Annotated in this window: 39 protein-coding genes and 5 pseudogenes (1 of these 44 only partly in view); 15 read left to right on the top strand and 29 right to left on the bottom strand. The window is 66.5% G+C overall.

Annotated elements, in window-relative coordinates; genetic code table 11:
- Positions 1–112: 112 nt before the first annotated feature.
- A pseudogene (locus tag ACVWY0_RS04150) lies at positions 113–277 on the bottom strand (O-acetylhomoserine aminocarboxypropyltransferase); the annotation flags it as partial.
- Positions 278–481: 204 nt separating this feature from the next.
- Between ACVWY0_RS04150 and ACVWY0_RS04145 the strand changes: the two are divergent.
- Positions 482–1,120 (top strand): VOC family protein, encoded by a 639-nt coding sequence (locus ACVWY0_RS04145; protein WP_485835543.1) that lies wholly within the window; start codon positions 482–484, stop codon positions 1,118–1,120.
- Between the two features lie 126 nt (positions 1,121–1,246).
- On the opposite strand, the gene ACVWY0_RS04140 is transcribed toward ACVWY0_RS04145, so the two are convergent.
- Positions 1,247–2,026, bottom strand: coding sequence for a CPBP family intramembrane glutamic endopeptidase (locus ACVWY0_RS04140; RefSeq protein WP_485835542.1), 780 nt, complete (start codon positions 2,024–2,026; stop codon positions 1,247–1,249).
- A 144-nt stretch (positions 2,027–2,170) separates the two neighbouring features.
- Here ACVWY0_RS04140 and ACVWY0_RS04135 point away from each other — a divergent pair, with 144 nt between their 5' ends.
- A complete protein-coding gene (locus ACVWY0_RS04135) occupies positions 2,171–2,851 on the top strand; it encodes a histidine phosphatase family protein (protein WP_056348207.1) in 681 nt (226 codons plus the stop codon).
- 17 nt (positions 2,852–2,868) lie between these two features.
- On the opposite strand, the gene ACVWY0_RS04130 is transcribed toward ACVWY0_RS04135, so the two are convergent.
- The 5 genes from ACVWY0_RS04130 to tdh form a co-directional block, all read right to left on the bottom strand.
- Complete coding sequence (locus ACVWY0_RS04130; RefSeq protein ID WP_058929556.1) at positions 2,869–3,657, bottom strand: DeoR/GlpR family DNA-binding transcription regulator; 789 nt, start codon at positions 3,655–3,657, stop codon at positions 2,869–2,871.
- 98 nt (positions 3,658–3,755) lie between these two features.
- A complete protein-coding gene (gene hutI / locus ACVWY0_RS04125) occupies positions 3,756–4,967 on the bottom strand; it encodes an imidazolonepropionase (protein WP_485835541.1) in 1,212 nt (403 codons plus the stop codon).
- 12 nt (positions 4,968–4,979) lie between these two features.
- Positions 4,980–6,101 carry an NAD(P)/FAD-dependent oxidoreductase gene (locus ACVWY0_RS04120; protein WP_485835540.1) on the bottom strand — a complete coding sequence of 374 codons (1,122 nt, stop codon included), beginning with the start codon at positions 6,099–6,101 and terminating at the stop codon, positions 4,980–4,982.
- Positions 6,102–6,182: 81 nt separating this feature from the next.
- Entirely contained in the window at positions 6,183–7,379 is a 1,197-nt protein-coding gene (locus ACVWY0_RS04115; protein WP_485835539.1) for a glycine C-acetyltransferase, read from the bottom strand.
- A gap of 8 nt (positions 7,380–7,387) precedes the next feature.
- Positions 7,388–8,434 (bottom strand): L-threonine 3-dehydrogenase, encoded by a 1,047-nt coding sequence (gene tdh / locus ACVWY0_RS04110; RefSeq protein WP_485835538.1) that lies wholly within the window; start codon positions 8,432–8,434, stop codon positions 7,388–7,390.
- Positions 8,435–8,570: 136 nt separating this feature from the next.
- On the opposite strand from tdh, the gene ACVWY0_RS04105 reads away from it, so the two are divergent.
- Positions 8,571–9,482 (top strand): LysR family transcriptional regulator, encoded by a 912-nt coding sequence (locus tag ACVWY0_RS04105; RefSeq protein WP_485835537.1) that lies wholly within the window; start codon positions 8,571–8,573, stop codon positions 9,480–9,482.
- 58 nt (positions 9,483–9,540) lie between these two features.
- Here ACVWY0_RS04105 and ACVWY0_RS04100 read toward each other — a convergent pair whose 3' ends face one another.
- From ACVWY0_RS04100 to ACVWY0_RS04080, 5 genes and pseudogenes are all read right to left on the bottom strand, one after another.
- Positions 9,541–10,149 (bottom strand): hypothetical protein, encoded by a 609-nt coding sequence (locus ACVWY0_RS04100; protein ID WP_485835536.1) that lies wholly within the window; start codon positions 10,147–10,149, stop codon positions 9,541–9,543.
- A 173-nt stretch (positions 10,150–10,322) separates the two neighbouring features.
- Positions 10,323–11,831, bottom strand: a complete 1,509-nt coding sequence (gene gatB, locus ACVWY0_RS04095) for an Asp-tRNA(Asn)/Glu-tRNA(Gln) amidotransferase subunit GatB (protein WP_485835535.1) — start codon at positions 11,829–11,831, stop codon at positions 10,323–10,325.
- Positions 11,831–13,390, bottom strand: a complete 1,560-nt coding sequence (gene gatA, locus ACVWY0_RS04090) for an Asp-tRNA(Asn)/Glu-tRNA(Gln) amidotransferase subunit GatA (RefSeq protein ID WP_485835534.1) — start codon at positions 13,388–13,390, stop codon at positions 11,831–11,833. The genes gatB and gatA overlap by 1 nt, the downstream gene beginning before the upstream one ends.
- A 2-nt stretch (positions 13,391–13,392) precedes the next feature.
- Positions 13,393–13,689 carry an Asp-tRNA(Asn)/Glu-tRNA(Gln) amidotransferase subunit GatC gene (gene gatC, locus ACVWY0_RS04085; RefSeq protein ID WP_056348187.1) on the bottom strand — a complete coding sequence of 99 codons (297 nt, stop codon included), beginning with the start codon at positions 13,687–13,689 and terminating at the stop codon, positions 13,393–13,395.
- A 145-nt stretch (positions 13,690–13,834) separates the two neighbouring features.
- Positions 13,835–15,325, bottom strand: a pseudogene (locus tag ACVWY0_RS04080) (CitMHS family transporter).
- A 164-nt stretch (positions 15,326–15,489) separates the two neighbouring features.
- Between ACVWY0_RS04080 and ACVWY0_RS04075 the strand changes: the two are divergent.
- Together ACVWY0_RS04075 and ACVWY0_RS04070 are read left to right on the top strand one after the other, a co-directional pair.
- The gene (locus ACVWY0_RS04075; RefSeq protein ID WP_485835533.1) at positions 15,490–17,262 is read left to right on the top strand and encodes a sensor histidine kinase; all 1,773 of its coding nucleotides are present in this window, start codon (positions 15,490–15,492) and stop codon (positions 17,260–17,262) included.
- A complete protein-coding gene (locus ACVWY0_RS04070; RefSeq protein ID WP_485835550.1) occupies positions 17,255–17,917 on the top strand; it encodes a response regulator in 663 nt (220 codons plus the stop codon). The genes ACVWY0_RS04075 and ACVWY0_RS04070 overlap by 8 nt, the downstream gene beginning before the upstream one ends.
- Before the next feature lie 24 nt (positions 17,918–17,941).
- Here the strand turns inward: ACVWY0_RS04070 and ACVWY0_RS04065 are convergent, their stop codons facing one another.
- From ACVWY0_RS04065 to ACVWY0_RS03990, 16 genes and pseudogenes are all read right to left on the bottom strand, one after another.
- Positions 17,942–18,325: a RidA family protein gene (locus tag ACVWY0_RS04065; protein ID WP_058929567.1), complete on the bottom strand. Its 384-nt coding sequence runs from the start codon at positions 18,323–18,325 to the stop codon at positions 17,942–17,944.
- 38 nt (positions 18,326–18,363) lie between these two features.
- Positions 18,364–18,876, bottom strand: a complete 513-nt coding sequence (locus ACVWY0_RS04060) for a GNAT family N-acetyltransferase (RefSeq protein ID WP_485835532.1) — start codon at positions 18,874–18,876, stop codon at positions 18,364–18,366.
- A 26-nt stretch (positions 18,877–18,902) separates the two neighbouring features.
- Complete coding sequence (locus ACVWY0_RS04055; protein WP_485835531.1) at positions 18,903–19,721, bottom strand: inositol monophosphatase family protein; 819 nt, start codon at positions 19,719–19,721, stop codon at positions 18,903–18,905.
- Positions 19,718–22,036, bottom strand: a complete 2,319-nt coding sequence (gene ligA, locus ACVWY0_RS04050) for an NAD-dependent DNA ligase LigA (RefSeq protein WP_485835530.1) — start codon at positions 22,034–22,036, stop codon at positions 19,718–19,720. The genes ACVWY0_RS04055 and ligA overlap by 4 nt, the downstream gene beginning before the upstream one ends.
- 212 nt (positions 22,037–22,248) lie before the next feature.
- Positions 22,249–22,794 carry a hypothetical protein gene (locus ACVWY0_RS04045; RefSeq protein ID WP_485835529.1) on the bottom strand — a complete coding sequence of 182 codons (546 nt, stop codon included), beginning with the start codon at positions 22,792–22,794 and terminating at the stop codon, positions 22,249–22,251.
- A gap of 123 nt (positions 22,795–22,917) precedes the next feature.
- A pseudogene (locus ACVWY0_RS04040) lies at positions 22,918–24,401 on the bottom strand (FtsK/SpoIIIE domain-containing protein); the annotation flags it as partial.
- A 42-nt stretch (positions 24,402–24,443) separates the two neighbouring features.
- Positions 24,444–25,067 (bottom strand): FHA domain-containing protein, encoded by a 624-nt coding sequence (locus ACVWY0_RS04035; RefSeq protein WP_485835528.1) that lies wholly within the window; start codon positions 25,065–25,067, stop codon positions 24,444–24,446.
- Positions 25,068–25,308: 241 nt separating this feature from the next.
- Complete coding sequence (locus ACVWY0_RS04030; protein ID WP_485835527.1) at positions 25,309–26,265, bottom strand: hypothetical protein; 957 nt, start codon at positions 26,263–26,265, stop codon at positions 25,309–25,311.
- A gap of 1 nt (position 26,266) precedes the next feature.
- On the bottom strand, positions 26,267–27,169 hold the full coding sequence (locus ACVWY0_RS04025) for a PP2C family protein-serine/threonine phosphatase (protein ID WP_485835526.1): 903 nt from the start codon (positions 27,167–27,169) through the stop codon (positions 26,267–26,269).
- Positions 27,166–28,607: pseudogene (locus tag ACVWY0_RS04020) on the bottom strand (RDD family protein). The gene ACVWY0_RS04025 and the pseudogene ACVWY0_RS04020 overlap by 4 nt, the downstream one beginning before the upstream one ends.
- Positions 28,604–29,743, bottom strand: a pseudogene (locus tag ACVWY0_RS04015) (transglutaminase-like domain-containing protein); the annotation flags it as partial. The pseudogenes ACVWY0_RS04015 and ACVWY0_RS04020, both read right to left, overlap by 4 nt.
- The gene (locus tag ACVWY0_RS04010) at positions 29,671–31,608 is read right to left on the bottom strand and encodes an Ig-like domain-containing protein (protein ID WP_485835525.1); all 1,938 of its coding nucleotides are present in this window, start codon (positions 31,606–31,608) and stop codon (positions 29,671–29,673) included. The gene ACVWY0_RS04010 and the pseudogene ACVWY0_RS04015, both read right to left, overlap by 73 nt.
- Positions 31,609–31,994: 386 nt before the next feature.
- On the bottom strand, positions 31,995–33,119 hold the full coding sequence (locus ACVWY0_RS04005) for an adenylate/guanylate cyclase domain-containing protein (RefSeq protein WP_141139924.1): 1,125 nt from the start codon (positions 33,117–33,119) through the stop codon (positions 31,995–31,997).
- Positions 33,109–33,708: a PH domain-containing protein gene (locus tag ACVWY0_RS04000; protein ID WP_485835524.1), complete on the bottom strand. Its 600-nt coding sequence runs from the start codon at positions 33,706–33,708 to the stop codon at positions 33,109–33,111. Before ACVWY0_RS04000 ends, ACVWY0_RS04005 begins: the two co-directional genes overlap by 11 nt.
- The gene (locus ACVWY0_RS03995) at positions 33,701–34,609 is read right to left on the bottom strand and encodes a biotin--[acetyl-CoA-carboxylase] ligase (protein ID WP_485835523.1); all 909 of its coding nucleotides are present in this window, start codon (positions 34,607–34,609) and stop codon (positions 33,701–33,703) included. Before ACVWY0_RS03995 ends, ACVWY0_RS04000 begins: the two co-directional genes overlap by 8 nt.
- Positions 34,610–34,677: 68 nt before the next feature.
- The gene (locus ACVWY0_RS03990) at positions 34,678–35,565 is read right to left on the bottom strand and encodes an SDR family oxidoreductase (RefSeq protein ID WP_485835522.1); all 888 of its coding nucleotides are present in this window, start codon (positions 35,563–35,565) and stop codon (positions 34,678–34,680) included.
- A gap of 237 nt (positions 35,566–35,802) precedes the next feature.
- On the opposite strand from ACVWY0_RS03990, the gene ACVWY0_RS03985 reads away from it, so the two are divergent.
- The 4 genes from ACVWY0_RS03985 to ACVWY0_RS03970 all read left to right on the top strand — a co-directional run bounded on the left by ACVWY0_RS03985 (position 35,803) and on the right by ACVWY0_RS03970 (position 41,037).
- Positions 35,803–37,386, top strand: coding sequence for an acyl-CoA carboxylase subunit beta (locus ACVWY0_RS03985; protein WP_485835521.1), 1,584 nt, complete (start codon positions 35,803–35,805; stop codon positions 37,384–37,386).
- Positions 37,383–37,646, top strand: a complete 264-nt coding sequence (locus ACVWY0_RS03980; RefSeq protein WP_485835520.1) for an acyl-CoA carboxylase subunit epsilon — start codon at positions 37,383–37,385, stop codon at positions 37,644–37,646. Before ACVWY0_RS03985 ends, ACVWY0_RS03980 begins: the two co-directional genes overlap by 4 nt.
- Before the next feature lie 9 nt (positions 37,647–37,655).
- A complete protein-coding gene (locus tag ACVWY0_RS03975; RefSeq protein WP_485835519.1) occupies positions 37,656–39,341 on the top strand; it encodes a DUF885 domain-containing protein in 1,686 nt (561 codons plus the stop codon).
- 232 nt (positions 39,342–39,573) lie between these two features.
- Positions 39,574–41,037 carry a dicarboxylate/amino acid:cation symporter gene (locus ACVWY0_RS03970; protein WP_485835518.1) on the top strand — a complete coding sequence of 488 codons (1,464 nt, stop codon included), beginning with the start codon at positions 39,574–39,576 and terminating at the stop codon, positions 41,035–41,037.
- A gap of 95 nt (positions 41,038–41,132) precedes the next feature.
- Here the strand turns inward: ACVWY0_RS03970 and ACVWY0_RS03965 are convergent, their stop codons facing one another.
- The gene (locus ACVWY0_RS03965) at positions 41,133–41,711 is read right to left on the bottom strand and encodes a hypothetical protein (protein ID WP_485835517.1); all 579 of its coding nucleotides are present in this window, start codon (positions 41,709–41,711) and stop codon (positions 41,133–41,135) included.
- A gap of 160 nt (positions 41,712–41,871) precedes the next feature.
- Here ACVWY0_RS03965 and ACVWY0_RS03960 point away from each other — a divergent pair, with 160 nt between their 5' ends.
- The 6 genes from ACVWY0_RS03960 to ACVWY0_RS03935 form a co-directional block, all read left to right on the top strand.
- Complete coding sequence (locus ACVWY0_RS03960) at positions 41,872–42,561, top strand: TetR/AcrR family transcriptional regulator (protein ID WP_058929589.1); 690 nt, start codon at positions 41,872–41,874, stop codon at positions 42,559–42,561.
- A 1-nt stretch (position 42,562) separates the two neighbouring features.
- Positions 42,563–45,088, top strand: coding sequence for an MMPL family transporter (locus tag ACVWY0_RS03955; protein ID WP_485835516.1), 2,526 nt, complete (start codon positions 42,563–42,565; stop codon positions 45,086–45,088).
- A 9-nt stretch (positions 45,089–45,097) separates the two neighbouring features.
- On the top strand, positions 45,098–45,784 hold the full coding sequence (locus ACVWY0_RS03950; RefSeq protein ID WP_485835515.1) for a Maf family protein: 687 nt from the start codon (positions 45,098–45,100) through the stop codon (positions 45,782–45,784).
- 129 nt (positions 45,785–45,913) lie between these two features.
- On the top strand, positions 45,914–47,728 hold the full coding sequence (locus ACVWY0_RS03945) for an acetyl/propionyl/methylcrotonyl-CoA carboxylase subunit alpha (RefSeq protein ID WP_485835514.1): 1,815 nt from the start codon (positions 45,914–45,916) through the stop codon (positions 47,726–47,728).
- A gap of 19 nt (positions 47,729–47,747) precedes the next feature.
- Entirely contained in the window at positions 47,748–48,188 is a 441-nt protein-coding gene (locus tag ACVWY0_RS03940) for a YybH family protein (protein ID WP_485835513.1), read from the top strand.
- 96 nt (positions 48,189–48,284) lie between these two features.
- On the top strand, positions 48,285–48,526 hold the beginning of the coding sequence (locus ACVWY0_RS03935; RefSeq protein WP_485835512.1) for a glutamine amidotransferase. 490 nt of this gene lie beyond the right edge of the window; the window shows 242 of its 732 coding nt (coding positions 1–242); the start codon lies at positions 48,285–48,287; the stop codon falls past the right edge of the window.

Raw genomic sequence — 48,526 nt, 5'->3', positions numbered from 1 at the left:
CACGCCGACAACGCACCGTTCCCCGCGCCGTCAAACGCAAAATGTCCAACTGGCCACTCAAGCGAACACCAAAAACCACAAAGTAAACGGCATTGGGTCTAGATCAGGTCTAGATCGGCGCGGGCTCCGCGAGGGCAAACCGGTTAGCAGCGCTTTCGGCACTCGGGAAGACGAACGACGTCGTCTGGTAAGTGGGGAGCTCCCGTGCGCCGCTGGCGCTGTCCGGCTCCTGACCAGCGTGGATCTGGCGGGTTTCGAAAGACCATCCGTTCGACATTCAAGGCTCCTTGATGTGGTGTGGCGCTGCTCGGTTGCGTTCAGTGCGGGAAGCCTTGCCTGACGCGAACAGGATTGTGACGAACGTGGTCAGCGGGCCGTTTATTCTCCTGCTTCCCGGCGGAATGTCCACTCGTGACGCATCAGGATTCCGGTAAGGCTACCCTTAGCTGAGAGCCGGATCACAAAGTGCCAAGATGATGGCATGCGCATGGATCACGTCTCTTACGCCTGTGAACAAGATGGCCTCGTTGCCACCACCGAACGTATTTCGTCCGCCCTCGGCGTTGAAGCCGTGAAGGGTGGCGTGCACCCCCGGTTTGGAACCCGGAACATGATTATTCCCCTCGCGGGCCATAAATACCTGGAAGTCGTGGAGGTCCTGAACCACCCGGCATCGGACAAGGCTCCCTTCGGGCAGGCTGTCCGGGCCCGGTCCGAAGCCGGCGGCGGCTGGATGGGCTGGTGCGTCGAAGTGGACGACCTCGCTCCGTTCGAAGACCGCCTGGGCCGTGCCGCCGTCAACGGCAACCGCAAGTTCCCGGACGGCCGCGAGCTGGTCTGGAAGCAGATCGGCATCCTGGGCCTGATCGCGGACCCCCAGGTCCCGTACATGCTCAAGTGGGAGGGCGACCCCGCCCTGCACCCGTCCAACGCCTATGAGAGCAACGTCAAGATGAGCTGCCTGACCATAGCCGGTTCCGCCGAACGCGTGACGGAATGGCTGGGCGAACCCGTCGAGAAGCCGCTGGAGGATGTGGCCGTTGACTGGGTGGCTCCGCATGGAACCCCGGGCATCCTGTCCGTAACCTTCGAAACCGCTAGCGGAGCAGTCACCATCTGATTGCACGTTCAATAGCTTCGGCCGCCATCAGCGGGTGCCAATGATGCCACCCACCGATGGCGGCCGAATCCTTTTAAGGCCGGACCTGTTTCAGTTCACCTGTGCCGCACGGGAACCACGGCCGCCTTAACCGAGCCCCACGGCCCGGCCAAAGAGGCTGAAGCCAACGAAGGCAACAATGTTCAACAGCGCGTGCGCGATGACCAGCGGCATCACCCGCTTGGTCTTTGTGTAGAGCCAGGCAAACACCACACCCATCACGGCGTTGCCGATGAACGGCCCGAAGCCCTGGTACAGGTGGTAGCTGCCGCGGAGCATCGAGCTAATGAAGATGGCCAGAGGCATGCTCCAGCCGAACTTGCCGAAGCGGTCCAGGAGGTAGCCCACCACAATGACTTCTTCCACGACGGCGTGCCGCAGCGCGGACAGGATCAGGACGGGAACTGTCCACCAGTACGAGTCGAGTGCGCTGGGGATGATGGCGGTGGTGATCCCCAGGGCACGTCCCGCGGCGTAGAGACCCAGCGACGGGATCCCGATCAGCGCCGCGAGGCCAAAGCCCTGCAGCAGGTCACGGCCCGGCCGGGCGAAGTTGAACCCCAGTTTCCGGAAGGCGGACCAGCCTTGGGGGCTCACTCCGGCGCCGGGTTGCCGCTGGTCCGTGAGGAAGTAGATGACCAGCAGCACGGGCACGAGGGCGAAAATGATGTCCAGCAGCTGGTAGGTGAGGTCGAAGTATTCGCGGGGGCTCTGTGACCGGTTCAGCGTGGACGTGCCTTCGGCCAGCGGTGCACGCGTCATCTTGTCCAGCAGCTGCACCACCGAGTAGACGGCGGACTGCCCCAGGGAAAGGCCCAGCACAATCCAGACTTCAATCCGCAGCCGACGGCGGGAGGGAACCAACATGGTTCCATCTTGCCTGTAGTTTCTGGTTCTTCGCTGATTGGGGGGTGGCCAGCTCGCCGGGGCTGACCAAAGTGAGAGAGCGTCCGCCAAAAACCCGCCGAAAGTGAGAGAGCGTCCATGCGGCGGCACCTATGCTTGGGGCTTATGAGCGCGCCAGGGAAAATCTTCATGATCCGGCACGGCCAGTCCGCGGCCAATGTCGATACGTCCATCTACAACAGGGTCCCGGACTACCGGATTCCACTGACTCCCCGGGGCCTGGCGCAGGCCACGGCGGCCGGCGAACGGATCCGCCGCGAGCTGGACGGCCGGCAGGTTTGCGTCTATGTCTCCCCGTACCTGCGGGCGCACCAGACCCTGGAGGCACTGAACCTCGGCAATCTCACGGAGCGGGTGATCGAAGAGCCGCGCCTCCGTGAGCAGGACTGGGCCAATTTCCAGATCACCGGCGACATCGAGGACCAGAAGGAACTCCGCAACGCCTACGGCCATTTCTTCTACCGGTTCAGGGAGGGCGAATCCGGCTCCGACGTCTACGACCGGATCTCATCCTTTATGGAGACGCTGTACCGCCACTGGTCCAAACCGGACTACGCCCCCAACACCCTGCTGGTGACCCACGGGCTCACCATGCGGCTGTTCTGCATGCGTTGGTTCCACTGGTCGGTGGAGTATTTCGAATCCCTCAACAACCCGGACAACGCCGCAGTGCGGACCCTCCTGCGAACCGACCTGGGCAAGTACGAACTCGACATTCCGTTCAGCCAATGGGTGGACCGCCGGGTGGACGAGACCGTGCTGGATGCGCCGCCGGTGATCTTTTAGGGGTTGTTGCTGATCGCCTAGTGCGGGGCCACGATCACTTCGGTGCCATTGGCTTCGAATGCGGCCTTGTCCTCGGCGGAGATCCCGGAGTCAGTGATCAGGCGGGTGAACGCGTAGCCGTCCATGGTGGCGAAGGCTCTGACGCCCACCTTGGAGGAGTCGGCCAGCACGTACGAGATCCGGGCCCGGCTGGCCAGCAGGGCATTCACGGACGCTTCGCCCTCCCCCGTATTGGTGGGACCGACCTCTGGGTCGATGCCGTTCACGCCGATGAAGGCGATGTCCATGACCACCTTCTGCATGATGATGTCGGTGTACGGGCCCACCAGTTCGTACGAGCGGGGGTTCAGGATGCCGCCGGTCACCATGACTTTGATGTTAGGGCGGACAGCCAACTGTGCAGCGATGTTGATGGCGTTGGTGACCACCGTCAGGGTGGACTGGTGGCCGGGAGCGTTGAGGTCCTCGCGCGTGGCCAGGATCTGCGCCAAGGCCGTGCTGGTGGTGCCGCCGCAGAGACCGATCACCGCGCCGGGAAAAATCAGCGCCGAGGCGGCCTGGGCGATCTGCTCCTTGGCTTCGGCGTGGTCGTCACGGTTGTACCGCCCGGGGAGGTCGTAGGCCAGGGCGCCGGTGGTGGCCCCGCCCCGGGTCCGGGTCAGCAGCCGCCGCTTGGCCAGGCTGTCCAGGTCCCGCCGCGCCGTGGCCGGCGAGACCGCCAGCTGCGAGACAATCTCCTCCACCTCCACCTGGCCGGTCTTGGCAAGAATGTCCAGGATGGCCGTCAGGCGGTCAGTGCGGGTCATGGGGGCCTCTCAGCGATCAAACAGTCACCAAAATATGACGTTATCTGATCATAACAGGCACAAATGATCACATCGCAATCACAAAGTGTGGCCCCTGCTTAGCGTGCCCGTACACCGGCCCGCCACACGGAGTACGTGAGCGGCATGCCTGGGCGGTAAGCGAGATGCGTTGCTGAGGGGGCGTTCAGCATGTGCAGGTCCGCACGATGCCCGACGGCGAGCGAACCCACCGCCCGGACGCCGTCGGCGTCGTGCCCTGCCTCCCGGTGCAGCGCCAGCGCGCCCCCATACGTAGCCGCGCGCACCGCTTCGTGGACGCTCAGGTGCATCTGCAGCACGGCCGTAGCCACGTTGAACGCCATGGAACTGGTGTACGACGTGCCCGGGTTGCAATTGGAGGCGAGCGCCACCTGCACGCCGGCGTCCAGCAGTTCACGCCCCGGGGCCAGCGGCTGCCGGGTGGAGAGATCGCACGCGGGGAGGCAGGTTGCCACGGTGCCGCGGGCGCCACTGCCGGAGTCCGGACTCCAGCCGGACCAGCTTTCCGCCAGGACCGCCACATCACGGGCCGACAGGTAGTTCACATGGTCCACGCTGGCTGCCCCGAGTTCCACCGCCAGCTGCACGCCGGGACCCTCGCCGAGCTGGTTGCCGTGGACGCGGATCCCCAGTCCGGCGGCCCGGCACGCCTCCAGCACACGGCGGGACTGCTCCGCCGTGAAGGCGCCTTCCTCGCAGAACACGTCCGCCCACCGGACGTACGGCCGGACGGCGTTAAGCATGGGCCCGCAGACGAGATCGGTGTAGGCCTCCGCATCGGTGCCCGCGGGGACAAGGTGGGCACCCAGGTAGGTGACCTCGTCTGCGACAGTGGAGGCGATCCGGGCGCTCCGGGCCTCGTGCTCAATATCCAGCCCGTAGCCCGTCTTGGTTTCGAGGTAGGTGGTGCCCTGCGACACGGCCTCGGACACGCGCGCCATCGCCAGCCGGGTGAGGTCGAAATCGGACGCGCGGCGGGTGGCGTCCATGGTGACGGCGATGCCGCCGGCCGAATACGACTCCCCTGCCATCCGCGCCTCGAACTCCGCTGTGCGGTCGCCGGCGAAGACCAGGTGTGTGTGCGAATCCACCCAGCCCGGCAGCACGGCCCGGCCGCCGGCGTCCACGGCGTCGTCGGCCGCCGGCGCATCCGCGGCGGATCCGAGCCAGGCGATCCGTTCACCCTCGACCACCACGGCGGCATTCTTCAGGACGCGGTGGTCCAGATCCTGGGTCATCAGCTCGGCGATGTTGGTGATCAGGGTGCTCATGGGTTCCATTGTTCAGCGCCGGACGGACCAGCGCGTGGCGGCCAGCGCCTCTGCTGTCCGGGATGCCGGATCGTGGGCCGGAGCGGCCGCCCGGTGCCCGGTGCCCTGTCCGGCCAGGATCTGCGCGGCGGCGAGCTCAGCCATGGCCGATGACGTCTGGAAACCGTAACCGCCCTGACCGGCCAGCCAGTAGAACCCGGGGGCTTCGGCATCGAAACCGGCTACCGGGACGCCGTCGGCTGCCTCGGTTCGGAGCCCCGTCCACGCGCTCCGAACTCCGCGGATTCCCAATGTTGTCAGCTCGTTCAGCTTCACGATCAGCCGCTCGACATCGCCGGGCCTCGGCCTGGCGTCCTCGGGTCCGCTGGGCACCGTTTCCGACGGCGAGATCAGCACCTCGGTGCCCTCCCGGCGGAAATAGAACGTGTGGTCCGCTGCCGCCACCATGGGGCTGTGCCCTGGCAGTGGATGTTCGACGTCGACAATCGCCGCAGTGCGCCGGTAAGGCTGGAGCCCGAGCTTCTCCACGCCGCTGATCACGGCGATTTCATCGGCCCAGGCGCCGGCCGCGTTGACCAGCACACCGGCTTCGAAGGCTTCCTGCCCGGCGCCGATCTCCCAGCCCGAGCCCAGCCGCTGGGCGGAATGTACGCGGGCGCCGGTGATGATGTCGGCGCCGGCAGCCTCCGCCCGCAGGCGGTGGTCGGCCAGCAGCAGCGGGGCGTTGCAACCGAAGGATCCGGTGTCCAGGCCTGCGGCGGAAAAGGCCCCGGGGACCAGCGCCGGGCACAGCTCCAGTGCCCGTTCATGCGTGATGGCATTCATGTGGCCGCTGCCCTCGGCGCGGACGGATTCCTCTGTGCCGATCAGCATAAAGCTTCGCGGCGTAAGGACAGGTTCGGGCAGTTGGGCGTCCCGGGCCGCGATCAGGTCCAGGGTCCGGACCGTGAGCTCCCGGACCACGTCCGGGCCGTAACTGGGAATGAGCTGGCGGGCGGAACGGGAGGACGTGTGGTACGCCAGCTCCTGCTCCGCCTCCACCAGCGCCACGCTGCAGCTGCCCGCGAGCGCGGACGCCAGGGACAGGCCGGCGATGCCGCCACCCACAATCAGGACGTCGTAGTGTGCTGCCATGGCTCCATCCTTGCAGAGTTGCCGTGCGGCCGCGCCGGGCACCCGCTAGGGGTTTAGCCCGGCTGGGTTAACCCGGCTGGGTTAGCCTGCTATCGCCGCACGGCTGGCGACGAACGCACCCACGCACGCTTCGACGTCGTCCGCTGAGTGCGACGCTGAAAGCTGCACACGGATCCGGGCGGCGCCGCGCGGAACAACCGGGAAGCTGAACGCGGTGACGAAAACGCCGTGCTGGAGCATCTGGTCCGCCACCTTGGCGGCCAGCACGGCATCCCCGAACATCACGGGAACAATCGCGTGTTCGCCGTCCAGGAGTTCGAAGCCCTCCTCCGTCATCCGGCGGCGGAACAGGCGGGCATTCTCGAACAGCCGGGTCCGCAGGTCACCGGAATTCTCCACCAGGTCAAGTGCCTTGATGGTCGCGGCGACGATCGCGGGGGCCAGGGAGTTTGAGAACAAGTACGGGCGAGCCTTCTGGCGGAGCATGGCCACCACTTCGCTGCGGCCGGAGACATAGCCGCCGGACGCGCCGCCCAGGGCCTTGCCGAACGTTCCGGTGTAGATGTCCACGCGCTGGGACACGCCGGCGTGCTCGGGGGTTCCGGCACCGGTGGCACCCATAAAACCGACGGCGTGGGAATCGTCCACCATCACCAGGGCGTCGTGCTTCTCGGCGAGGTCGCAGATGGCTTCCAGCGGTGCCAGGTAGCCGTCCATGGAGAAAACGCCGTCGGTGACGATGATCTTCCGGCGTGCATCCTTCGCTTCAACAAGCTTGGCCTCGAGGTCCGTCATGTCCTGGTTGGCGTAGCGGAACCGCTGGGCCTTGCAGAGCCGGATGCCGTCGATGATGGAGGCGTGGTTGAGGGCATCGGAGATGATGGCGTCCTCCGGCCCGAAGAGGGATTCGAAGACCCCGCCGTTGGCATCAAAGCAGCTGGAGAACAGGATGGTGTCCTCCGTGCCGAGGAACCTGGAGACCCTGGCTTCCAGTTCCAGGTGCAAGTCCTGGGTGCCGCAGATGAAGCGGACGCTGGCCATGCCGAAGCCCCGCGAGTCCATGGCTGACTTCGCGGCGGCGATGATGTCCGGGTGGTCCGCGAGGCCCAGGTAGTTGTTGGCGCAGAAGTTCAGGACGGTGGCGCCGGGCTGGCCGATCTGCCCTGCCGTGACGTGGCTGGACTGCGGGGAGTTGATGCTGCGTTCGGTTTTGAATAGCCCGGCGGTGCGGATGTCGTCCAGCTCAGTCAGCAGCTGGTACTTGATGGAGGTGTACATGGTGCTCCTTAGAGTTCGGTCCAGTCGAGGACAACTTTTCCGCCAACGCCGGCGCGGGCGGTCGCGAAACCTTTTTCCCACTCTGCGGCGGGCAGCGTGTCCGTCACCACCGCTGAGATGCCGGCGTGCAGGACCGGGTTGGAGGAGAGCATGGCGCTCATGGCGTACCAGGTCTCATACATTTCCCGGCCGTAGATGCCCTTCAGGGTCAGCATGTGCGTGACCACTTTGCCCCAGTCGATGGTGATGTCCTGGCTGGGCAGGCCGAGCATGGCAATACGGCCGCCGTGGTTCATGTTGTTGATCATCTCAGGGAGGGCCGTGGGGTGGCCGGACATTTCCATCCCGATGTCGAAGCCCTCCCGCATGCCGAGTTCACGCTGGGCATCCTTGACGCGCGTGGTGGAGACGTCGATGGCCAGGTCCACGCCCAGCTGGCGTGCCAGGTCGAGCCGCGGCTTGGAGACGTCAGTGATGGCGATCTTGCGCGCACCGGCGTGGCGCGCCACCGCAACGGCCATCAGTCCGATGGGCCCGGCACCCGTGATCAGCACGTCCTCGCCCACCAGGGGAAAGCTTAGGGCGGTGTGCACGGCATTGCCGAACGGATCGAAAATCGCGCCGAGCTCCGGGGTGATGGAGGGATCTTGGTGGACCCAGACGTTGGTCTCGGGGATGACAACATACTCGGCGAAGGCGCCGTCCCGCTGCACGCCGACGCTGACGGTATGGATACACATCTGGCGGCGCCCCGCGCGGCAATTCCGGCAGATCCCGCAGACCACGTGGCCCTCACCGGATACCCGGTCCCCCACCTTGACGTCGCGGACGCCGTGGCCGATTTCCACTACTTCACCGTAGAACTCATGGCCGGCGATGAGCGGCGCCTGGATCATGCTCTGTGCCCAGGCGTCCCAGGACTGGATGTGCAGGTCCGTGCCGCAGATCCCTGTGGTCATGACCCGGATCTTGACGTCGTTGGGTCCCGCTTCGGGCTCGGGGCGGTCGACGAGTTCGAACCCGGCGTGTGCACCAGACTTGTAGAGGGCCTTCATTGGCTTCCTAACTCTTGGCAGTCGCCTCGCGGCTGCGGGCGGAGATCTCCCTTCATTAGAGCCATTTCGAAGCATTAGCACAAGCAGTTTTTTCTCAATCGACGATGAAGTATTCGCTAATGTATAGACTGGACGGATGGAAATTCATCAGCTGGAAATCCTCCGGGAACTGGGGGCCCTGGGCAGCGTGAAGGCGGTGGCCGAGACGCTGATGGTGACGCCCTCCGCCGTGTCCCAGCAACTGACGCTGCTGCAGCGGAACGTCGAGGTCCCGCTGACGCGGAAAGAAGGCCGCAATCTGGTGCTGACCGAAGCCGGCCAGGTGCTCGCCGACGCAGGTGCCGCCGTCGTCAATGCCATGGCGGACGCCCGGACGGCGATCGGTGCCTATCACGGCTCGCCCGTTGGCCCCGTGACCATCAGCGGATTCCACAGCGCGGGCCAGGCGCTGTTCGCGCCGCTTGCGCGCATGCTGGACGCGCCCGGCCAGCCGCGAATCCAGCTTTCCGACGAGGACGTGGCGCAGCAGGACTTTCCGGCGCTCACGGCGCGGTACGACCTGGTGCTGGCGCACCGGATGGACCACAGCCCGCGTTGGCCGGAGGAGCGTGTGGCAGTGATCCCGCTGGCGCACGAACCGCTGGATGTGGCCCTGCCGGCGGAACATCGCCTGGCCAGCCAGGACACACTGACCGCGGCCGACGTCGTAGGCGAACCGTGGGTGACCAGCCACACGGGTTACTCTCCCGCGGACGTGCTGTCCGCCGTCGCGGCCGTCTCCAGCAAGGAATTGAACATCGTCCACCGGATCAACGACTACTCCACGGTGGCCGCGCTGGTCGCGGCGGGCGGTGTGGTGGGTCTGTTGCCGCGGCATACGGCGCGGCCCGTGCTCAACCCGGGCATTGTGCTGCGGCCGCTTGAGGGCATCAGCACCCGGCGGCGGATCGACATCCTGGCCCGCCCGGAGAACCTGAAGCGCCGCTCGGTGATGATTGTGTGCGAGGCGCTGCAGGCCATCATGACCGGGCTGGTGGAGCAGGGCTAACGCCAACTGAGTAGCTGTAACTGTCGTTTTCAGGGCTCAGAACGACAGTTGGCGCTACTTACTTGGGGGAAAGCCGCTTGGCGTGGCCGAGGCCCTTGCCCAGCCCGTGACCGTGCCCCTTGCCTAGGCCTTTTCCGTGGCCCGGACCCGTGCCTTCGACGATCTGCCGGGCGGTGGCGTTGTCACCGTTCTTCACGCCGGAGACCCTGACGGCCTCACCCGTGGCGATTTCCGCGATGGTGACCTCTGACCGCTTCAGCCGTTTGCCGTCGTCGCCCGTTGCCGGCGAACCGTCCGCGGCCGGGGCAGGGAACTTGATGATTCTGGTCTCCGCGTTGACGGCGTAGGTCTGGGTGAAACCGTCCTCGCTCTTGACGGTGAGCGAGGTTTCGCTGACGGCCTCCACGGTGCCCTGCTGGGTCAGCACGGTTTCGAACGTCCCGTCCGCCTTCTTCACCACGCTTTCACTGTGCAGGTGCTGCGGGCGCTGGGCCTTGTCTGGCTTCCCCTGGCCAGGCGCCTTGTCCGACTGCCCCGGTGCGGAGGCCGACGGCGACGGCGTGTCTGTGGCGGACCAGGCGATGGCGACACCCGTGCCGGTCAGGGCCAAAGCAATGACGCCGGCCAGCAAAGCCTTGCGGAATCTCAACGGTTCTTGGACCGACATGGCCATTCCTCCCACAGCACGGGCAGGGCTCCGGCGCCCTGGAACTTCAGTCTAGAACCGGCAGGCCCCGCTGAACACGCGTACTTTGCGAGCGGGAAGTGAGTACTTAAAGCCAAACTGGGTCGCAGTAGCTGCGACCCAGTTGGGTTTAAACAGGTAGCTTGCCCTGTGGCTTAGCCCTCGACGTCGAGCTTCGCGAGGATCAGCTCCTTGACGCGGCCGGCGTCGGCCTGCCCGCGGGTGGCCTTCATGACGCCGCCGACGATCGCGCCGATCGCCTGGAGTTTGCCGGCGCGGATCTTGTCCGCGACGTCGGGCTGCGCGGCGAGGGCTGCGTCGATGGCTTCCAGGAGCGGGCCGTCGTCGGAAACGACGGCGAGGCCGCGCCGCTCTACGATCTCCGCCGGGGTGCCTTCGCCGGCGAGGACGCCGTCCAGCACCTCGGTGGCCATCTTGTTGTTGATCTTGCCGTCCTCGACCATCCGGTTCAGCTCCACGATGGTGGCGGGCTGGACGCCCAGCTGGCCGGGATCGACGTCGGCGTTCTTGGCACGGCCCACAATCTCGCCCATCCACCATTTGCGGGCCACGGTGGCTGTGGCGCCAGCAGCGATGGTTTCTTCGATCTCGTCCATAACGCCGGCGTTGACAACGTCGCGGAATTCCAGGTCCGAGTAGCCCCAGTCCAACTGCAGCCGCTTGCGGCGGGCCGCCGGCGGCTCGGGCAGGGTGGCGCGGAGCTCCTCCACCCATTCGCGGGACGCAACGATCGGAACCAGGTCCGGCTCCGGGAAGTAGCGGTAGTCATCGGCGTCCGACTTGGGCCGGCCCGAGGTGGTGGTGCGCGTGTCCTCGTGCCAGTGGCGGGTTTCCTGAATGATCGGGTTGCCGGCATCCAGGACGGCTGCGTGCCGCTGGATCTCGTAGCGGACGGCGTGTTCGACGGCGCGCAGCGAGTTGACGTTCTTCGTTTCGGAGCGGATGCCGAAGCGTTCGCGGCCGTGCGGGCGCAGCGAAACGTTCGCGTCGCAGCGCACGTTGCCGCGTTCCATCTTCGCGTCCGACACACCAAGGTTCTTGACGATCTCCCGGACGGCGGCCACGTAGGCCTTGGCCAGCTCCGGGGCGCGGGAACCCGCACCCTCGATGGGCTTGGTGACAATCTCCACCAGCGGAACGCCGGAACGGTTGTAGTCCACCAGCGAGAAGTCGGCACCCTGGATGCGGCCGGCGGCCCCGCCCATGTGCGTCAGCTTGCCGGCGTCCTCTTCCATGTGGGCACGCTCGATCTCCACGCGGAAGATGGTCCCGTCCGACAGTTCGATGTCCAGGTAGCCGTCGTACGCGATCGGGTCCTCGTACTGTGACGTCTGGAAGTTTTTGGGAGTGTCCGGATAGAAGTACTGCTTCCGGGCAAACGTGCAGGATTCAGCGATCTTGCAGTTCAGGGCAAGGCCGATCTTGATCGAGGACTCGATCGCGACCCTGTTCACCACCGGCAGCACGCCGGGCATGCCCAGGTCCACCTCGTTGACGTTGGTGTTCGGCTCATCGCCGAAGACGTTGGGCGCGGAGGAGAACATCTTGGACTTGGTGTTGAGTTCCACGTGGACCTCAAAACCCAGGACGGGATCGTACTTCTCCATGGCCTCTTCGAAGCTCAGGGTTGCGTCCGTGCTCATTATTTTGCCTCCTTGGCGTCAACAAGGGTCTCAACCAACGGCGGCGCCTGGTCCAGGAGCGGGCCGCCCCACTGTGCCTCAAGCAGGGATTCCAGGACAGCACCCACCCGGTAGAGCCGGGCATCCTCGCGGGCAGGAGCCAGCAGCTGGATGCCGACGGGAAGGCCGTCCTCGTCCGCCAGGCCGCCGGGCAGGGTCAGCCCGGGCACGCCTGCCAGGTTGGCGGGGATGGTGGCGACGTCGTTGAGGTACATCGCCAGCGGGTCATTCAGTTTCTCCCCGAGCTTGAACGCCGTGGTGGGCGCCGTGGGAGAGATCAGGACGTCGGCCTGCGCGAACGCGGCCTCGAAGTCGCGCTGCACCAGGGTACGGACCTTCTGGGCCGACCCGTAGTACGCGTCGTAGTAGCCGGCGCTCAGGGCATAGGTGCCCAGGATGATGCGGCGCTTGACTTCGTCGCCGAAGCCGGCGGCGCGCGTGGCTCCCATAACGCGTTCGATGGTCATGGGCCCGTCCTCGGGGAGGACGCGCAGGCCGTACCGGACGCCGTCGAACTTTGCCAGGTTGGACGAGGCCTCGGACGGCATGATCAGGTAGTAGGCGCCGAGGGCGTACTGGAAGTTTGGGCAGGACACCTCAACGATTTCCGCACCGGCCTGCTTGAGCAGTTCCAGGGATTCGTTGAAGCGGTTCTCGACGCCGGCCTGGTAGCCCTCGCCGTGGAGTTCCTTGATGATGCCGATCCGCATGCCTTCGACGTTGCCCACGCGGGCAGCGGCGACGAGGTCTTCCAGGGGGTCGGGCAGGGACGTGGAGTCAAAGGGATCATGCCCGCCGATGACCTGGTGCAGCAGCGCCGAGTCCAGGACGGTGCGGGAAACCGGGCCGATCTGGTCCAGCGAGGAAGCCATGGCGATGGCACCGTAGCGGGAAACACCACCGTAGGTGGGCTTGACTCCCACGGTGCCGGTGACGGCGCCGGGCTGGCGGATGGACCCGCCGGTGTCCGTGCCGAGCGCCAGCGGGGCCTCAAAAGCAGCAACGGCCGCGGCCGAGCCGCCGCCGGAGCCCCCGGGGATCCGGTCCAGGTCCCACGGGTTGCGGGTGGGGCCGTAGGCGGAGTGCTCGGTGGAGGAACCCATGGCGAATTCGTCCAGGTTGGTCTTGCCCAGGATGGGCATTTTGGCGGCGCGGAGGCGCTTGACCACCGTGGCGTCATAGGGGCTGTGCCAGCCCTCGAGGATCTTAGAGCCTGCCGTGGTGGGCTGGCCGATGGTGACGATGAGGTCCTTGACCGCGATCGGCACGCCGGCGAGTACGTGAAGTTCCTCGGCCGCGGCACCACCGGCGGCGCGGATCGCGTCCACCTCGGCGGCGACGGCGAGCGCTTCCTCGGTGTTGACGTGCAGGAACGCGTTCACGCCGCGTTCGCCGCCGTCGACAGCTGCGATCCGGTCCAGGTAAGCCTGCGTGACCTCGACGGAGGTGACCTCGCCCGCGGCCAACATGCCGGCCAGCCGCGCGGCGGACAGGCGGATGAGTTCGTTGGTGTCAGTCATGGTTATGCCTCATCCAGGATTGCCGGGACCTTGAAACGGTTCTCATCGGAATCCGGAGCCCCCGAGAGTGCCTGCTCCGCGGTGAAAGTGTGGCCCACAACGTCCTCGCGGAACACGTTGGTCAGCGGGATCGGGTGGGAGGTTGCCGGGACGTCATCACCGGCGGCTTCACTCACGGACTTCACTGAATCAACGATGACGGCGAGTTCGCCGGCCATCCTGTCCAGCTCTTCAGCACTCATCTCGATGTGAGCGAGCTGCGCGAGGTGCGCAACATCGTCACGGTTGATCGCAGCCATGGATCTCCCCTGCAGGTTCGGATTGTTTTCCGAACCAGTCTAGTGGGGAAACGTCAGTGCCCGTCTGACGACCCCCAGCGGGCGTCAGACGGGCACCTCGGTGCCTTGGTCCCGGTCACGGGGACCGGCCACAGGCAGCTACAGACTAACCGATCCCGATGGCTCCCGTCAGCATTCCCACACCCAACATGACGAGGGAAACCACTGCGGTGCGCCACAGGACCTTTTTGTGGTGGTCGCCGAGGTCCACCTTGGCCAGCGAAACCAGCAGCAGGATGGCCGGAACCAGCGGGCTCTGCAGGTGGAAGGGCTAGCCGGTGATGGAGGCACGCGCCATCTCCGCGGCGCTGATCCCGTAGTGTGCGGCGGTCTCGCTGAGGACGGGGAGGACACCGAAGTAGAAGGCGTCGTTGCTCATGAAGAACGTCATGGGGATGCTGAGCACGCCGGTGATGACTGCCATGAACGGCCCCATGTCAGCGGGGATGATCTGGACCAGCCACGCGGACATGGCCTCCACCATTCCGGTGCCCTTGAGGACACCGGTCAGCACGGCGGCGGCCATCACCATGCTCACCACGGACACGATGGACGGTGCGTGGGCGATGAGCTGCGCGCCCTGCTCCTTGACCTTGGGGAAGTTCACCACCAGGGCGATGGCGGAACCCACCATAAATACGAACGGCAGCGGCACGAGGTCGGCCACGAGCATCACCATCACGGCAATGGTCAGGCCCAGGTTGAACCAGAGCAGCTTGGGGCGGAGCGTGGAGCGGTTGGGGTCAAGCGCGGTGTCAGTCAGCCCGCCGTCCTGTTCTTCCACCAGCGTTTCGGTGCGTTCCAGGACAGCCACTGACGAACCTTCCGGAGAGTAGCCGCCGACGGCGGGGGCTACTCCGGCGGGGCCGGCTCCCTTGCGTCCGCGGCCGGTTCCCGAACCGCCGTCGGAAGTGCCGCCGTCGAACTTTTCAGCGGTGAACGGCTCTGCCGTGTCCGGCGTTCCCCAGATTTCCGGTGCAATGGCGCGGAGGCGGTTGCGTTCCTGCAGTCCCAGCAGCCAGGCGAAGCCGAAGACCACTACCAGGCCGGCGATGAGGGACGGGATCATCGGGACAAAAACGTCGTTGACGTCGAGGTGGAGCGCGGTGGCGGCGCGGGCAGTGGGACCGCCCCACGGCAGGATGTTCATGGTGCCGTTGGCCAGGCCGGCCACGCAGGTGAGGACAACCGGGCTCATCTTCAGGCGCAGGTAGACGGGCAGCATGGCGGCGGTGGTGAGGATGAAGGTGGTGGAGCCGTCGCCGTCCAGGGAGACTGCGGCCGCCAGGATCGCGGTGCCGAGCACCACCTTGGCGGGGTCATTGCCGAGCTTGCGGAGGATGAACTTCACCAGCGGGTCGAACAGCCCGACGTCGATCATCAGGCCGAAGTAGATGATGGCGAACATCAGGAGGGCCGCCGTGGACGTCATGGACTTCATTGACTCCAGGACCATGTCCCCGATACCCAGTCCGGCCCCTGCGAAGAGGCCAAAAACGGTGGGGACGATGATCAGCGCCAGTACAGGCGTCAACTTCTTCGTCATGATCAGCACCATGAATACCGCGATCATTGCGAATCCAAGTAATACCAGCACGGCCGGCTCCTTCTTGTGAACAACGCCACCGCAGCGTGACGCGTGCTACAGACATTAGGGTGGCGGGCGTCACGGCCGTGCCTTTGGCTCAATTGATTGGCATACTGCTTATTCGGAGTATTTTGCGCATTGTGCTCACACCCACGCCCGAGGGAGGAAGAACCATGCCGCGTTCCGCACGCACACCGCCCTTGCGGTTCTCCACGCAGACTCTCCTCCTTCAGCTGGGCGTGGTCCTGCTGGTGGTCCTGCTCAGCGCCGCCGTCCACGCCTGGCTGACCTACGACCGGGTGGGCCGCGAGGCGGAAAACCAGGCGCTGACGCTGGCCCGCGCCGTCGCCGCGGATCCGTCAGTGCAGGCTGACGTGCTGGCCATCAGCGAGGGCGCGGGCACTCCCCCGCCCGCCGTGCTCCGCACCGGACCGCTGATGGCTGCCGCCGAGGCGATCCGGACCCGGACCGGGGCACTGTTTGTGGTGATCACCGAAGAGACCGGCCTGCGGCTGGCGCACCCTGATCCGGACCGGCTGGGCGAGAAGGTCAGCACCGATCCATCCGAGGCCCTCGCCGGCCAGGAGGTCACCACCAGGAACACCGGGACACTGGGCCCGTCTGCCGGCGCCAAGGTTCCTGTCTACGCGCCCGGCACTGGCGCCGGCACCGTCGTCGGGGAGGTCAGCGTTGGCTACTCCATGGAGAGCGTGGGCCAAAGCGTCACGCGTGACATCGGCCCGGTGGGGCTGACCGCCGCAGGAGCCTTGTTGGCGGGTGTACTGGGCTCGTTCCTGCTGCGGCGCCGGCTCCAGCGCCTGACGCTGGGCCTGGAGCCTGAGGAAATCAGCATGCTGGTCCACGACCAGGTGGCCGTTTTGCAAGGCGTGGACGACGGCGTCATCGGCGTTTCGGCCGACGGCAGGATCAGCGTTTTCAACGCAGCAGCGCAGCGCCTTTTGGAGCAGCCGGACCTTTCCGGGACGCCGTGGGCCGACGCTCCGGTGCCCGAGCAGCTCAGGGCGTTGACCCGGCCGGACGCTGCGGAGGCGGACGCCATTGAGCTGGTAGCCGGCGGCAGTGTCCTGGTGGCCAGCGCGCGCAAGGCCCTGCATGGAAGCGAGGACCTGGGCTGGGTGGTGATGCTCCGGGACCGCACCGAACTCCAGCAGCTCACCCGGCAGCTCGACGCCGTGGGAACGATGTCCACGGCCCTGCGCGCCCAGCGCCACGAATTCGCCAACCAGCTGCACACCATCGCCGGCCTCATGAGCATCGAGCAGCACCAACAGGCCCGCGAGTACCTGGCCGGGCTGGCCGCCACGGGGCCGCTGAAGTTCCCGGTGGACCAGGCGGAACTGTTGCAGGACCCGTACCTGCAGGCCTTTGTGGGTGCCAAGGGTGTGGAGGCCGACGAGCGCGGCGTGACGCTGCGGATCGGCCCCGAAACCCTGGTCCGCGGCCAGGTCACCGAGCCGCAGGACGTGACCACCGTACTGGGCAACCTGATCGACAACGCGGTGAACGCCGCCGTCGCTGGCTCCTCCCCGGATCGCTGGGTGGAGCTGGAGGTGCTGGATGAACCGCACGACGACGGCGGGACGCTGCACATCGTCGTCGCCGATTCCGGCGACGGGCTGGCCGCCGGGACGAATGCGGAAGCGGTCTTCGCCGAGGGATTTACGACGGCGGCTGGCCCAGTAGTGCCGGCTCCGGCGGCTGCCGGCGGACGGAGTGGCGGACGGAGTGGCGGGCAGGGGCTGGGCCTGGCCCTGGCCCGGAAGCTGGCCCGGCGCCGCGGCGGGGACGTCCGCTTGCTGGAGCCGGGGACACCGGGCGGACCCGGGGCCGTGTTTATGGCTTCCCTGCCACGCACGACGTCCGGGACAACCGCCGGGACACCTGCGGGGACCCAGGATTTAGCTGGAAAGGACAATGATGCCTGAGGATTTCAGGGTGTTGATTGTGGACGACGATTTCCACGTGGCCAAGCTGCACGCAACGTATGTGGATTCGGTCGCGGGATTCCTGGCGCTGGCGCCGGTGGGGTCGGCATCCCTGGCACTGCAAGCGATCCACAGCCTCCGCCCGGACCTGGTGCTGCTGGATGTCTACCTGCCGGACGCCTCAGGCCTCGACCTGCTGCAGCAGTTGGACGTGGACACCATGATCCTGAGTGCCGCATCGGATTCCGAGTCGCTGCGGAAAGCGTTCCGCCGCGGCGCCCTCGGGTACCTGTTGAAGCCCTTTACGGCCGAGTCGCTCTCGCAGCAGCTACGTTCGTATGCCCGGTACCGCAGGCTGCTGGGCCAGCCCGGGGCCCTGGACCAGGGCTCCGTGGAGCGGGCCAAACGGGCGCTGATCCCGGGGGACGTGACGCCGGCGGCTAAACCCCGCTCCGCCACCGAGGCCGCGGTGTTGGAATCGCTGGTTGCCGGCGAACAGTATTCGGCGGTGGAAGTGGCCACCCGCGTAGGGGTTTCCCGGGCCACGGCGCAAAGGTACCTGTCCTCGCTGGCCGACGACGGCGCCGTCGACATCCAACTGCGCTACGGAACCACCGGACGCCCGGAGCACCGCTACAGCCTCCCGGCCCAGTAGCTGCACCCCCTTGAGCGAGGCCTTCTAGCTGGCGCTCTTCTGGGCCACGAGCTCGATTTCGACGAGCATCTTCGGGTCAAGGAACGGCAGGACGTGCACGAGGGCAAGGGTGGGGCGGATCTCGCCGAAGACTTCGCCGTGGGCGCGGCCGGCCTCTTCCCATTTGCTGATGTCCGTCAGGTACAGCTTGGACTGGACCACGTCTTCGAAGCTGAAGCCGGCATCGGCCAGGACCACGCCCAGCTTCTGCAGGATGTACTGGGTCTGCGTGTAAAAGTCCTCGCCCACAATGCCGTCCTCGCCGCTTGCGGCCGTGGCGGAAATATAGAGCGTGTTGTCCACCTGTACGGCGCGGGAGTAGCCGAGGGTCTGCTCCCAGACGGAGCCGGTACCGAATGTTTTGCGCATGGTGGGCCTTTCAGTGCCGAAAACGAGTCGGCACCACTTTAGGTTGACTGGACGTCAAGCTGGTAAACCAGCAGCTTTATGTCGGTGCCCGGAATCAGCCAGTCGCGCTCGGGGACTCGTTTGAAGCCTGTCTTCCGGTAGAGGCCATGGGCGCTCTCCCAGGTCCCGCCGGTGGTGAGGGCCACGCCCGTGATCCCCTCCAGCGATTTCGCATGCGCAATGATGGCTTCCACCATGGCCTTGCCTGCGCCGCTGCGCTGCACCGCCGGATCCACCACCAGCATCCGGAACTCCAGCTCATCAGGGAGGGCGATGTCGGCGAACGGTTCACCTGCCAGTGCCAGCGTCACGGAACCCACCACCTGCCGGTCACGCTCGGCAACCCAGATCGTGGCCTTCGCGGCACGTGCGGCAACATCCTGGATCTGCTGCATATAGGGATGGTCCGCGCTGTCGAAATAGCCTGCTGCCAGGTACGAGTCCACGGTGATCCTGGCGATGGCCTGGAAGTCTGCCTCAACGGCCGGTCGGATGGTTATTTGCGATTGCACCTGACAATGTTAGTGGCGCAACGGCGTCACAGCGGAAACTTGCCGGACAGCGCCAAGGTCCCGGCGCAGGTCCAGGCGGCGAGCCTGTCCTCGTCGGCGGGTCCGCCGTCCAGCGGACTGGCCAGCCGGGGACGCCGGACCCAGCAACCGGCTTCCTCGGCAATCAGGGCGCCGGCGGAGAAGTCATGTTCGTTGAGCCCGCGTTCGCCGTAGGCGTCGTGGGTCCCGTCAGCCACCATGCAGAGGTCCAGCGCCGCGGAGCCCAGCCGCCGGACGTCGGCGAATCCTTCCATCAGACTGCCCAGCAGTGCAGCCTGCTCGGCGCGGATGGCGGGGTCGTAACTGAAGCCGGTGGCGAGGATCTGTCCTGCGCGGTCCGGCGCCGGGCCCTGGAGCTGGGTCACCCGGCCGCCTTCTTCCAGCCACGCACCCTGGCCGCGGGCAGCGTAGTAGACGCGGCCCAGCGCCGGGGCGTTGACGACGCCGGCCAGCCAGACGCCGTCGGCATCCGCCACTGCCACGGAGGTGGCGTAGTAGACGATGTTCCGGATGAAGTTCGTGGTACCGTCCAGCGGGTCGATGGACCAGCGGTAGCCGGTGGGGGCAGCGGGCCGGGTGGTTCCATGCTCCTCCCCCGTGATGGTGTCCTGTGGCCGGGCGGCCATGATGGCATCCCGGACCGCGTTCTCCGCGGCGACATCAAAGGCCGTAACCCAGTCGCCGGCGTCGCCTTTGTTGCTGACGTCCAGCGTCTCGCCATTGCGGGAAGCCAGCACGGCGGCGCCAGCGGCGGCCGCTTGCCTGGCTACCGCAAGCAGTTCGGTGGTGAGTTCCGGATGGCTCATTCGGCCGCCTTTTCTGATTCTGTGGAGGTCACTTCGGAAGTGGGAGCCGGGCCGTTCGCAAGGAGCTCCCGGAAGCCGTCCTCGTCCAGGACGGGAATTCCGAGCTGTTCGGCTTTGTCCAGTTTGGTGCCTGCGCTTTCGCCGGCAATGACGTAGCTGGTGTTTTTGGAGACCGAGCCGGCAGCTTTGCCACCGCGCAGAAGGATGGCTTCCTTGGCCTCGTCCCGGCTGAAGTTCGGCAGGGAGCCGGTAACCACAATGGTCAACCCTTCCAGGGTCCGCGGAATGGATTCGTCGCGCTCGTCCTCCATGCGGACCCCGGCCGCAGCCCAGCGGTCGATGATTTCCACGTGCCAGTCCTCGGCGAACCACTCCTTCAGCGCAGCGGCGATGGTTGGGCCGACGCCGTCCACATGGGCCAGGTCTTCCTCGGAGGCGTTCCGGATGCCGTCCATGGTGCCGAACGCGGTGGCAATGGCCCGTGAGGCGCGGGGACCAACGTGCCGGATGGACAGGGCAACGAGCACCCGCCACAGGGGCTGCGTCTTGGCTTTGGTCAGTTCGTCGAAAAGCTTGTTCGTGGTTGCCGTGGGCTTGGACGGTGTCTTGGCGGTGGCTCGAGACCAGAAGTACGGGACCAGGTCCCACGTACCCGTGCCCACGCCCTTGGTGCGCTTCTCGCGCCAGACCTTCACATCTGCCAGTTTGTTCCGCAGCTCGTCCAGTCCGGAATCCGCAGCCAGTTCAAACAGAGCGGACTCACTGGTCAGGATGCCGTCGCCGGCCGGTTCCACCCTTCCGCCGTTGGTGGCCGGATCCGCCCCCGGTCCGGAGGTCAGCGCGATGGCTGCCTCCCAGCCCAGGGCCTCGATATCGAAGCCGCCGCGCCCGGCCAGGTGGAAGACGCGCTCCCGAAGCTGCGCCGGGCAGGAGCGGGCGTTGGGGCAGCGGATGTCCACGTCGCCTTCCTTGGCCGGTGCCAGCGGTGTGCCACAGGCCGGGCATGCGGTGGGCATCACGAAGTCCCGCACGGGCGGTTTCTGCTGGTCGCGCAGGGCGAGCACTGGCCCCACAATTTCCGGAATGACATCCCCGGCCTTCCGCAGGACAACGATGTCGCCGATCTTCACACCCTTGGCCTTGACGACGTCCTGGTTGTGCAGCGTGGCCATCTCCACAGTGGACCCGGCCACCTTGACGGGCGTCATGATGCCGAACGGGGTGACGCGTCCGGTGCGTCCAACGTTGACTGCAATGTCCAGAAGTTTGGTGTGGACTTCCTCCGGCGGGTATTTATAGGCCACGGCCCACCGCGGCACCCGGGTGGTGTAGCCCAAGGCACGCTGGGTGGCGAGATCGTCAACCTTGACCACAATGCCGTCGATTTCATGCATGAGGTTGTGCCGCTGGTCGCCATAGCGCTTGATGAAGGCAAGGATCTCCGGCAGGCCCCCGAGAACCTCGAAGTACGGGCTGACGGGAAGGCCCCATTCTTCCAGCACGGCGTAGGTCTGGGACTGGCTCAGGGTTTCCAGCCCTTCGCGCGCACCGATGCCATGGACAAACATCCGCAACGGACGCTTGGCGGTTTCCGCCGGATCCTTTTGCCTGATCGAACCGGCGGCGGCATTCCGGGGGTTGGCCAGCGGCGCCTTGCCGGCTTCGATCAGTGCCTCATTGAATTCCGCAAAAGCCTTGGAAGGGATAAAGACCTCGCCCCGGATTTCCACCTCCGGGGGAAAGCCGGTGCCCGTCAGTTCCGTCGGGATTTCCTTGATCGTCAGGACGTTGTGGGTGATGTCTTCACCCGTGGTTCCGTCACCCCTGGTGGCCGCCCGGACCAGTTTCCCGTCGCGATACAACAGGTTGACCGCGAGGCCGTCAATCTTCAGTTCCGTGAGCCACGCGAGCTGAGCCGTGTCCCCCAGCTTGCTGACGCCGGCCCCGGCTTTGGTGATCCAGGCCTCCAGTTCCTCCAGAGAAAAGACGTCCTCGAGGCTGTACATCCGCTGCAGATGTTCGACGGCGGCGAACGCGGCTGAGACTTCCCCGCCAACCTCCTGCGTAGGCGAATCATTGGCTACCAGCTCCGGATGCAGGGCCTCGATCTCCTCCAGGCGCCGGAACAGTTCGTCGAATTCAGCGTCGGAGACCAGGGGTTCGTCCTCCTGGTAATACGCAAACCGGTACTTCCTGACCAGGTCCGTCAGGTTCTCATATTCTTCGCGCACTGACCCAGCGGGGACGGCGTCCGGCTCGGTTAGTTCCTCAGTGCTGTTTGCTGTTTCCTCTGCGGGGACCGGTGCTGTGCTCACAGACCTATCTTGCCTTACCGCCCCGACATTGCGCCCAAACGCCCACTGCGCCGCCGTGCCCCCGCCGTTAAATGCCGCGGGGCCCGGTGGGCACGGAATGCCCCCCATGTAGGTAGCAGTAACTGTCGTTATGAGCGCTCATAACGACAGTTACTGCTACCTAGTTGGGAAGGTCGGGGCTGAGGACAAGCTCGATCACCGGATAACAAAGGTCAGTGTGAGGCGAGGCGGTTCCGGCTCCACCAGGCGAAGGCGAGGCCGGCGACTCCCACCAGCAGCACGCCTCCCATGATGGCCAGCAGGCCGGGGCCGCCGAAGAGGCCGGCGCCGTCGTTCCGGGAAACGGCGGCGGCCTGTGTGGGCTTGGCCGCCTTGGTGATGGGCTTGTTCCAGTTCGATTCCGTGGATGCAGTTGCGGCCGACGACGACGGGCTGGGGATGGTGGTGCTGGGCGCGGCCGACGGCGTCTCCTCAGCCGGCGACACGCTGGGTTCAGGGGCGAGGGTGGGAACCGGGGCCGGCGCTACGGGCGCGGGCGGCGGCGGCGGGGGCTCGATCACCGGGGCCGACGGCGTCGGTGATGGTGTCGGAGTGCCCGTCGGCCCGGGCTTCTGATTGCCCGGATCACAATTTATGATGCACAACCCCGGCGTAGGTTCGCCTTCTTCGGCCTGCGCCGGGACCGCCGCCGAAAGGCCAACCAGGAGCGCCAGCACCGCAGCGGACACGTCGCGGAGCACGGATGAGGATCGGATCATGGTTACCTTTTCGACAGCGCGCGGCACCCCCCTGCCGCAGCGAACAGTGTTTCCGGTAGTCTCCTACAACGCGGCACGGGCCCGCAAATCCAATGGATTTACGGGCCCGTGGGAAGCAACGGCTCAGCCCCTGTTTTCCGGCGGCAGCGCAATCTGCAGTTTCCGTGCCTTGCCGCGGCCCACGATGTAGCCGCGGCCCGGTATGAACTCCGGGCTGACCCGGCCCAGCGACGTGTTGAGCAGGCTGTCCCCTTCGATGTCGCCCGGGTTGATGAGCAGGCCCCGGCGTCCGGATTTGAAGGGCTGAGACAGCGACCAGGCCGACGACCAGGTTGACGTTTCCGATTCCCCGATAACCCATTGGGCGGCCTTGATGGACGCCGTCACGAGCTGCGAAACGCCCGATTCCGCCACGGTATCCGTGAACTCGGTCAGGCCCTCGATGAAGATTGCCAGCTTCCCGGGGTTCCCGGAAGAGTGCTCCGTGAGGTCCTCGATGATCTCGGCCAGGTCATCGGCACCCACCACGGAACGGTTCCAGAGCGGCAGCGACGCCACCGCGGACCGGCGCGAGCCGATGTACACGAGCTCCGTGTCCGGGTTGGAGCGGCGCAGCGCGTAGGCCAGGGTCACCAGCGCCACCGTCCTGCCGGCCCCTGGCGGACCCGCCAGCAGCAGCGGTCCCTGGCCATGATCTCGGCCGGCTGCAGGGTTTCGTCGTCGACGCCGATGACGGGAAGGTCCGGGCTGCCGGCAGGCAACACATCCAGATCCACCTGTTCGGGAAGCCGCTGGATTTTCGGGGCCGATTCCAGCCCCTGGCGCAGCATCGCCTGACTGAGCTTATGGACTTCGCGGGCCTGCAGCGCCAAGTTGGAGTTGCCGCCCAGGACGGCCAGCTGGACCTCGTAGCCGCCCAGCATGCCGCGCCCCGGCGGTGAAGAGCTGGTGAGGACGTCCTTGGCGACGTCCATGGACATGTAGTCGTCCTCGGACGTCAGCCGCAGCACCAGCCGGCGCTGGATGGAGGCCAGCAACGACGCCGGCACGACGTTGGGCCGGTCACCGGTGACCACCAAGTGGATCCCCAGGGGACGGCCATCGGTGGCCAGCTGCAGGAAGACGTCCCAGAGTGCGGACAGGCGGCTGAATTCGTACGTTTCGCGGAACGCCGATATGCCGTCCAGCAGCACGAAGATCCGCTTCTCGTCCGGGCGGTTGGCCAGGGTCCGGTATTCGACGATGGTGGAGGCCCTGACCTCGGCGAACCGGGCGGACCTTTCGTCGGCGATGTCCCGGAGCAGGCGGAGCAGCCGGCCGACGCGTTCGACGTCGTCACCGTTGATGATCTCGCCGACGTGCGGCAGCTCTTCGAGCATCTTCAGCCCGGAGGAACCGCAATCGATCCCGTAGATGTGGACGGGCCCGCCGCGGGGCGTGACGGCGGCGGCAATCGCGATGCCGCGCAGGGCAGCGGACTTTCCGGAGCCGCCCGTGCCGTAGATGGCCATATTGCCGTCCTGGTCCGGCTCGTAGAACACCGTGGGCTGTTCCTGGCGGGCAGGATCATCCGCCACACCCAGCAGCAGCCGTTCGTCCGTCCGGGGACCCCGGAATGTGGGGCGGCGGCGCAACCGGCCGTTTGGAACTCAAAGAATCTCCTCAAAACGCAATGAGATGTCGTCACCCAGTTCGGCGATGTCGCCGTCGAGCAGGATGGCCATCTCGTTCTGGGCCAGGCGGCGCGGCGGCTGGCCCTGGCGGACCAGGACCGTGCCGTTGGTGGCCTTCAGGTCGCAGAGCATCACGTGCCAGCCTTCGAGCCGCACTTCCACGTGGGAGCGCGAGATGTCGCCGCTGGGGCTGGCCACCTGGACCAGCCGCGGCATCACACCGCCCTGGACCCGGGAAACGGACGGCTGCCGCCCAATAACCAGCGACTGGTCAAGGTCAACCAGTGCACCCGTCGAGACCCGCATCCGGCCCAGCCGTGGCCGGGCCACCTGGACGGCGTCGGCGGGCAGCGGCGAGCCGCAGGCAGCGCACTGCGCGTGGGTGGGCGGATTGGCGTGTCCCCGGCCGCAGACACGGGCCAGCACCAGGGGGACTGCGGCCGAATCCGGCTCCGGAACCGGGGCGGGATGCGCGGCCATTCCGGCGAGGTCGCTCTTCATGATCGTGTGGCCGTCGTGGTCACCGTCGAAGGCGTCCGGGTCTGCTGCCGGCTGCCCTGCGTGCACTTCTGCCTGGACGTCCGCCGGGGGCTGATTCAAAAAGGGCTGATTCAACAGGGGCTGATTCGACGGGGACAGGTTCGACGGCGGCAGAATCAACGCCGGCAGATTGGACGACGGCGCGGCCTGGGCAGCAGGTGTGCTCCCGCCGGTCCGCCACGGGACCGAGTCGATGAGCCGATCATCCGGGCGGCCGGTGTGGCTGCGGCCGGTGTGGGTGCAGGCGGTGTGGCAGCTGGACCTGCGGGTTCGTGGGCGGGCGGTGCCGGAGCCAGGCTGGCTACTGCCTCCGGCTGTCCTGGAGCGTTCGCCTGTGCCGCATCGACCGGTGCCGGAGCCGCGTCGACTGGCGCCGCGGGGGCGCCGCGGGGGCGCCGTGATCTTCTCCGGGTTCGTCGCGGACGGCTGCGTCCTCGATGCGGCGGACAACAGTCCGTTCCCAGAGGTGGTCGTAGCTGCCGGTCATTTCGTGGGCCGGGACCTGATCAGGATGGGCCGTGCGCTCCAGGGCGGGCTCCATGTCCGGCTCGGGCTCCGGGGCTCCGGCAGCAAAGTTGGCGTCATCATCCATGAGCCCCATCACCGTTTCGGCGGAGACCTCCCGGTCATGCTCCCTCACCGCCTCCCGCCCTGGTTCAGCCGCCGCCTCAGGTGCAGTTTCCGGCGCCGGTTCGGAGTCAGGCTCCGCTACCGTTTCAGTGACCGCTTCAGCGTCCGCTACGAGGACGACGCCGCCGGCAGCGGTGGGTGCCTCGACCTCAGCGGGCGTGGCAGCCGGAGCCGCCACCTCGTCCACGGGAATTCCGGTGAGCGACACTGTCAGCGACTCCAGCCGGACCACGCCTTCGCTGAGCGGCAACGCGGGTCCGGGCTGGCCGTCTCCGGCCACAGTGAGGCGGTACCACTCGGGGGTGTCCAGGCGGCGCTCCGTCCAGGTGGTGACGTCCCGCCCGTTCAGGTCCACGGGGCCGCCGGGCAGCTGCACGGTCAGGTCCAGGTCGCCGCGGAGGAAGATCCGGAGCGCGTCACCGGAATCCACTATCCCGAACGACGGTATCTGCGCCAGGGAAACGCCGAAAGTGACGGCGTGGAGCAACTCGTGGACTTCCGGGGCATCCTCCAGCAGGTCCCACAGGGACTGGGCCAGGGCGGGCGGGGTCCCGGGACCCAGGAGGACCACAGTGTTGGCCCGGACAACACCGAGCCAAGTGCCCGCGGCGTATGTTGCGGTGGCCATCTCAGCGTTCCCCTCTTCCGTCGTCCCGGCCGGCCGGCCGGCTGGCGTCAACAATCCGCCCCCGGGGCAGGGTGACCTCCTCCGCGGCATCAGCGGCGGGGCGGGGCGCCGTGGTGGCGATGCCGCCGTCGTTCATTACGTTCCTGGCGTCCACCACAATGACGGTGACGTTGTCCCTTCCGCCGTTGCGGAGCGCGGCCTGGATCAGGGCATCCACCGCGTCCTGCGGATGGCCCACGGTGCTCAGGATCCGGAACATGTGCTCATCCGTCAGCTCGGCATTGAGCCCGTCCGAGCAGACCATGATCCGGTCGCCTTCCTCCACGGGCAGGAGCCAGTAATCAGCCTCGGTCTCGTCCCCCGTGCCCAGCGCCCTCGTGACAACGTGGCGGCGGGGGTGGACGGTGGCTTGCTCAGGCGTGATTTCACCGGCATCCACGAGTTCCTGGACCTCCGAATGGTCCACGCTGACCTGCTCGAAGTGCCCTTGGCTCAGCCGGTACGTGCGGGAATCCCCGATGTTCATGACCAGCCAGTACGGCATGCCCATCTGTTCCACCACAACGGCTCCAGTGAGTGTGGTCCCGGCGCGGGCACCGGTCACCTCCCGGATGGAACTGTCGGCGCGGAGCAGGTATTGCTGGAGCACTGCCGCCGTGACGCTGCGCTCCCCGGTGGCGAGCTGTGGCATGGCAGCGAGGGCGCGGACGCACATGCCGCTGGCAATCTCGCCGGCTTCATGTCCGCCCATGCCGTCTGCCACGGCGAAAACGGGGTCGGAGGCAATAAACGAATCCTCGTTCAATTCCCGGCGCAGCCCGCGGTCCGTGCCGTAGCCGTAACTCAGGCTGAGGCCGGTTCCGTGGTCTGCGTCGGCTGGGTCACTGGCGGGCTGTGAGTTCATGCCTGTCCTAGGTGGAAGGAACGGTCACCAAAGTGGACAGTGGATCCCGGGCTGACAAAAGCGGGCACGCCCGGCTGCAGTGGGGTGCGCCGGCCGTCCGGTGTAGTGACGGCGCAGCCGTTGGTGGAGTTCCGGTCCGTCACCCAAATGCCGGCACCGTCGGTCAGCAGGTGGAGGTGCGTCTTGGAGATCGAGCGGCCGGGATCACTGACCGCCAGGAGCTGGGCCTGCTGCTCCCCCGCCTGGCCAAGGGGGTTCCTGCCCAACAGGACGTTGCGGTCGAGCTGAAAGTCCCGGCCGTCGTCGAGCTTTATCCGCAGCACGGCGACGGGCGCCGCATTCGTTGCGCCGCCGCGCATCTGCGTACGGTCGAGGTCGATATCGGGATGGGACTGGGCGGCAAGCGATGGAACCACAGGGGCCGCGTACGGGACATACGGCTGGAAAGGAGTGGACGACGGCGGCGCGTACGGCTGGGGTGCGAACGGTTGGGGCGCGGATGACGGTTGAGCCGTGTACGGCTGCGGGGCGTACGGGTTCACAACCTGGGCTGGCTTTGCGGCTCCGGCTACGGGCGACGCGACCTTGTGGACCGGCGGGAGGTCCAGGGGCGCGAAACTGTACGGGCCCTGGATGCCGCCGGAGGTGATGGGGTTCCGGCCGTCCTTGACGTCGAACACCAGCGTTTTGGCCGCAGTATCGTGCCAGCCGCGGAGCCTGCCGTTGCGGTCCCAGGTGTTGGACACGACCACCAGCACGGCCCACACCGCGCCGGCCATAAGCAGCGGGCCAAGGATGAAAACGGCCACATCGAACCATTTGAAAATGACGATGGCAACGGCGGCCAGGAGCGTAAGGATGATGCCCGCGCCGGTGATGAGTCCGCGCAGGAACACTCCCCCGGCGCCGGGGGCGTAACCATCCATGTCAGCGCTGCGGATGCCCATGACATGGTTGCCGAGGGTCTTCCCGGAGCGGCCTTCCATGCCCACCACGACCGCCAGGTAGACCAGCGTCAGTCCCAGGCCGATGCTGCCGAACAGGACCAGCGAACCGGTGTCATAGATGATGAAGCCGCCGCTTTGGGTGCGGGTGATTCCCGCGAACCCGATAGCGAAAGTCACCACCAGGACCGCGACGGGGGCCAGCCAGTCGAGCATTGCTGCGCCGAGCCGTTTCCCGCCGTGGCCGGAACAAGCTCAAGATTGGCTGCCATTCCCGTTCCTCCCCCTGGAGCCGTTTGTACTACCGGGATAGTACCGGGATTCTGGCTGGCGTGCGCCGCCGCACGCTCCATCATGGCCCGCTGTGCATGGTCCACGTTGCGTCCGCTGCGTGCCGCCCTGTTGGGCAGCGGAGCACCGCACGCCGGACAGAACGTGGCGCCGCCCCGGATCAGTTGCTGGCACCGCTGGCAGCGCTCGGCCTCGTTCATCATGATTCAGTGGGGTTCTTCCTGCCAGGGTTCCGCAGAACGGCGGACTCATCAGGCTCGGAAGCCACCGCCGTCGTCCCGGGTACGCTTTCCTGTGCTGCCGGATTCAGGGTTCCGGCAGCGTCCGGGCCGGTCCCCACCCTACCGGTGGCGGGCCGCCATCCGGGGGAACCCTGGCCGGACGGACGCACCAGCGGGCCCAGCCCGAGCCTGGCGCCACGCAGCTTAAGGGCGTTGCGGCCATCAGCCAGCAGCGACCGGGGCGAGAAGCGGGCCTGCTGGCGGCGCCAGAAACCCAACGCCCCGGTCATCTCCTTCAGCGAGCCGTCCACGATGGTCCAGTATTCCCGGACCTCCTCCTCGCTGGGCTGGCCAACGCCGAAGATGGAGGCGTCCGCACGGTTCGCCAGCATGGTGGTGGTCTGCCCGGTGGCCGGGAACGAGTCAGCAAGCACCACTGCGCTTTCGCGCCGGGTTGCACGGGTGTCGATGCCTGCGCCCAAATCAGTGGCGAGGCTCACCACCTCGTTCCAACCGCCGCCCACACGCTGGGCCGGGTGACCCTCCGTGAGTCGGGCCTTCCGGCGTCGTGATTTAAGGAGCGCGATCAGCAGCAGCGGCAGGGCAAGGATGGACAGCGGGATCAGAACAATGCCCAGGGCCCCGAGCAGGGCACCCCAGAAGAGCCACGGATTGTTTTTCTTCTCGTCGGCGTCCAGGGCGTCCGGCGAGGAATCCGGCGGCAGATCGGCCGGTTCCTGCGGCGGGGGCGGCGGCTGCAGCACCTGGGGCTTGGGTTTGGACTTGTTTTCGGGGTCCGGCGGGATGGGGACGTTGTCCTCGGGCGGCGTGGGGTCGAAGCTGACCCAACCCACCCGGTCGAAGGCCACCTCAACCCAGGCGTGGACGTCCTTGCCCGTGATCTTTACCTCGCCGGCACCGTTCTCCGGGCTGGTCGGATCGGGGTAGAAGCCCATGACCACACGTGACGGGATGCCCAGGTGGCGGAGCATCAGCGACATGGACACGGCATACTGCTCGTCGTCGCCGAGCATCTGCTTAGCGGTCAGGAGGTTCCTGATCCGCGACGAGCTGTGGCCGGACACGCTGGGCAGCTGGCCGTCGGCGACCAGGCCGTTGCGTTTTTCAGGGGCGCGATCACCAGGTTCTGGCCCACCACGGCAGTGACGTGATCGGCGTTGACCACCGGCGCCAGGGCGCCCGGCGGCTGGACGTTCACCACGACTTTTCCGGTGACCGTTGCCCGGCCGTCCCAGATGGTGACTTCCACGTTTTTCTTGCCGGCGGTGGCTCCGGAGTCCTGGAACGTCAGCAATCCGTCACGCCGGACCTTGACCTGGTCCTGGTCGTTGTCTGCCTTGGCGTCCAGCAGGACGAGGTCGTCGCCGTCGGGATCCACCCAGTCGGTGAGGATGTTCTGGCTGACGGTTTTGCCCTGTTCCACCAGCATGGTGGTGGAGTCTCCGCCGCGCTTGAATGCGGGCGGCTTGTTTTCATCGGCTGCCACCACGTTGAGCGTGACCTGTCCGCCTGCTGAAAGTCCCCGGCCGTCCGCGGCGTTGTAGCTGAACGTCTCGGCGCCGGGCCGAGCGTCCGCGGGAACGGAGATCTGGAACGCGGTGCCGCCGTAGATGCTCTCCAGCGTTCCGGCTTTGGGCCCTGAATCGCCGACGGCGGCGGTCAGGACGTCGCCGTCAGGATCCGAATCGTTGTCCAGGACGCTGAGGATGGTGGTCCACCCCGGACGAACGCCCAGCGTGTCCGGTTTGGTTTCCGGCGGCCGGTTCGGTTTGGTGCGGTCCGGCAGGACGTTGATGGTGTTGTTGTCCGCCGATTCCTGGTCCTGCTCATCGGATTCGTTCTTCGGGGGAACAACGTCGTCCCAGTTGTTCACGAGCTGCATGTTCTGGTTCACCAGCCACACATTCCCCGAATTCACATCGTTCAGGACCACCAGGTCCCGGTTCACCCGGAAAACGTACGACGGCGACGCACTCGCCTTGGGCACGTCAACGTTCTTGTCATCAGCATCATTGGTGCAGTCACGGACATACTCGTTCGCCGCGGACCACGCAGCATGCACACACCCGGCCAGCTGCACCGGAGCCGCCGGCACACCCTCGCCATCAAAGGTGACCGTCTTCGCCGTGGACCCGTCCAGCGGCTGCTTCAGCAACGCCTTCTGCGTCGAAACCGCCACAAAATCACTCGCCGGGCCGCCCTGCTGCAGCTTCGCATCCCGCGCATTCTCCAACTGCAGCCGCTTACCGCCCGGCAGGAACAGCTTCCCTGCAGCAGCATCCAACACCACCGGCTTGTCCCCCACCACCGTGATCTGCAGGTCCCCTGCACCCTTAAGCTCACCCCAGGTACTGGAATCGGTGGATACCACTTCGCCGTTCGCGTCCACCTCCGTGACAGTCACCGCGCCCGACTTGGGATCGGCACTGTAGATACGGTCATCGGTACCGACTGCGGACACAAGGCCTTCGGAGCCAACCATCACAGGTTCGGAGGCTTCCTGGTCAAAACCATTTACTGTGGACGGCGACACCGCCCAGACCTTCCCCGATGCGGCGTCCGTCACTGAGATCACGCTGGCACCGAAGCTCACATCCGCCGAACCCGGCAGCTGCCTGTCCCCGCCGAGGCGCATGTTCGCAGGAGAAACCTGGTTCAACGTCGAACCCGTCTCATCATCCACAAACACATCCCCGGCATTCTGGAGAATGTCGAAAGTCGTACTCGCCGGCGTCACCGCACCATCCAACACACGCGAGGGATAATTCAGACGACCCACGGCATTCTTGGACTTGGAGACTACCCACACGCCGCCGTCGTTCAACTCCACCTCAGTGGTCTTAAACCCCGGATAGATGATCGCGCCGGCAACCAGCACAGCGCCGGCCGCGGCAAAGGCCGAACCCGTAACGATCTTGTTGTGGCGCTTCTTGAGACCGAACTTCCACAGCAGTGATGTCACAGCGTTACGAATCCCTCAATTGTGTCGCGGCCCCCAGTGCGGCCCCTCCAAAGACCCGATACCGGGCTCTCTGTTCCCCGCGTCAGCCTACCGACGCATGGCTGCTGCCGCGATGGGGAGCGCTCCCCTAGTGCTGCGCGACAGGCCGCCGCCAGGGTCGACTATAGCGCGATACGCCAACAACTGGATAAACCCGAAGGTCAGGACAAACACGTCCCTGACGCTCAGCAATGGGGTATTCCATGGCTCCCGGACCGTCCCAGTTTCGTGGGCGACGCCACGATGTAACGTCCGGACCGGCGCCTCTTGCTGCGCGCGGATTTTGTGGCACGCGGATTTGTTGCGCAAGCCATTCCGCGAAGTTCATGGCCGGGGACGGTAAACGGCTAGTCGAGGACCAGGCCTTTTCCTTGACCGCGTGCCAAGAGCACGGGATGGATTTCGCCGAACCCACGGACATTTTCAGCAGGCTGCGGAACGAGAATGAAGCGCTTGTCCTGGTCCAGCGCGGATGCAGTCATGGAGTCGATCAGGACCGTTCCCGGATCCGCCAACGTGGTGAGACGGGCGGCGAGGTTGACCGTGGGGCCGTAGATGTCCCCCAGCCGGGACAGTATCCTGCCCCAGACCATCGCCACCCGCGCTTCCGGCAGGATCTCGTCTTCGGTGAACGCCTGTGCCAGGGCCAGCGAGATCTCGGCTCCGGCAGCCGGAGTCTCCGCGATATACAGGACTTCGTCGCCTACCGTCTTGACCAGCCGCCCGCCGCCAACGGAAATGATCTCGGCGCATTTGTTCTCAAAGCGCTGGACCAGCCGGGCGAGGGTCTTTTCATTCATCCGGCGGGAGAGACTCGTATACGAAACGAGGTCAGCAAAGCCGACGGCGCGGGCCAGCGGCAGCGGGGCGTCGTCTTCGTCCCCGTCGCGGCCTTCTTCGCTGGCCTGCAGGCCGGCTTCGGCGCGCACGGCCAGGCGTTGCACGCCGGCATTGAGTTGCCGCCGCCACGAATAGACCAGCATCTCCTCTAGTGCATCCAGTAGGGAGGGAAGTTCCTTCACCAGGCGCTTGCGGGCCACAGCGTCCGTCACGCCCTGCTCGTGGACCATGTCCTCCACCAGGGCCTCGATCTGCCAGACCACCATGCGGTCTGTCATCTGTCCGATGGACCGGGTCACGGAGATGGCGGCTTCCTCGGTCAGCACTCCGGTGCGGACCAGGTCAACCACGGTGGACAGCGCAGCCTGATCCCGTTCGGTGAAGGCGACGTCTTCGTCGCCGAAGTTCGGGAAGCCGAGGGCACGCCACAGCTTCCGGGCCGAAAGGAGGGACAGCCCTGCGCCGGCGGCCACCTCACGGCGCCGCAGCTTCCGTTCGCCGCCCAACAGCCGGGCCTCGAGAGCCTTGGCAGCCACTCGTTCCGGAGAGAGTGTGCCTGTTGCCGGGTGGGCGGTTTCGGGCACGGCGGGAGCCGGCAGGTCTGCTTCGTCCCGCTGGTCCTCATCGTTCATCGTCTCCACCTTCTCTCAACTCCCACGGCAACGTTTCGTCTGTGTAATCCGATATCTCATCAGTCCCCGGGTCCCCGCCCACAGGCAGTTCGTCAATCGCATCCAGCACGAAGTCCCGGAACCGCACTGCTTCCGGGACGTCCTGGATGTTCACCACACCTTGGTACCCGGTTTCCAAGGATATATTCCCGGAGCGCAATATGCGCTGCAGCACCGACTGGTGGACCGTCACGTTGCGGATCGACGCGAGGTTGACCTGCTCGTCCCGGCGCCGCACCATGCCGTAGCGGGCAACAATCCGCCTGCTCGTCAGGATGTACCGGGTTGCCTGCCACCGCAGCAGCCGAGGCAGGCAATATGCCAACCATATCCACGCAGCGGCCAAGACGCATGCAAGGACGATCCACGGTGTCCAGTCAGCGGAAGCCACGGGCACCAGCCGGGTAGCCTCACCCCGCACCGTCCAGGCACTGGCAAAAGCTGCAGCGGCCGGCGCCGCAATGAAGGCTGCGGCCGGGCCGGCCAGCTTCCTCGGCTGCGGGCGGGTGATTGTAATGACCTGCTCGCCCGGCACGAGGCCTTTACGCATAGCCGCTTTCAGCGCCCTGGCCCGGCGGGGTCCACGGGCGCAGGTGGACAACATCGCCGGCGGTGACCACATGCTCGCGGCGGTCCTTGTCCACCACCAGCAGTGAGCCGTACTCGTCCAGCCTCGAAGCGTGCCCGATGATCTCGTGGTCACCGGGCAGCTGCGCGCGCACTTGCTTGCCCAGCGTCACCATGGCGGACTCCACCCGTTTGTGGAGCGAAGGGCCGCCGGCAATCCCCGCGGTGGGGTCGCCGTCGGCATTGCAGAAGCTGCGGTAGAGCACGGCGAAATGGGCGAGGTAGCTCTTGAGCAGCACGGTCCGATCAACAGTCAGCGGTTCTTCCAGGGCAACCGACGTCGCTGTGGGCACCGGGAGTTCCGACGCGGTCAAAGTCACGTTCAGGCCGGTCCCCAAAATGACCGGAGGAACCGAGCCGTCCCCCATGGGCCCCAGCTGGGCCAGGATCCCGGCGATCTTGCGGCCACGGACCAGGACGTCATTGGGCCACTTGAGCTCGGCCGGAATACCCGCGGTCTCAAGCAGCGTCTCCCGCAGCGCCAGCGCGCCCAGCAGCGACAGCCACGAATACGTGTGCGTGGGCAGGGGCCTGCCCTCGGCATTGGCGGGCCGAAGAACCACCGACACCGACACCGAGCTCAGCGGCGGCGCATCCCACCGCCGGTCCAGGCGTCCCCGGGCAGCAGTCTGGTACTCGGCCGTCAGCACCGACAGGTCCGGCCACTCCTTTGGCTCAACCGTCACCGAGCGCAGGAGGTCCGCGTTGGTGGAACCGGTGGAGTCCACCACCACCACCTTGGCGATGCCCGTGGCCGCCAGGAAATCCTGGTCCGCCAAGGCTCCACGATCCAACGGATTTCCTGGGGTGTGTGAGTCATCCATGGTTGAATCCTATCGACTCAGGCGCCGCCGCTGGCTGTTCCCACAGCCACATGACTGGAACCCGCGGCTCAGAGGAATATGTCCGGAACCAGGCGATCCTCCGCGGCCCCGAGGCTGTACGGACGGAAGTCGGTGACACCCGCCGCGCGGAGCACCTGTTCGTCCGTATAGAAGTTGCCGCTGGGCGCACCGGCGCCGGCCAGGTTGCTGCCGGTCAGGACGGCGTGGGCTGCGTCGGCCATGATCTGTGGTCCGCGCGCGGCCTGGACGATCTCCTGGCCGCCGGGCATGTTCCGGATGGCCGCGGTATCGATGAGCGTGCACGGCCAGAGCGAGTTGACGTTGATTCCGTCGGCCTTGAGTTCTTCGGCAAGGCCCAGCGTGGTGAGGCTCATCCCGTATTTGGCCATGGTGTAGGCCAGGTGCCTGCCTGCCCAGTGGGGGTCAAGGTTCAGGGGCGGCGACAGCGTCAGGATGTGCGCGTGGGCCGATTTGCGGAGGGCGGGCAGTGACAGCTTGGACAGCAGGAACGTGCCGCGGACATTGATGTCCTGCATCAGGTCGTAGCGTTTCATGTCCACGTCGTCGGTGGTGGAGAGATCGATCGCGGATGCATTGTTGAGCACGATGTCGATCCCGCCGAAGCGTTCGACGGCGGCCGCCACGGCTCCTGCGACGTCTTCGTCACTGCGCACATCACCGACGATTGCCAGGGCGTGGCCCCCGGCAGCCTCCACCTGCTCGGCGGCGCTGAAGACGGTGCCTGCCAGCTTGGCATGGGGCTGGCCGGTCTTGGCCATGAGGACAATATTGGCACCGTCCTGCGCGGCCCGGGTGGCAATGGCCAGCCCGATGCCGCGGCTGCCGCCGGACATCAGAATGGTGCGGCCCCGAAGGGACCCGGCGGCCTGGTACGGCGTTGCGGCAGTGGACCTTGCGTCGTTGCTGGAAGTCATGGCTCCACTGTAGCCGAGGTATATTACTGGTGGGTAACATAGGGGCTGGCCGCTGGAAGGTGCGGAAAATTGTAGGTTTTCTACAGTCGTCCCACTCAGATGCGTCATTAGACTAGCCAGCAGGGTTCGTCTTTTGTGCGGAATCTACTTAAATCCCGCGCCTGACCTGCCTATTACCCACCGCACGCAGCACCACATTGTTACAGCACCAATCTGCTACAGAGCCGGAGACACTTGATGAGCCACGATCTGACAACGACAGCGGGAAAGATCGCCGATTTCCGCGACCGCCAGGCCCGTGCAGAACAACCCTCCGGCCCCGAAGCCATCGAAAAGCAGCACGCCCGCGGCAAGAACACCGCCCGCGAGCGCGTGGACCTCCTGCTGGACGAAGGCTCGTTCGTGGAGCTTGACGCGCTGGCGGTGCACCGCTCCACCGCCTTCGGCATGGAAAAGAAGAAGCCGCTCGGCGACGGGCTGGTCTCCGGCTACGGCACCGTGGACGGGCGTCCCGTTGCCGTCTACAGCCAGGACTTCTCGGTCTACGGCGGATCGTTGAGCCAGGTCAACGGCGAGAAGATCGTCAAGGTCCAGGAATTCGCCCTGCGCAACGGCTGCCCCGTAGTGGGCATCCTCGACGGCGGCGGTGCCCGCATCCAGGAAGGTGTGGCCTCGCTGGCCATGTTTGCCGACATCTTCCGCAATAACGTCCACGCTTCCGGCGTCGTCCCGCAGATCTCGCTCATCATGGGACCGTCCGCCGGCGGCGCGGCCTACTCCCCCGCCCTCACGGACTACGTGGTGATGGTGGACAAGACCTCGCACATGTTCATCACGGGACCGGACGTCATCAAGACCGTCACGGGCGAAGACGTGGACATGGAAACCCTCGGCGGCGCCCGCCAGCACAATGCCAACACAGGCACCTCCACGTACCTCGCCTCCGACGAAGCCGACGCCATCGAGTTCGTCCGCGAGCTGCTGGACTTCCTGCCGTCCAACAACCTCTCCGAGGCCCCGGTGCTGGAGCACCAGCAGGAGCTGGAGATCAACGACGACGACCTCGCCCTGGACACGCTCGTCCCCGACTCTGCCAACCAGCCGTACGACATGCGCACAGTAATCGAGCAGATCGTTGACGACGCACACTTCCTGGAGATGCAGTCCCTGTATGCCCCCAACGTCATCATCGGCTACGGCCGGGTTGAGGGACACACCGTGGGGATCGTGGCCAACCAGCCGCTGCAGTTCGCCGGCACGCTGGACATTGCAGCGTCGGAGAAGGCCGCCCGCTTCGTCCGGAACTGCGACGCCTTCAACGTCCCCATCATCACCCTGGTGGATGTGCCCGGCTTCCTGCCCGGCAAGGACCAGGAGTTCCAGGGCATCATCCGCCGCGGCGCCAAGCTGCTGTACGCCTACGCCGAAGCCACCGTCCCCAAGCTGACGGTCATCACCCGCAAGGCCTACGGCGGAGCGTACATCGTGATGGGCTCCAAGAAGCTCGGCGCGGACCTGAACCTGGCCTGGCCCACGGCGCAGATCGGCGTGATGGGTGCCCAGGGCGCCGTCAACATCCTGTACCGCCGCGACCTGGCCGCCGTTGCCGAGGCCGGCGGGGACGTTGAGGCCCGGCGCGCCGAGGTCATCCGCCAGTACGAAGAAGAGTTGCTGAACCCCTACCAGGCCGCCCAGCTGGGCTACGTGGACGCGGTCATCGCACCGTCCGATACCCGGGGCCAGATCATCAGGGGCCTTCGCGCCCTCCGCGACAAGCGGGCGAGCCTGCCCACCAAGAAGCACGGGAACATCCCGCTGTGATCGCGAAAGATCCGCTGCTCGGAGCCCCGTTGGTTGAGCCTGTCGAAACCAATGCGCCCGCCGATGCCCCCGTGTTTTCTGTAGTCAAAGGGCAACCGTCGGCCGAGGAGCTCGCGGCGCTGACCGCCGTCGTGCTTTCCCTGGGCAGCGCGGACGCCGTGGCCGACGGGAGGCCCACCGCCCGCGACTGGGTGCGCCGCCAGCAGCTGCGGCTCGCCCCGACGCCGGGACCCGGCGCCTGGAGGCGGAGCCGGGGTTAGGCTCGTGGGGTGACTACTGAAGCCGCCCCTGCCGCCCGTCCGCACTCCGCCATCGATGCCGTGGCGGATGACTATACCGATACACTCATCCGGCTGAACCCGTCGCTTGCCACCACGCTGGGGCTGCCGGGGCACGAGACCGAGTACCCGGATTACTCCCCCGCCGGCATCGCCAGTTTCGCGGCGGAAGCCCGCAAGGCCCTTGCTGCCCTGGAGGACCTGGTGCCCCAGGACGACGTTGATGCGGTCACCCTCGACGCCATGCGGGAACGGCTGGGCCTCCAGCTGGAAATCCACGAGTCGGGCTGGGACGAGGCGGAGCTGAACAACATCGCCTCCCCTGCACAGGACATCCGGGCCGTTTTCGACCTGATGCCCACAGACACGGCTGAGCACTGGGAGCACATCGCCGGCCGCGCCCTGAACGTCCCCGGCGCCCTCCGCGGCTACATCGGATCCCTGCGCCAGGCCCGGGACGCGGGCAAGGTCTCGGCCGAACGCCAGGTCTCCATCGTCATCGAGCAGACCGCCAAATACGCCGCCGAAGACGGCTTCTTCGCCAAGCTCGCCGCCGGGGCCCGGACTGTCGACGGTCCCCTCCCCGGCGAAACGCAGGAAAGGCTCGACGCCGGAGCTGCCGCTGCGCGCGGTGCCTACCGGGAGCTCGCGGAGTTCCTCCGCACGGAACTGCTCCCTGCCGCGCCGCAGCAGGACGCCGTCGGCCGGGAACGCTACGCCCTGGCCTCGCGCTCCTTCCTGGGCGCCGCCGTCGACCTCGAAGAGACCTACGCGTGGGGAGTCCAGGAACTCGACCGGCTCATCACCGAGCAGGAAAATGTCGCGTCCATCATCAAGGCAGGGGCCAGCATCGAGGAGGCCAAGGACGTCCTCAACAACGACCCGGCCCGCCAACTCAAGGGCACGGAGGCCCTCAAGGCGTGGATGCAGGAACTCTCGGACAAGGCAGTTGCCGAGCTTGCCGGCGTGCACTTCGAGATCCCGGACGTGATGAAGAAGCTTGAATGCCTCATCGCCCCGACCGACGAGGGTGGCATCTATTACACAGGCCCCTCCGATGACTTCAGCCGACCCGGCCGGATGTGGTGGTCAGTTCCCGCCGGCGAAGACACCTTCACCACTTGGGCCGAAACCACCACGGTCTTCCATGAAGGCGTCCCCGGCCACCACCTGCAGGTGGCAACCGCCACCTACCGGCGGGAACTGCTGAACAAGTGGCGGCGGAACATCTGCTGGACTTCCGGCCACGGCGAGGGCTGGGCCCTGTACGCCGAAAAGCTTATGCAGGAACTCGGCTACCTGGCCGATCCCGGCGACCACATGGGCATGCTGGACATGCAGCGCATGCGGGCAGCCCGCGTGGTGTTCGACATCGGCGTCCACCTGGAACTGGAGATCCCCGAACGCTGGGGCAGCGGAACCTGGACCCCGGAGGCGGGCTACGACTTCCTCAAGGAAAACCTGCCCATCAGCGAAGGCCAGCTCAAATTCGAATTCACCCGCTACCTCGGCTGGCCCGGCCAGGCCCCGTCCTACAAAGTGGGACAGCGCCTCTGGGAACAAATCCGGGCCGACCTCGAAACCCGGCCCGGCTTCGACCTCAAGGCCTTCCACACGCGAGCACTGAACATCGGCTCCGTAGGCCTAGATACCCTCCGCCGGGCGCTGCTTTCGTAGGTTCGGCCCCGGCCGGGGCCCCGGTGATTGAGCCTGTCGAAATCCAGGTCTCGACAGGCTCGACCACCGGATTCGGTGAGACTCTTGCCACATCGCCGCCGGGAATAACTTCACAATTGCCTTGAGTGGCGCCGGATTTGTGGGGATTCCCGGGCTTCGAACGCGATGGGGTGGCGTAACATTTCTCAACATCTGTTCGCCGTGATAAGAAACCCGGGCCTAGCGTGTTCTGGTGAGCACTCAAACCCGCACCCCCGAATCCGCAGGAAAGACCGGCTTCCAGCTGCCCAAGTGGGCCGGCTCGTTCGGTTTCCAGATCATCGCCGCCCTCATTGTGGGCCTGGGCCTCGGCCTGCTAGCCAAGTACACGGGCAGCACCAAGGAGGCCCCCAACGGCCTCGGCGCCACCCTGCAGACCATCGGCTCCAGCTACGTTTCACTGCTGCAGACCGCGGTAGTTCCGCTGATCTTCACCGCTGTGGTGAGTTCGATCTCGAACCTGCGCCAGGTCTCCAACGCCGCCAAGCTGGCCTGGAACACCCTGCTCTGGTTCGCCATCACGTCCCTGATCGCCGTCGTGATCGGCATCGGCCTCGGCGTGCTCCTGCAGCCCGGCGCCAACACCGGCATCACCCAGGAGGCCAAGTACGCCGGCAAGTCCGGTGACTGGTGGTCCTTCCTGGTCGGGCTGTTCCCCAAGAACTTCCTCGGCCTCGGTGCCAGCTCCACCGTGACTGAAAGTGCCACCGCGGCCACCACAGTCAGCACCTCCATCAGCTTCAACGTGCTCCAGATCCTGGTGATTGCCATCGCCGTCGGCGTCGCCGCCCTCAAGGTCGGCAAGGCTGCCGAGCCGTTCCTGAACCTCAACGCGTCGGCGCTGGCCGTTATCCAGAAAGTCCTCTGGTGGATCATCCGCATCGCCCCGCTCGGCACGGTGGGCCTGATCGGCAACGCCGCGGCCGTGTACGGCTGGGACACCATCGGCGCGCTCGGCAAGTTCACGTTCGCCATCTATGTGGGCCTGGCCCTGGTGCTGTTTGTGGTTTACCCGACGCTGATCCGCTCGCACGGCCTGTCCGTGAAGCGGTACTTCTCCGGGGTCTGGCCCGCCGTGCAGCTCGCGTTTGTGTCCCGCTCCTCGATCGGAACCCTGCCGCTGACCCAGCGCGTCACGGAGCGCAGCCTCGGCGTTCCCCGCGCCTACGCTTCCTTCGCCGTGCCCCTGGGCGCCACCACCAAGATGGACGGCTGCGCCGCGATCTACCCCGCGATCTCCGCCATCTTCGTGGCCCAGTTCTTCGGCGTCCAGCTGGACGTCAGCCACTACCTCCTCATCGCCCTCGTCTCGGTCCTCGGTTCCGCCGCAACGGCCGGCACCACCGGCGCCGTGGTGATGCTCACCCTGACGCTCTCCACGCTGGGACTGCCCCTGGCCGGCGTCGGACTCCTGCTCGCGGTGGACCCCATCCTGGACATGGGGCGCACCGCGGTCAACGTCGCGGGCCAGGCCCTCGTGCCCACCATCGTGGCCAAGCGGCAGGGCATGCTCGACGAGGCGCTCTACAACGCACCCCGCAACGGCACTCCGTTTGTGGACGACGACGCCGACTCCTCCGCTGCGGATCCTTCCGCCATCGCCGGAGGTACTGACTCTCCGGAAGCCGGACGCGAACTGGCCGACGCGAAGGCCTGACGCACGGCTCGAACAGCAAACAGGAGAAGTCCCCGGGAAGTGCTCCCGGGGACTTCTCCTGTTCGGTGGCGGGTTTCGCTCAGCCCGGCCTTTCGTTAGCGGCCGCCACCTCCGATGATTCCGTTCTGGACCGCCTTGGTCACGGCGTCAGCCTCGGCCTGGGTCAGCTTGCCGTCGGTGACGGCCTGGTCCAGGCGGGTCTTCAGAGCCGCGGCGCGATCTGCCTGTTCGGCGGTGCGCAGCTCTTCAAGCGCCGCCGTGACCTTGGCCTCGTCGATGCCGAGCGTCGCCGCGAGGGACTTCGCGAGTTCAGCCTGCTTCGCGGCTGGGTCCGGCCGGGTTCCTTCAGTTCCGTCGGCCGGCGGGGTGGTGGGCTTGTTGGCCTCGCGGTAGGCCTTCAGGGCCTCCGTCACCTTGGCCTCGTCCACGCCCAGCTTGGTGGCAAGTTCCGCTGCGTCCACGCCGCGGAAGCCGCCGTGGCCATGGCCACCCCGCATGCCCTTCCCTTCAGCTGGGGCAGTGCCGGTGCTCCCGTCGGCTGAGGCGCTTGAGCTGGCGCTGGGGGTGGGCGTCGGCGTCGTGGTTGCGGACGCCATGCCGGCGACGCCGATCCCGGCGCCAAGGGCCAGCGCGGTGGCCGTGAGCCCAAGGGCAATTCTCTTTGTGCGTACCATTCTTGTCTCCTGGATCTGCCGTCCGGTGACGGCTGGTGAAGGTGTCCCAGACGGGACTCTTCCAGTCTTCGGCGGCAGGTTCAGGCTCAGCTGTCGGGAACCTTTCATCTTCCTGTGAATCAACTTGCGCGGCGTGCAAACTTGCACGTAGTGTAATTTCATGCCCGAACTTCTCTCGCGCCGTGAGCTGAACAAAGCCGCCACCCGCCAGGCCATCACCGATGCCGCCCTGACCCTGCTGCGTGCCCAGGGACCCGGGAATTTCACGGTGGAAGACATCGCCGAGTCAGCCGGGATCTCGCGCCGCACCTTCTTCAACTACTTCAGCAGCACCGAGGCCGCGCTGGCCTCCATGACGCACGGGTTCTTGGACAACGCCCTTCAGCAGTTCCGGCAGCGGCCCGCCGACGAGCCCATCCTCGAATCGGCGCGCGCGGCCCTGATGCAGCTGGCCGACCCCATGACGGTGGCGCCGCTGGCTGAACTCTTTACCCTCACCCAGGACAACGCGGTCCTGTCCCGGTCCGAACTTGAGGCGTGGGACCACTGCACCGAAGAGATCATCAGCGCGGCCCGGGAGCGCTTCGCCGGAACCCCGGGCGCCGTCGTCGACGAACTGTACCTGCGCGCCCTCGCAGGCTCCGTCATCTCCTGCGGGAAGGCGGCCATGGACGTGTGGTTCGCCCGATGCGGCGCCGATCTCTCCCCCGCTTCCCTCGCTGTCCTGCGGCAACTGCTCATTGACGCCATGGGCCACCTCGGCTCCGGCTTCGGCAGCCCCGTTCCGGCAGCCAGCCCCTCCGCGACGTCCACAACCGCCACTACCCACCTCAACAAAGAACGGCTCTGACATGGCCCTGCTGCTCTACCGCCTCGGCAAGTTCTCCTACCGCCACCGCTGGCTGGTCATTTCGCTCTGGCTCGCGGCGCTGGTGGCCGTGGGCGGCTCAGCAGCCGCCTTCCACGGCACGCTGTCCAACAACTTCCAGATTCCGGGCACTGAGACACAGCGGATCGCGGACAAGCTGAAGCAGGAACTGCCGGCAGCGTCGGGCGGCTCTGCCACGATCGTCTTTGAAGCCCCGGAAGGCGGCTTTACTGACGGCAGCCGCGCCGCCGTCACGGCTGCCCTCACCAAGCTTGGTGACCTGCCTGACGTCAAGGCCACGGTGGATCCCTTCGCCACGCAGGCCCAGCTGGACCAGGCCGGGCAGGCCATCGCCGACGGCGAGCAGCAGCTTGCCGCGGGCAAGGCCCGCCTGGATGCCTCACGTGCCGAGCTCGACGCCGGCAACGCGCAGCTGAACGCCGCGGAGCAGCAGCTCGCTGCCGGCGGCGCAACTGCAGCCATGATCGAGGCCCAGCTCGGAGCGCAGAAGGCCGCCCTGGCACAGGGCCAGGCGCAGCTCGACGCCGGCACAAAGGAATGGGAGGCCGCCAAGGCCAAGCTCGATCTGGGCAAGCGGCAGGCGGAGGCATCCGGCGGGATCCGGTTTGTCTCGGCGGACGGCCAGGCTGCCGTGGCACAGGTGCAGTTCAACACCTCCATCAACGCCCTCACCCCGGCGGTGCGCCAGCAGGTCCAGGACATCGTGCATGAGACTTCGTCCGTGGGCGTGACGGCCCTGGCCAGCAAGGAAATCACAGAAGACATTTCAGAACTCTTCGGCACGGCCGAAATCATCGGCATCGGTGTGGCGGCCCTGGTCCTGATCCTGATGCTGGGGACGCTCATCGCCGCGGGCCTGCCGCTGCTGATGGCCGTCATCGGCGTTGGCGTCGGGGTGGGCATCACGTTCGCCCTGTCCGGCGCCTTCGAGATGAGCTCCATCTCCCCCATGCTCGCGCTGATGCTTGGCCTCGCCGTGGGCATTGACTACTCCCTGTTCACCGTCAACCGGCACCGGACCCAGCTGCTGGCAGGCATGGACCCCGAGGAATCCGTGGCACGCGCCACCGGAACCTCGGGCAACGCCGTGCTTTTTGCCGGCCTGACGGTCATCATTGCCCTGGCCGCCCTGGTGGTGCCCGGGTTGCCGTTCCTGAGCGTGATGGGCCTGGCAGCAGCAGGCACCGTCGCGGTGGCCGTCCTTGTGGCGCTCACCCTGACCCCGGCCCTGCTGTCCCTGATCGGCCGGCGCATCATTTCCCGGCGGGCCTGGGCCAAGGCCGAAGCCCACAACGCCGAGGCCGGCCATGAGGTTGCCGACCAGGCCAAGGATGAGGAAAAGAGCACCCGGGGCTGGGGCGGCCTGGTTACCAGGCACCCCGTCGTGGCGCTCGTCGCCGGCGTACTCCTGCTGGGAACGCTGGCCCTGCCCGCCGCGCAGCTCCAGTTGGCACTGCCCGACGGCGGCTCCGAACCGGTGGACTCCGAGGCCTACCAGGCCTATGACGTCACCGCACGGAGCTTCGGCGAAGGCGTCACCGGCCCCATTGTGGTGGTGGGTGAATTCCCGGCCGGCCTGGACGAAGCCCGGGCCCAGGAACTGCAGTATGACGTCGCGGACCTGATCCGTGGCGTGGACAACGTGGTGGCAACAGTGCCCGTGGCACTGAGTGAAGACCGCCGCACCGCCGTTTTCCAGGTCATCCCGGAAGAGGGGCCCGCCAAGGCCGGCACGGTGCAGGTGGTGAGCGAACTCCGCGAACGCGGCACCCAGATCCAGGCCGAAACGGGGGTCACCATCGGCCTGACCGGGCAGACCGCCGGCAACATCGACGTCTCCACAAAACTCGGTGACGCCCTGCCGCCGTACCTGGCGATCGTCGTCGGGCTTTCCCTCATCCTGCTGCTGCTGGTATTCCGCTCCATTGTGGTTCCCCTCCTGGCAACCGGCGGTTTCCTGCTGTCCCTGGCCGCCGCTTTCGGCCTGGTGGTGGCCGTATACCAGTGGGGCTGGCTGGGTGGAGTGTTCGACGTCGCCAATCCCGGCGCGGTCCTGAGCTTCCTGCCGATCATCCTGATCGGTGTGCTGTTCGGCCTGGCGATGGACTACCAGGTGTTCATCGCGTCGGGCATGCGTGAGTCCTATATGCATGGCGCCCCGGCCAAAAAGGCCGTACGCATCGGCTTCAGCCATGCCGGCACCGTGGTGACCGCCGCCGCGATCATCATGGTCAGCGTGTTCGCCGGCTTCATCTTCAGCCACCTGACCATGGTCCGGCCGCTGGGCTTCGCCATGGCGTTCGGTGTGCTGCTGGACGCGTTTGTGGTCCGCATGACCATCGTGCCGGCTGTGATGTATCTGCTGGGCGAAAAGACCTGGTGGCTCCCCAAGTGGCTGGACCGGATCCTGCCGGACGTGGACGTGGAAGGCGCCCGGCTGGAACGCCGCGAAAACGAGCCGCAGAAGCTGACCGAGCCCGTCCACTAGGCTGAAACGGTGACCCGCCTGATCCTCGCCTCCCAGTCCCCCGCCCGCACCAAACTCCTGGCCGACGCCGGCATCCGGCACTCCGTGCTCGTCTCCGATGTGGACGAAGACGCGGTCCAGGCCCGCTACGGCGTCACGGATCCGCACGATACCGCGCTGCTGCTGGCCCGCGCCAAGGCCGAGGCGGTAGCCGCGTTGCCGGAAGCGGAGGGCGCGCTGGTCATCGGCTGCGACTCCGTCTTCGAGTTCGACGGCGAGGCGCACGGCAAACCGTACACCGCCGCCGTCGCCCGCGAACGGATGCTCCGGATGAGCGGCAACAGCGGTGTCCTGCACACCGGGCACTGGCTGGTGGACTGCCGCGCGACGGCAGCCGATGACGGGCCCGCCGAGATAGGCACCGACGCAGCGGCCGACGGCGGCATCACGGCACCGGGATCCGGCGCCACGCTCGGGGCGGTCGCCTCCGCCGAGGTCCACTTCACGGAGATGGATCCGGAAGAGATCGACGCGTACATCGCCACGGGCGAACCGCTGCACTGCGCCGGCTCGTTTACGATCGACGGCCTGGGCGGGGCGTTCATCCGGAAGGTGGACGGGGACCCGCACGCCGTCGTCGGGCTGTCAGTCTCCACGCTGCGCAGTCTCCTCGGGCACGCAAACGTACGCATCACGGACCTGTGGTCCACCGAATAATTGCGGCGATTTTCCGACCAATTGTAGGTTCCCTACAAAGCCGCGCCCGTTTACACGCGGAAACCGCAAGTAACATCGGCGGAACCCACAAAATCGCGCTAGGCTCCCTGAAGGAAAGAAGGAGACGCCTTGTCAGCAAATTTGGAGCAGTCCGCTAGTCCCGTGCAATCGAACCTCACCAAGGTGCTGATCGCAAACCGAGGCGAAATCGCAGTGCGCATCATCCGCGCGGCTCGCGACGAGGGCATTGCCTCCGTGGCTGTCTACGCCGATCCGGACCGCGACGCGCTCCATGTCAGGCTGGCCGACGAGGCCTACTCCCTCGGTGGCAACACCGCCGCGGAGTCCTACCTGGTGATGGACAAGATCATTGACGTTGCCCGCCAGTCCGGTGCCGACGGCATCCACCCCGGTTACGGCTTCCTCGCCGAAAACGCCGAGTTCGCCGCCAAGGTCATCGCGGCCGGCATAACCTGGATCGGCCCGTCCCCCGAGGCCATCTCGGCCCTCGGCGACAAGGTGCAGGCCCGCCACATCGCGGAGAAAGTGGGCGCCCCCCAGGTCCCCGGCACCGCCGATCCTGTGCAGTCGGCCGAGGAAATCCTTGAGTTCGTGGACAAGTTCGGCCTGCCCGTGGCCATTAAGGCAGCCTTCGGCGGCGGCGGCCGTGGCATCAAAGTGGCCCGCACCCGCGAAGAAATCCCGGAGCTCTTCGAGTCTGCCGTCCGTGAGGCCACTGCAGCCTTCGGCCGCGGCGAGTGCTTCATCGAACGCTTCCTGGACGCCCCTCGCCACGTCGAAACGCAGTGCCTCGCGGACGCCCACGGCAACGTCGTGGTCATCTCCACGCGTGACTGCTCGCTGCAGCGCCGCAACCAGAAGCTCGTTGAAGAAGCACCTGCACCGTTCCTCACCGAAGAGCAGAACCGCCGCCTCTACGAATCCTCCAAGGCCATCCTGAAGGAAGCCGGTTACCTCGGCGCCGGAACCTGCGAGTTCCTGGTGGGCCAGGACGGCACCATCTCCTTCCTCGAGGTCAACACCCGCCTCCAGGTGGAGCACTGCGTCTCCGAAGAGGTCACGGGCATTGACCTGGTCCGCGAACAGTTCCGGCTGGCCCGCGGCGAGGAGCTCGGCTACGGCGACCCCGAGGTCCGTGGCCACTCGTTCGAATTCCGCATCACCGGCGAGGACCCGGGCCGCAACTTCATGCCCGCCCCCGGCACCATCACCACCCTGAAGAACCCCACAGGCCCCGGCATCCGGATCGATTCCGGCGTGGAGGAGGGCGATGTCATCAGCGGCAACTTCGACTCGATGCTCTCCAAGCTGATCGTCACCGGCGCCACCCGCGCCCAGGCCCTGCAGCGTTCGCGGCGCGCCTTGGAGGAAATGGTGGTGGGGGGCATCCCCACCGTTATCCCGTTCGACCTCGCCGTTGTTTCGGACCCCGCTTTTGCGCCCGCGGAAGGGCCTTTCAGCATCCACACCCGCTGGATTGAAACCGAATTCGTCAACAACATTCCCGCCTGGACGCCGGACGGAACCGCTGAAGCCAGCGGCGACGCCGGTGAACGCCAGCGCGTGGTGGTTGAAGTGGGGGGCAAGCGCCTCGAGGTTGTCCTGCCGGCCTCCCTTGGTTCGATCGGGGCGGGTTCCGCCGCCGGCGCGAAGTCCAACAAGTCCAAGAAACGCCTCCGTTCAGGCGGAGCGGCTGCGGCCGCCGCCGGCGACGCGCTGACCTCCCCGATGCAGGGCACCATCGTCAAGGTTGCCGTGGCCAACGGCGACGTTGTGTCCGAGGGTGACCTGGTGGTGGTGCTCGAAGCGATGAAGATGGAACAGCCCCTGACCGCGCACCGTTCCGGCATCATCACCGGACTCAGCGCAGTGGCCGGTGAGACGGTTTCGGCCGGCGCCCTCATCGCCACGATCGAAGACTAGACCCTGCCGGAGGCACCCCATGCTCGCACCCAGTTTTGAAGAAGAAGTAGACCGCTACCACCTGGCGGTTCCGGAAATCACCCGCGGGAATCCCGGTGCCGTCAAGGACCTGTATTCCAGGCTCGACGACGTCACGCTGGCCAACCCGTTCGGCGGCATCGCACGCGGCTGGGCCCAGGTTGAGGCCCGGCTGGACCAGGCGTCCCGACAGTTCCAGGACGGCGAGATGCTCGGGTTCGACACCATCACCTCCTACACCGCACGCGACACGGCTTACCTGGTGGAGACGGAGCATTTCCGGGCCCGTCTGGAGGGCGCCGCGGCGCCGGAAGAGTTCGCGCTCCGCGTGACCAGCATTTTCCGGCGCGAAGAAGGCTACTGGAAGCTGGTCCACCGCCACGCAGATAATGCCGCCCAGCCGCAGTCCCGCCGGTCCCTCGCGCAGCCTGCCAGCCACTGACGTCCCTCTGGCGCCGGGGCTGTGCTCCGGCGCCAACTGCAGGCTGGCGCTGGGCGTCCTCTGGCGTTGAGCTGGGGCGAAAGGCACACTTAGCGTGTGAAGCCTTTCCTGTTCCTTGCCTCCCGGGCTGAAGACGCCGCAGCAGAGGAAGAGTATGAGGCGTACCTGACGTATGGCGGGCTGACCCCTTCGCAGCTAAGGCGTGTCCGGCTTGAGGCCGCTCCCCTGCCGCAACTGGACCTGGCCGAATTCTCAGGCGTGATTGTGGGCGGGAGTCCCTTCACGTCCAGCGACCCGGCAGACCACAAGAGCGAAACGCAGCACCGGGTGGAGCATGA

The sequence above is a fragment of the Arthrobacter sp. UYNi723 genome (assembly GCF_054057635.1).
This window is presented reverse-complemented; position numbering and strand designations above follow the sequence as displayed.

Excerpts from the sequence above, each read along its gene's own strand:
- ACVWY0_RS04145 (WP_485835543.1), top strand. The coding sequence starts at position 482 with ATGCGCATGGATCACGTCTCTTACGCCTGTGAACAAGATGGCCTCGTT.
- ACVWY0_RS04135 (WP_056348207.1), top strand. The coding sequence starts at position 2,171 with ATGAGCGCGCCAGGGAAAATCTTCATGATCCGGCACGGCCAGTCCGCG.
- hutI (WP_485835541.1), bottom strand. The coding sequence starts at position 4,967 with ATGAGCACCCTGATCACCAACATCGCCGAGCTGATGACCCAGGATCTG.
- ACVWY0_RS03995 (WP_485835523.1), bottom strand. The coding sequence starts at position 34,609 with ATGGATGACTCACACACCCCAGGAAATCCGTTGGATCGTGGAGCCTTG.
- gatA (WP_485835534.1), bottom strand. The coding sequence starts at position 13,390 with ATGACTGACACCAACGAACTCATCCGCCTGTCCGCCGCGCGGCTGGCC.
- ACVWY0_RS03990 (WP_485835522.1), bottom strand. The coding sequence starts at position 35,565 with ATGACTTCCAGCAACGACGCAAGGTCCACTGCCGCAACGCCGTACCAG.
- ACVWY0_RS04075 (WP_485835533.1), top strand. The coding sequence starts at position 15,490 with ATGCCGCGTTCCGCACGCACACCGCCCTTGCGGTTCTCCACGCAGACT.
- ACVWY0_RS04115 (WP_485835539.1), bottom strand. The coding sequence starts at position 7,379 with ATGTACACCTCCATCAAGTACCAGCTGCTGACTGAGCTGGACGACATC.
- ACVWY0_RS04055 (WP_485835531.1), bottom strand. The coding sequence starts at position 19,721 with ATGAGCCATCCGGAACTCACCACCGAACTGCTTGCGGTAGCCAGGCAA.
- ACVWY0_RS03940 (WP_485835513.1), top strand. The coding sequence starts at position 47,748 with ATGCTCGCACCCAGTTTTGAAGAAGAAGTAGACCGCTACCACCTGGCG.
- ACVWY0_RS03955 (WP_485835516.1), top strand. The coding sequence starts at position 42,563 with ATGGCCCTGCTGCTCTACCGCCTCGGCAAGTTCTCCTACCGCCACCGC.
- ACVWY0_RS04065 (WP_058929567.1), bottom strand. The coding sequence starts at position 18,325 with ATGCGCAAAACATTCGGTACCGGCTCCGTCTGGGAGCAGACCCTCGGC.
- gatB (WP_485835535.1), bottom strand. The coding sequence starts at position 11,831 with ATGAGCACGGACGCAACCCTGAGCTTCGAAGAGGCCATGGAGAAGTAC.
- ACVWY0_RS04045 (WP_485835529.1), bottom strand. The coding sequence starts at position 22,794 with ATGATCCGATCCTCATCCGTGCTCCGCGACGTGTCCGCTGCGGTGCTG.
- gatC (WP_056348187.1), bottom strand. The coding sequence starts at position 13,689 with ATGGCTGCGATCAACCGTGACGATGTTGCGCACCTCGCGCAGCTCGCT.
- ACVWY0_RS04120 (WP_485835540.1), bottom strand. The coding sequence starts at position 6,101 with ATGGCAGCACACTACGACGTCCTGATTGTGGGTGGCGGCATCGCCGGC.
- ACVWY0_RS03960 (WP_058929589.1), top strand. The coding sequence starts at position 41,872 with ATGCCCGAACTTCTCTCGCGCCGTGAGCTGAACAAAGCCGCCACCCGC.
- ACVWY0_RS04130 (WP_058929556.1), bottom strand. The coding sequence starts at position 3,657 with ATGACCCGCACTGACCGCCTGACGGCCATCCTGGACATTCTTGCCAAG.
- ACVWY0_RS04000 (WP_485835524.1), bottom strand. The coding sequence starts at position 33,708 with ATGCGTAAAGGCCTCGTGCCGGGCGAGCAGGTCATTACAATCACCCGC.
- ACVWY0_RS04025 (WP_485835526.1), bottom strand. The coding sequence starts at position 27,169 with ATGAACTCACAGCCCGCCAGTGACCCAGCCGACGCAGACCACGGAACC.
- ACVWY0_RS04100 (WP_485835536.1), bottom strand. The coding sequence starts at position 10,149 with ATGTCGGTCCAAGAACCGTTGAGATTCCGCAAGGCTTTGCTGGCCGGC.
- tdh (WP_485835538.1), bottom strand. The coding sequence starts at position 8,434 with ATGAAGGCCCTCTACAAGTCTGGTGCACACGCCGGGTTCGAACTCGTC.
- ACVWY0_RS04005 (WP_141139924.1), bottom strand. The coding sequence starts at position 33,119 with ATGAACGATGAGGACCAGCGGGACGAAGCAGACCTGCCGGCTCCCGCC.
- ACVWY0_RS03965 (WP_485835517.1), bottom strand. The coding sequence starts at position 41,711 with ATGGTACGCACAAAGAGAATTGCCCTTGGGCTCACGGCCACCGCGCTG.
- ACVWY0_RS04070 (WP_485835550.1), top strand. The coding sequence starts at position 17,255 with ATGCCTGAGGATTTCAGGGTGTTGATTGTGGACGACGATTTCCACGTG.
- ACVWY0_RS04030 (WP_485835527.1), bottom strand. The coding sequence starts at position 26,265 with ATGGCCACCGCAACATACGCCGCGGGCACTTGGCTCGGTGTTGTCCGG.
- ACVWY0_RS04105 (WP_485835537.1), top strand. The coding sequence starts at position 8,571 with ATGGAAATTCATCAGCTGGAAATCCTCCGGGAACTGGGGGCCCTGGGC.
- ACVWY0_RS04140 (WP_485835542.1), bottom strand. The coding sequence starts at position 2,026 with ATGTTGGTTCCCTCCCGCCGTCGGCTGCGGATTGAAGTCTGGATTGTG.
- ACVWY0_RS03985 (WP_485835521.1), top strand. The coding sequence starts at position 35,803 with ATGAGCCACGATCTGACAACGACAGCGGGAAAGATCGCCGATTTCCGC.